54 protein-coding genes, 1 tRNA gene, 1 pseudogene and 1 riboswitch (1 of these 57 running past the window's edge) are annotated in these 57671 nt (G+C 54.4%); of the genes and pseudogenes, 20 read left to right on the top strand and 36 right to left on the bottom strand.

Annotation, left to right across the window (positions count from 1 at the left end; translation table 11 throughout):
• Window positions 1-405, top strand: the 3' portion of a protein-coding gene (gene yihA / locus EA58_RS07550) for a ribosome biogenesis GTP-binding protein YihA/YsxC (RefSeq protein WP_036750978.1). The gene continues 279 nt to the left of window position 1, outside the view; 405 of the gene's 684 nt are visible here — the last part of the coding sequence; its start codon lies beyond the left edge, outside the window; its stop codon occupies window positions 403-405.
• Window positions 406-1161: 756 nt separating this feature from the next.
• On the opposite strand, the gene EA58_RS22260 is transcribed toward yihA, so the two are convergent.
• Window positions 1162-1209, bottom strand: coding sequence for a hypothetical protein (locus EA58_RS22260; protein ID WP_438616993.1), 48 nt, complete (start codon window positions 1207-1209; stop codon window positions 1162-1164).
• 188 nt (window positions 1210-1397) lie between these two features.
• The gene (gene polA, locus EA58_RS07545) at window positions 1398-4172 is read right to left on the bottom strand and encodes a DNA polymerase I (protein WP_036750975.1); all 2775 of its coding nucleotides are present in this window, start codon (window positions 4170-4172) and stop codon (window positions 1398-1400) included.
• A 325-nt stretch (window positions 4173-4497) separates the two neighbouring features.
• Here polA and elbB point away from each other — a divergent pair, with 325 nt between their 5' ends.
• Window positions 4498-5148: an isoprenoid biosynthesis glyoxalase ElbB gene (elbB, locus tag EA58_RS07540; RefSeq protein WP_036750973.1), complete on the top strand. Its 651-nt coding sequence runs from the start codon at window positions 4498-4500 to the stop codon at window positions 5146-5148.
• Between the two features lie 493 nt (window positions 5149-5641).
• Here elbB and EA58_RS07535 read toward each other — a convergent pair whose 3' ends face one another.
• The 4 genes from EA58_RS07535 to recQ form a co-directional block, all read right to left on the bottom strand.
• The gene (locus tag EA58_RS07535) at window positions 5642-6082 is read right to left on the bottom strand and encodes a GNAT family N-acetyltransferase (protein ID WP_036751076.1); all 441 of its coding nucleotides are present in this window, start codon (window positions 6080-6082) and stop codon (window positions 5642-5644) included.
• A gap of 49 nt (window positions 6083-6131) precedes the next feature.
• Window positions 6132-6809, bottom strand: coding sequence for a 7-cyano-7-deazaguanine/7-aminomethyl-7-deazaguanine transporter (locus EA58_RS07530; protein ID WP_036750970.1), 678 nt, complete (start codon window positions 6807-6809; stop codon window positions 6132-6134).
• Between the two features lie 155 nt (window positions 6810-6964).
• Window positions 6965-7282 (bottom strand): DUF3630 family protein, encoded by a 318-nt coding sequence (locus tag EA58_RS07525; protein WP_036750968.1) that lies wholly within the window; start codon window positions 7280-7282, stop codon window positions 6965-6967.
• A gap of 282 nt (window positions 7283-7564) precedes the next feature.
• Window positions 7565-9412 (bottom strand): ATP-dependent DNA helicase RecQ, encoded by a 1848-nt coding sequence (recQ, locus tag EA58_RS07520; RefSeq protein WP_036750966.1) that lies wholly within the window; start codon window positions 9410-9412, stop codon window positions 7565-7567.
• A 188-nt stretch (window positions 9413-9600) separates the two neighbouring features.
• Here recQ and rarD point away from each other — a divergent pair, with 188 nt between their 5' ends.
• A complete protein-coding gene (rarD, locus tag EA58_RS07515; RefSeq protein ID WP_036750962.1) occupies window positions 9601-10512 on the top strand; it encodes an EamA family transporter RarD in 912 nt (303 codons plus the stop codon).
• 110 nt (window positions 10513-10622) lie between these two features.
• Window positions 10623-12368: a gamma-glutamyltransferase gene (ggt, locus tag EA58_RS07510; RefSeq protein ID WP_036750960.1), complete on the top strand. Its 1746-nt coding sequence runs from the start codon at window positions 10623-10625 to the stop codon at window positions 12366-12368.
• A gap of 88 nt (window positions 12369-12456) precedes the next feature.
• Here ggt and uvrD read toward each other — a convergent pair whose 3' ends face one another.
• Window positions 12457-14628: a DNA helicase II gene (gene uvrD, locus EA58_RS07505; RefSeq protein ID WP_036750957.1), complete on the bottom strand. Its 2172-nt coding sequence runs from the start codon at window positions 14626-14628 to the stop codon at window positions 12457-12459.
• Between the two features lie 289 nt (window positions 14629-14917).
• Between uvrD and EA58_RS07500 the strand changes: the two genes are divergently transcribed.
• From EA58_RS07500 to EA58_RS07485, 4 genes are read left to right on the top strand one after another with little or no spacing between them, the layout of a single operon-like run.
• Window positions 14918-15175, top strand: coding sequence for a BufA1 family periplasmic bufferin-type metallophore (locus EA58_RS07500; RefSeq protein ID WP_036750955.1), 258 nt, complete (start codon window positions 14918-14920; stop codon window positions 15173-15175).
• A gap of 2 nt (window positions 15176-15177) precedes the next feature.
• On the top strand, window positions 15178-16041 hold the full coding sequence (gene bufB / locus EA58_RS07495; protein WP_036750952.1) for an MNIO family bufferin maturase: 864 nt from the start codon (window positions 15178-15180) through the stop codon (window positions 16039-16041).
• Entirely contained in the window at window positions 16022-16798 is a 777-nt protein-coding gene (locus EA58_RS07490) for an HvfC/BufC N-terminal domain-containing protein (RefSeq protein WP_036750948.1), read from the top strand. The genes bufB and EA58_RS07490 overlap by 20 nt, the downstream gene beginning before the upstream one ends.
• Window positions 16799-16812: 14 nt before the next feature.
• Window positions 16813-17271: a DoxX family protein gene (locus tag EA58_RS07485; protein ID WP_036750946.1), complete on the top strand. Its 459-nt coding sequence runs from the start codon at window positions 16813-16815 to the stop codon at window positions 17269-17271.
• A 1-nt stretch (window position 17272) separates the two neighbouring features.
• Here the strand turns inward: EA58_RS07485 and yigB are convergent, their stop codons facing one another.
• From yigB to lptM, 6 genes are all read right to left on the bottom strand, one after another.
• Window positions 17273-17989 carry a 5-amino-6-(5-phospho-D-ribitylamino)uracil phosphatase YigB gene (gene yigB, locus EA58_RS07480; protein ID WP_036750944.1) on the bottom strand — a complete coding sequence of 239 codons (717 nt, stop codon included), beginning with the start codon at window positions 17987-17989 and terminating at the stop codon, window positions 17273-17275.
• Between the two features lie 27 nt (window positions 17990-18016).
• Window positions 18017-18925 (bottom strand): tyrosine recombinase XerC, encoded by a 909-nt coding sequence (gene xerC, locus EA58_RS07475; RefSeq protein ID WP_036750942.1) that lies wholly within the window; start codon window positions 18923-18925, stop codon window positions 18017-18019.
• A complete protein-coding gene (locus EA58_RS07470) occupies window positions 18922-19629 on the bottom strand; it encodes a DUF484 family protein (protein ID WP_036750939.1) in 708 nt (235 codons plus the stop codon). The genes xerC and EA58_RS07470 overlap by 4 nt, the downstream gene beginning before the upstream one ends.
• Window positions 19630-19716: 87 nt before the next feature.
• Window positions 19717-20547 carry a diaminopimelate epimerase gene (gene dapF, locus EA58_RS07465; protein ID WP_036750937.1) on the bottom strand — a complete coding sequence of 277 codons (831 nt, stop codon included), beginning with the start codon at window positions 20545-20547 and terminating at the stop codon, window positions 19717-19719.
• A gap of 20 nt (window positions 20548-20567) precedes the next feature.
• Window positions 20568-21818 (bottom strand): diaminopimelate decarboxylase, encoded by a 1251-nt coding sequence (gene lysA, locus EA58_RS07460; RefSeq protein ID WP_036750933.1) that lies wholly within the window; start codon window positions 21816-21818, stop codon window positions 20568-20570.
• Window positions 21819-21846: 28 nt separating this feature from the next.
• Entirely contained in the window at window positions 21847-21966 is a 120-nt protein-coding gene (gene lptM, locus EA58_RS07455) for an LPS translocon maturation chaperone LptM (protein WP_036750931.1), read from the bottom strand.
• 76 nt (window positions 21967-22042) lie between these two features.
• Between lptM and cyaY the strand changes: the two genes are divergently transcribed.
• A complete protein-coding gene (gene cyaY, locus EA58_RS07450) occupies window positions 22043-22354 on the top strand; it encodes an iron donor protein CyaY (RefSeq protein ID WP_036750928.1) in 312 nt (103 codons plus the stop codon).
• Between the two features lie 82 nt (window positions 22355-22436).
• Here cyaY and EA58_RS07445 read toward each other — a convergent pair whose 3' ends face one another.
• Complete coding sequence (locus EA58_RS07445; protein WP_051641942.1) at window positions 22437-25025, bottom strand: class I adenylate cyclase; 2589 nt, start codon at window positions 25023-25025, stop codon at window positions 22437-22439.
• A gap of 389 nt (window positions 25026-25414) precedes the next feature.
• Here EA58_RS07445 and hemC point away from each other — a divergent pair, with 389 nt between their 5' ends.
• From hemC to EA58_RS07425, 4 genes are read left to right on the top strand one after another with little or no spacing between them, the layout of a single operon-like run.
• Window positions 25415-26350 (top strand): hydroxymethylbilane synthase, encoded by a 936-nt coding sequence (gene hemC / locus EA58_RS07440; RefSeq protein WP_036750927.1) that lies wholly within the window; start codon window positions 25415-25417, stop codon window positions 26348-26350.
• Window positions 26347-27111, top strand: coding sequence for a uroporphyrinogen-III synthase (locus EA58_RS07435; protein ID WP_036750926.1), 765 nt, complete (start codon window positions 26347-26349; stop codon window positions 27109-27111). Before hemC ends, EA58_RS07435 begins: the two co-directional genes overlap by 4 nt.
• Window positions 27104-28279 (top strand): uroporphyrinogen-III C-methyltransferase, encoded by a 1176-nt coding sequence (locus tag EA58_RS07430; protein ID WP_036750925.1) that lies wholly within the window; start codon window positions 27104-27106, stop codon window positions 28277-28279. Before EA58_RS07435 ends, EA58_RS07430 begins: the two co-directional genes overlap by 8 nt.
• On the top strand, window positions 28276-29463 hold the full coding sequence (locus EA58_RS07425) for a heme biosynthesis protein HemY (RefSeq protein ID WP_036750923.1): 1188 nt from the start codon (window positions 28276-28278) through the stop codon (window positions 29461-29463). The genes EA58_RS07430 and EA58_RS07425 overlap by 4 nt, the downstream gene beginning before the upstream one ends.
• A gap of 359 nt (window positions 29464-29822) precedes the next feature.
• Here EA58_RS07425 and EA58_RS07420 read toward each other — a convergent pair whose 3' ends face one another.
• The 3 genes from EA58_RS07420 to EA58_RS07410 form a co-directional block, all read right to left on the bottom strand.
• Window positions 29823-30251, bottom strand: a complete 429-nt coding sequence (locus tag EA58_RS07420; RefSeq protein ID WP_152547961.1) for a hypothetical protein — start codon at window positions 30249-30251, stop codon at window positions 29823-29825.
• Window positions 30252-30289: 38 nt separating this feature from the next.
• Window positions 30290-31060, bottom strand: a complete 771-nt coding sequence (locus tag EA58_RS07415; protein WP_036750920.1) for a class I SAM-dependent methyltransferase — start codon at window positions 31058-31060, stop codon at window positions 30290-30292.
• A gap of 141 nt (window positions 31061-31201) precedes the next feature.
• Window positions 31202-34339: an EAL domain-containing protein gene (locus tag EA58_RS07410; RefSeq protein WP_036750918.1), complete on the bottom strand. Its 3138-nt coding sequence runs from the start codon at window positions 34337-34339 to the stop codon at window positions 31202-31204.
• A 115-nt stretch (window positions 34340-34454) separates the two neighbouring features.
• Between EA58_RS07410 and asnC the strand changes: the two genes are divergently transcribed.
• Window positions 34455-34916, top strand: a complete 462-nt coding sequence (gene asnC / locus EA58_RS07405; RefSeq protein WP_036750916.1) for a transcriptional regulator AsnC — start codon at window positions 34455-34457, stop codon at window positions 34914-34916.
• An 81-nt stretch (window positions 34917-34997) separates the two neighbouring features.
• On the opposite strand, the gene hemB is transcribed toward asnC, so the two are convergent.
• The 9 genes from hemB to rmuC form a co-directional block, all read right to left on the bottom strand.
• Window positions 34998-36044 carry a porphobilinogen synthase gene (gene hemB / locus EA58_RS07400; protein WP_036750915.1) on the bottom strand — a complete coding sequence of 349 codons (1047 nt, stop codon included), beginning with the start codon at window positions 36042-36044 and terminating at the stop codon, window positions 34998-35000.
• Between the two features lie 91 nt (window positions 36045-36135).
• Window positions 36136-36924 carry a TatD family hydrolase gene (locus EA58_RS07395; protein WP_036751069.1) on the bottom strand — a complete coding sequence of 263 codons (789 nt, stop codon included), beginning with the start codon at window positions 36922-36924 and terminating at the stop codon, window positions 36136-36138.
• A gap of 141 nt (window positions 36925-37065) precedes the next feature.
• On the bottom strand, window positions 37066-37812 hold the full coding sequence (tatC, locus tag EA58_RS07390; RefSeq protein WP_036750912.1) for a Sec-independent protein translocase subunit TatC: 747 nt from the start codon (window positions 37810-37812) through the stop codon (window positions 37066-37068).
• Between the two features lie 6 nt (window positions 37813-37818).
• On the bottom strand, window positions 37819-38247 hold the full coding sequence (tatB, locus tag EA58_RS07385; RefSeq protein ID WP_036750910.1) for a Sec-independent protein translocase protein TatB: 429 nt from the start codon (window positions 38245-38247) through the stop codon (window positions 37819-37821).
• Between the two features lie 3 nt (window positions 38248-38250).
• Window positions 38251-38496 (bottom strand): Sec-independent protein translocase subunit TatA, encoded by a 246-nt coding sequence (tatA, locus tag EA58_RS07380; RefSeq protein ID WP_036750909.1) that lies wholly within the window; start codon window positions 38494-38496, stop codon window positions 38251-38253.
• Window positions 38497-38550: 54 nt separating this feature from the next.
• The gene (ubiB, locus tag EA58_RS07375) at window positions 38551-40188 is read right to left on the bottom strand and encodes a ubiquinone biosynthesis regulatory protein kinase UbiB (RefSeq protein ID WP_036750906.1); all 1638 of its coding nucleotides are present in this window, start codon (window positions 40186-40188) and stop codon (window positions 38551-38553) included.
• Between the two features lie 5 nt (window positions 40189-40193).
• Window positions 40194-40820, bottom strand: coding sequence for a ubiquinone biosynthesis accessory factor UbiJ (locus EA58_RS07370; protein WP_036750903.1), 627 nt, complete (start codon window positions 40818-40820; stop codon window positions 40194-40196).
• Window positions 40821-40827: 7 nt separating this feature from the next.
• Window positions 40828-41580, bottom strand: coding sequence for a bifunctional demethylmenaquinone methyltransferase/2-methoxy-6-polyprenyl-1,4-benzoquinol methylase UbiE (gene ubiE, locus EA58_RS07365; RefSeq protein ID WP_036750900.1), 753 nt, complete (start codon window positions 41578-41580; stop codon window positions 40828-40830).
• 46 nt (window positions 41581-41626) lie between these two features.
• Window positions 41627-43150: a DNA recombination protein RmuC gene (rmuC, locus tag EA58_RS07360; RefSeq protein ID WP_412177938.1), complete on the bottom strand. Its 1524-nt coding sequence runs from the start codon at window positions 43148-43150 to the stop codon at window positions 41627-41629.
• 205 nt (window positions 43151-43355) lie between these two features.
• Here rmuC and EA58_RS07355 point away from each other — a divergent pair, with 205 nt between their 5' ends.
• Window positions 43356-44264 carry a DMT family transporter gene (locus EA58_RS07355; protein ID WP_036750896.1) on the top strand — a complete coding sequence of 303 codons (909 nt, stop codon included), beginning with the start codon at window positions 43356-43358 and terminating at the stop codon, window positions 44262-44264.
• 191 nt (window positions 44265-44455) lie between these two features.
• Here the strand turns inward: EA58_RS07355 and EA58_RS07350 are convergent, their stop codons facing one another.
• The gene (locus EA58_RS07350) at window positions 44456-45658 is read right to left on the bottom strand and encodes a multidrug effflux MFS transporter (protein WP_036750894.1); all 1203 of its coding nucleotides are present in this window, start codon (window positions 45656-45658) and stop codon (window positions 44456-44458) included.
• Window positions 45659-45779: 121 nt separating this feature from the next.
• Here EA58_RS07350 and EA58_RS07345 point away from each other — a divergent pair, with 121 nt between their 5' ends.
• The 3 genes from EA58_RS07345 to EA58_RS07335 all read left to right on the top strand — a co-directional run bounded on the left by EA58_RS07345 (window position 45780) and on the right by EA58_RS07335 (window position 49775).
• Window positions 45780-46739 carry a LysR substrate-binding domain-containing protein gene (locus EA58_RS07345; RefSeq protein WP_036751066.1) on the top strand — a complete coding sequence of 320 codons (960 nt, stop codon included), beginning with the start codon at window positions 45780-45782 and terminating at the stop codon, window positions 46737-46739.
• 123 nt (window positions 46740-46862) lie between these two features.
• Window positions 46863-48650, top strand: coding sequence for an aminopeptidase P family protein (locus EA58_RS07340; RefSeq protein ID WP_036750891.1), 1788 nt, complete (start codon window positions 46863-46865; stop codon window positions 48648-48650).
• Window positions 48651-48842: 192 nt separating this feature from the next.
• Window positions 48843-49775 carry a hypothetical protein gene (locus tag EA58_RS07335; RefSeq protein WP_036750890.1) on the top strand — a complete coding sequence of 311 codons (933 nt, stop codon included), beginning with the start codon at window positions 48843-48845 and terminating at the stop codon, window positions 49773-49775.
• 73 nt (window positions 49776-49848) lie between these two features.
• Here the strand turns inward: EA58_RS07335 and thiH are convergent, their stop codons facing one another.
• The 7 genes from thiH to EA58_RS07300 all read right to left on the bottom strand — a co-directional run bounded on the left by thiH (window position 49849) and on the right by EA58_RS07300 (window position 56007).
• Complete coding sequence (thiH, locus tag EA58_RS07330) at window positions 49849-50961, bottom strand: 2-iminoacetate synthase ThiH (RefSeq protein ID WP_036750889.1); 1113 nt, start codon at window positions 50959-50961, stop codon at window positions 49849-49851.
• A 9-nt stretch (window positions 50962-50970) separates the two neighbouring features.
• Complete coding sequence (locus EA58_RS07325) at window positions 50971-51741, bottom strand: thiazole synthase (RefSeq protein ID WP_036750887.1); 771 nt, start codon at window positions 51739-51741, stop codon at window positions 50971-50973.
• 1 nt (window position 51742) lies between these two features.
• Window positions 51743-51952: a sulfur carrier protein ThiS gene (thiS, locus tag EA58_RS07320; RefSeq protein WP_200872167.1), complete on the bottom strand. Its 210-nt coding sequence runs from the start codon at window positions 51950-51952 to the stop codon at window positions 51743-51745.
• Entirely contained in the window at window positions 51949-52707 is a 759-nt protein-coding gene (locus EA58_RS07315; RefSeq protein WP_036750883.1) for a HesA/MoeB/ThiF family protein, read from the bottom strand. Before EA58_RS07315 ends, thiS begins: the two co-directional genes overlap by 4 nt.
• A gap of 3 nt (window positions 52708-52710) precedes the next feature.
• On the bottom strand, window positions 52711-53349 hold the full coding sequence (thiE, locus tag EA58_RS07310) for a thiamine phosphate synthase (protein WP_036750881.1): 639 nt from the start codon (window positions 53347-53349) through the stop codon (window positions 52711-52713).
• Window positions 53346-55274, bottom strand: coding sequence for a phosphomethylpyrimidine synthase ThiC (gene thiC / locus EA58_RS07305; protein ID WP_036750879.1), 1929 nt, complete (start codon window positions 55272-55274; stop codon window positions 53346-53348). The genes thiE and thiC overlap by 4 nt, the downstream gene beginning before the upstream one ends.
• Before the next feature lie 129 nt (window positions 55275-55403).
• Window positions 55404-55501, bottom strand: a riboswitch (TPP riboswitch).
• 80 nt (window positions 55502-55581) lie between these two features.
• Window positions 55582-56007, bottom strand: coding sequence for a universal stress protein (locus tag EA58_RS07300; RefSeq protein WP_036750877.1), 426 nt, complete (start codon window positions 56005-56007; stop codon window positions 55582-55584).
• 137 nt (window positions 56008-56144) lie between these two features.
• Between EA58_RS07300 and crcB the strand changes: the two genes are divergently transcribed.
• Window positions 56145-56528, top strand: a complete 384-nt coding sequence (gene crcB / locus EA58_RS07295) for a fluoride efflux transporter CrcB (RefSeq protein WP_036750874.1) — start codon at window positions 56145-56147, stop codon at window positions 56526-56528.
• Between the two features lie 136 nt (window positions 56529-56664).
• Here crcB and EA58_RS07290 read toward each other — a convergent pair.
• Window positions 56665-56741: transfer RNA gene (locus EA58_RS07290), tRNA-Trp, on the bottom strand.
• Between the two features lie 428 nt (window positions 56742-57169).
• On the opposite strand from EA58_RS07290, the pseudogene EA58_RS22185 reads away from it, so the two are divergent.
• A pseudogene (locus EA58_RS22185) lies at window positions 57170-57355 on the top strand (transposase); the annotation flags it as partial.
• A gap of 27 nt (window positions 57356-57382) precedes the next feature.
• Here EA58_RS22185 and EA58_RS21970 read toward each other — a convergent pair.
• On the bottom strand, window positions 57383-57671 hold a 289-nt coding region (locus tag EA58_RS21970), incomplete at its 5' end, for a hypothetical protein (protein ID WP_235199576.1).

Below are 57671 nucleotides of genomic sequence, written 5' to 3'. Positions count from 1 at the left end.
CAGAAGTGGCAGGCGGCACTGGGTGAGTATCTGCAAAAGCGTGAATGCCTGCAGGGTCTGGTCGTTCTGATGGATATTCGCCACCCGATGAAGGATCTCGACCAGCAAATGATTTACTGGGCCGTTGAAAGCCGATTGCCGGTTCTGGTCCTGCTGACCAAAGCAGACAAACTGAAAAGTGGCGCCCGCAAAGCACAGCTGCTGAAAATCCGCGAAGCAGCGCTGGCCTTCGGTGGTGATGTAGAAGTTGAATGCTTTTCTGCCCTGAAAGGCATTGGCGTGGATCAGGTTCGACGTAAACTGGACGTTTGGTTTGCGCCTGAACTAGCTCGCCAACAGACGCTGCTCGAAGCCGATCAGGAAGAAGACATTGACGGGATGAATCATAACACCGCCTCTGAATAAACTTCTTCATGCCTGGCTAAGGCCAGGCATGAAACCGTTACAGGCACCGTTATCTGTCCATCCCAAAAACTACGTCAGGTATACCAGATAAAAATGACCCCACCGGAACGATGGGGCAACGGGAGAGAAATAGGAGGTTATTATATTTGTCCAGAAAGGATTAATGATTTAACCCATCAACGCAAGTTTTTTATCCGAAGCCTGACTATTTTTTCCGCCCTGATGCCAGAGATTCCTTAGCCCTTCCCATTGTTAACTTCCTTTTTTACCCAATTCAAACAAAAATGCATGCCTATTGTTTCATTGTGCAAATTAAGTCGATATGGAAGCAATTATGCAGCCATGTTCATTTGGAATTTTATTACACAAATATGGCAAACAGACAAAAAAAAGCCACTCAAACAAAGAGTGGCCGATCATGGATAGGTCGACTGTCACAAATTGAATACAGTCAGACAAATATGAACAAGAAGCAGACGCAAGTATAACCTTCCGCAGAACCAAGTTAAAGTAATTGCTCTAATTTTATGATACACGATGACCGGGCTGCTCGCCACTTGGCATGATCATCACAGATTCAGTGGTAAAGCCAGATGGGGAATCATAAGAAACTAGCGATTTTTGTCAGGAAAAGCAGATAATTTCACGCAACAGTCAGGAAAGTGTGTGTTGCAAGAAAGCGGAGACAAGGTGGGATAAGAAAGATGCTGAGCCAGAAATAAAAACGCCCTGACCAAAATGATCAGGGCGGCTGAATCAGCCAAATCCAATAACGTGAAACAAAAGGTCTGAAAGATAGAACATCTTACCTCTGTACCCTACGCCGATAACTGTATATCAATTGTGCAGAAATGGAAACCCCTTTTCGTAATTTTTTTTCATCAAGAACGTAATTAAGTTTTACATCAGCGTGCTAAACCCCGATCCTGATTAAAAAAACCAGCCAAATGGCTGGTTTTTGATAATTGAATTACAGGGATGAATCTCACACCTTAGTGGGCTTGATCCCAGTTGTCACCACTGCCGGCTTCAGCAATCAGCGGAACATCCAGCTCGGCGGCCGCTTCCATCAGATCACAGACTGATTTGGCCACCCGATCCAGCTCAGAGGCTTTCACTTCAAAGACCAGTTCATCGTGCACCTGCATCAGCAGACGAACACCCTCTTGTTCCTGAACCCAGGCATCTACAGTCACCATAGCACGCTTGATAATATCCGCAGCTGTTCCCTGCATCGGGGCATTGATAGCCGCCCGCTCAGCCGCTTTACGGCGAATCGCATTACGCGATTGAATATCCGGCAGGTAAAGACGACGGCCAAACAGGGTTTCAACATACCCCTGCTCACTGGCATGGGTTCGGGTGCTTTCCATATATTCCAGTACGCCCGGGTAACGCTCAAAGTACACATTCATATACTCCTGCGCTTCATTCCGGCCCATCCCCAGCTGTTTTGCCAGACCAAAAGCACTCATCCCGTAAATCAGACCAAAGTTGATCGCTTTCGCACGGCGACGCTGTTCGCTGGTCACCGCATCAATCGCAATTCCCAGAATTTCGGCCGCTGTGGCCGCGTGGATATCCTTCCCTTCACGGAAAGCCTCCAGCAGGGCCTTATCGCCAGACAGGTGTGCCATGATCCGCAGTTCAATCTGTGAATAGTCCACCGCCAGAATCTGATACCCTTCCGGCGCAATAAAGGCCTGACGGATACGGCGGCCTTCCTCGTTCCGGATCGGTATGTTCTGCAGGTTCGGATCAGTCGATGACAAACGTCCTGTCGCTGCAACCGCCTGATGGTAAGAGGTGTGCACACGCTTGGTCTCCGGATTAATCATCCGTGGCAGCTTGTCGGTATACGTGGATTTCAGCTTCGCCAGACCACGATGCTCCAGAATCAGCTTTGGCAGCGGATAATCCAGTGCCAGCTCTTGTAACACTTCCTCGTTGGTCGATGGTGTCCCCGACGGCGTTTTTTTCAGAACCGGCAGGCCCATTTTCTCAAACAGAATCGCCTGTAACTGCTTCGGTGAGCTGAGGTTGAACTCTTCCCCGGCGACTTCATATGCCTGGGCCTGAATTTCATCGAGACGGACTGCGATCTCCTGCGACTGTTTCGCCAGCTTGTTCACATCCAGCAACACACCGGTTCGCTCCATCCGAGACAGCACAGGCACCAGTGGCATTTCGATCTCTTCCAGCACTTTTTTCAGCTTCGGATCAGCATTCAGCTTCCCGATCAGCAAATGATGCAAACGCAGGGTGATATCAGCATCTTCCGCCGCATACGGGCCAGCCTGCTCCAGATCGATCTGGTTGAACGTCAGCTGTTTTTTCCCTTTGCCGGCAATCTCTTCGAAACTGATAGTTTTGTGTTCCAGATAACGCAGCGACAGGCTGTCCATATCATGGCGACCGACCACACTGTTATAGACGTAAGATTCCAGCATGGTATCGAAACGGATCCCCTGCATCTCAACGCCATAGCGAGCCAGTACACTGGCATCATATTTCAGATTCTGGCCGACTTTCGCCTGTGCCGGATCTTCCAGTAATGGTTTCAGCTGCGCAATCACCCAGTCACGATCCAGTTGTGCCGGTGCATCCAGATAATCATGCGCGACCGGTACATAAGCCGCTTTGCCTTCTTCAGCGGCAAAGGACAACCCAACCAGATTGGCAATCATATAATCCAGACTGTCAGTCTCGGTATCAAAGGCAAAGACGTCCGCTTGTTTCAGAACCTCCAGCCACTCCAAAAAGCGGGCTTCATCCAGTACCACTTCATAGCCACTACGATCAATCACAGGTGCCGGCGACTTTGCCGGTTCAGCCTCTTCACTAACCGGGCTGGCTGCGCTGTCCGCAACGATACGGCCATCACTGCCATCCAACATTTCAGCCAGCCAGCGACGGAACTGTAATTTACCGAACAGTCGGGTCAGTTCATCGGTATCCGGCGTCCCTTTTTGCAGATCTTGCGGGCCGAACTCTAATGCGACATCCAGCTTAATTGTCGCCAGCTCATAAGACATCAAAGCCGCTTCGCGGTGTTCTTCCAGCTTTTTCGGCATGGTTTTCGAACCGCGGAAACCCAGCGCCGGAATCGCATCCAGGTTGTCATACAAATCTTTCAGGCCGCCGATACCCGTCAACAGTGCCGTGGCCGTTTTATCGCCCACGCCGGGCACCCCAGGAATGTTATCGACTTTATCCCCCATCAGGGCTAGGTAATCGATGATTAGCTCCGGACCAATACCGAACTTTTCACGCACCCCATCCGGATCCATGATCACCCCGGTCATGGTGTTAATCAGAGTGACATTTTCATCCACCAGCTGTGCCATGTCTTTATCACCGGTGCTGATCAGTACCGGCATACCGGCCTGAGATGCCTGACAGGCCAACGTGCCGATCACATCATCCGCTTCAACACCCGGTTCACAGATCAGGGGCAGTCCCATGGCCTTAATAATGGCGTGCAACGGTTCAATCTGAGCGCGCAAATCATCCGGCATCGGTGGCCGATGCGCTTTATACTCGGGATAGAGCTCATCACGGAAGGTCTTGCCTTTGGCATCAAACACCACAGCAATATGCTCGGTGGCAAATTGCCGCAGCATGCTGCGCAACATATTCACCACACCGTACACCGCCCCGGTCGGCTCGCCGTCCGAGTTGGTAAAGTTAGGCGCGGCATGATAAGCACGGTAAAGATACGAGGAGCCATCGATCAGGATCAGTGGATTTTCTGGAATAGTTGCCATAATGGATTATCAGTATCTGGGAGATAAAAGGATCAGAACCTTAGGATGCCACGAGACGTGCCAAGTGTTAACCGAAGTTTTCCTTGTTGTTGTCCCGGGATCTGTGGATAAGTTTGTTAACTATTGATGGAAGCCTGAAGATCATTTTTCTTCCCTCAACAGAAAAAGTATTTTTAATCTTTTAAGATCAATTAGTTGAAGATGGTTCTCAAAATAGATCCATGATCCTGAAATGATCATCAAATGTGGAAAAAGTTATCAGATGGCGGTGTAATCGGACAAAGCGGTGTTAAATTCTTCAGTTTTGAACAAAAAGGAGGCCAAGATGAAAAAGGTTGCAGTCATTTTAAGCGGTTCAGGTGTCTTTGACGGCAGTGAGATCCATGAAGCGGTCCTGGCGTTACATGCCATTGAACAGGCGGGGGCCAGCTGGCATTGCTTCGCACCCAATGTGGATCAGCACCATGTCATTAACCACATCACCAGCGAGGCCATGAACGAAACACGCAATGTCCTGATTGAAGCCGCACGCATCGCACGGGGCCAGATCCAGGATGTTGCCGAGCTCAGCGCCCGAGACTTCGACGCATTATTGCTGCCTGGTGGCTTTGGTGCCGCAAAAAATCTGTCAGATTTCGCCTTCAACGGCGCAAACTGCCAGATCCATCCAGAGGTCAAACGCGCCTGTCAGGAATTTGCCCGGGCGCAGAAACCCGCCGGCTACCTGTGTATCGCACCGGTGCTGATTCCGCAGATTTATGGTCAGGGCGCGAAAGGCACGATCGGCACTGAGAAAGAAGTCGCCTGTGCGTTTCGATCCATGGGGGGCGATCATATCGATTGTCCTGTGGATGAATTCGTCCTGGATCAGGAACGCTGCCTGCTCAGCAGCCCGGCCTATATGCTGGCTGGTTCTATTTCAGAAGCCGCCAGCGGAATCAACAAGCTGGTACAGCAACTGGTGAAAATGGCCTGAATAAGAAAAAGCGGCGCTTGAATCAAGCGCCGCTCAGCAGAAACGGTCGAGGTTATCAGCCCTACACTAAAAACCAAACCCAAGCTGTATACTGGAAGCAATGTGAGCAATGTCGTGCCTTCATGCGAGAAAGAATCACTTGGTTTTCCTCGCTGAGTGCCAGTTAATAATAACCATTCTCATTACCTTTGCAAGCACTTATTGAGAATTATTTTCATTTACCAATAAATTCAAATACTTCCCAACCTTCTTTGGCCCGCACATCCGCAATCGCCAAAAAAGAAAAAGCGGCGCTTGAAAACAAGCACCGCTAAGCAAAAGTCAGCAGAATATTCAGCCCTACACTCAATACCCGCCTTCGCTAAAGTACACTGGAAGCAATGTGAGCAATGTCGTGCCGTCAGACCGGAATCCTTCGGTGAAGGTTTCCGTCAAAAGCAAGTTAATAATAACCATTCTCATTTAATGTTCAAGTGTTATTTGAGAATTATTTTCATTTGTGTGTATTCCAGCTCTTCACAAAATGCAGTCGGTAATCCTCAATCCCATCTTTCTTTTCCATATGTTCGATTTGGTAGCCATTGCGCAGCAACAGGCGCAACATCGCGGGAAAACGGTTTCGGGATTTCACCCGCAGCTCCTGATACCCCTGTGCTTGCACCCAATCTTCCTGAGCAGCCAACAACGCCTGAGCCACACCATTCTGGCGTCCTTCCGGTACCACGCCACCCAGCCAGCTGTAAAAGCAGGTTTCTGACAGGCGATAACCAATTTTTACCCCGAGCAACATGCCATTCTTTTCAGCAATCAGGATCAAAGGGCTTCGCCCTCGCACCCGCGTTGCCAAACTGGATTCAGTCTCCGGCTGATCAAGCTCGCTGATTCTGGCCAGAACCTCAGCGGCTTCCGCCAGGCTGGCTTCACGTATGTTGATCACAGTGTCTGGTGCTCCCCTGTCTGAATGAAAAAAGCCGGCTTTGAGTTTAAGACAGCCCCTGCGAGGGCTCAAGCTGGGGTTGCATCCGGGTCAGACGCTTCACCAGATAGTTCAGCAGCACGCCGTACATCGGCACAAACAAACCCAGACTGATGATCAGTTTCACCCCGTAATCCACCAGCGCAATCTCCACCCAGTGCTCAGCCATGAAAGCATCCGGGCTCTGGTAAAAGGCGATGGCAAAGAAGGCGACGGTATCCATGGCATTGCCAAACACCGTCGATGCGGCAGGCGCAATCCACCATTGCTGGCACTGACGCAGACGATTGAACACCGAAACGTCCATGATCTGCCCGAGCAAGTAGGCCATAAAGCTGGCGATCGCAATCCGAGCCACAAAGAGATTAAATTCACCCAGCGGTGCCAGCCCCTGATAAGCGCCCTGATAGAACACCACCGACAGCAGATAAGACACCGCCAGAGCCGGAAACATCACCCGGGTGATGATCCGGCGCGCCATCGCAGCACCATAAATCCGCACCGTCAGATCGGTGGCCAGAAAAATAAACGGAAAAGTGAAAGCGCCCCAGGTGGTGTGGACACCAAACAGCGTAAAAGGGATCTGAACCAGATAGTTACTGGAAGTCATGATCACCAGATGGAAAGCAACCAGAGTCCAGAGTGCCTGGCGTTGCTGCGCCGGCGAAAAAGCAGAAGTCGTCATCAAACAGACCTTTTTGTCAAATGGGGGCGAGGGAACCCAACAGAAAAACAGCACATTTTCTGTACAGTGCTGTCACCAAAGGCGCTGATTATACCGTAAGCAACCCGGCTGCCAAGCCAGCACAGCAATGGCAAACGTTTGCAGTTGAAATTTGATTAGTAAGTCAACTTTTTCAGCCAGGCAGCGAGAAAATCCAGCGTCTCACGATCATCCTGACTCAGAATTTCCAGCCACAGACTGGCACTGTAATGCTCCCCTTTGAGCAACAGGCGACAGCCTTCAAAGTCAATCAGCCAGACATGCAGATCAGCATTCGCTTCTTGTTCCACTACGCTTGCACCCAGCAGTGTCACCAGAGACTGCGCCAACCCGGCAAAGCTGTCATAGTCGAATTCTGGGGCGATGAGGTGCAGACAGCCACGTGTATGGTCCAGTTCGCGTACACCAAAATGAGGTTCAGAGGATATAGTCATCGGGGTTTCCTTGTCAGTGTCCGGTACATCATTCCCGGTTTGATGTAACCAAGTGTTGCTTAGCGTGTCAAAGCATAAGCAACCAATAGATTCAGGACGGATTTCATGGTCTGATCCCTGCGTTGTGGGGATGGCCAGGAGGCCTCACCACACTGTGGCGAAGAATTGCATTCTCGCCCCAATACGCAAGCTGTTTTGTAGTCAACAAAGCCCTCGTTTTGTTTCTGCTACACTCTCTGCCGGATAATCTTCGATTGTCCGGTTTTTTTTACCCTGTATCCGTCAGGAATATTCCGCAGCAGCCAGCAGGTGCTCTTCAATCACCGACAGAAACACCTTGCCGTATTTTTCCAGCTTACGCTGACCGACGCCATTCACCGCCAGTAACTCCCCTTCCGAGGTCGGCAGGCATTCGGCCATTTCCATCAGACTGGCATCGTTGAAGACTACATAAGGCGGCAGGGATTCTTCATCGGCAATCGCTTTGCGAACCATCCGCAGCTTGGAAAATAGTTTCTTATCATACTGACGTTTGAGACGACTGTCCGGCCGCGAACTGCGGGCGCTGCTGTCAATCCGCGGCACCGCCAGTTGTAGCGACGCTTCTCCGCGCAGAATCGTCCGGGCTTTTTCCGTCAGTTGCAGGGTGGAATGATTCACGATGTTCTGGGACAGGAACCCGCGGTGGATCAGCTGACGCAGGATGCCCACCCAAAATTCATGACTGTGCTCCCGACCGATGCCATAGGTACTCAGCTTTTCGTGGCCCTGTTCCCGCACTTTGGCATTTTGCAGACCACGCAGCACATCAACCACATGATGGACGCCGAACCGCTGATTGACCCGGTAGACACAAGACAATGCCTTCTGCGCTGTTTCCAGTGCATCGAAATGCTGTGGCGGGTCAAGGCAGATATCGCAGTTCCCACAGGCATGTTCACTGTGCTCGCCAAAATAATGCAGCAGAACCTGACGACGGCAGGTCTGTGCTTCAGCAAAGGCACCCATGGCATTGAGCTTATGTCCTTCCACCTGTTTCTGCGGCCCGTCATCTTTTTCTTCGAGACAGCGGCGCAGCCAGGCCAGATCGGCCGGGTCATAGAACATCACGGCCTCTGCCGCCAGACCATCCCGCCCGGCACGGCCGGTTTCCTGATAGTAAGATTCGATATTACGCGGAATATCAAAGTGCACCACAAAACGCACATTCGGCTTGTTGATCCCCATCCCGAAAGCCACGGTTGCCGCCACAACCTGAATGTCATCCCGCTGGAAACCTTCCTGCACCCGAATACGCTCGTCATGGTCCAGCCCGGCATGGTAAGCCGCAGCACGAATACCCTGCCCGGCCAGTTTTTCTGCCACCTGCTCGACTTTCTTGCGGCTGTTACAGTAGATGATACCGCTCTGCCCGCGCACGCTGGTCAGAAAGCGTCCCAGCTGTGCCATTGGTTTGTATTTTTCCTGCAGGGTATAGCGGATATTCGGACGGTCAAAACTACCCAGATGAATGAACGGATCGGTGAGTGCCAGCCGGCTCGTGATATCGTGACGGGTTGTGTCATCCGCCGTCGCCGTCAGGGCAATGACCGGCATCTGCGGAAAATGTTCTTTCAGTGTACCCAGTGCCGCGTATTCCGGCCGGAAATCATGTCCCCACTGAGAAATACAGTGGGCTTCATCCACCGCCAGCAGGCTGATCGGCAAGTCACGCAGCCGATCGATAAAATCGCGGCTGAGCACCCGTTCCGGGGAGACATACACCAGTTTGAGTGTGCCGTTGGCCATCCCCTGCCAGGTTGCCTGCAGTGCCTCTGGCGTCATCGTCGAATTGAGACATCCCGCCGCCACCCCGTTGGCCTGCAACTGGTCAACCTGATCTTTCATCAGGGAGATCAGGGGGGAAATCACCAGCGTCAGCCCCTCGCGCATCAACGCCGGAATCTGATAACACAGTGATTTACCGCCACCGGTGGGCAGGATCACCAGACAGTCGCGACCGGATGCCACTGCGTCAATGACTGCCTGCTGGCCGGGCCGGAAAGACTGATAGCCGAACACCTGTTGCAGGATCTGCGCACTGGTGGCGGACGTGACGGCGCGACTGAGATCTGGGGTTGAGGCAGACATGACTTCACTCTTGATGGACACAGCCGGCTATTCTATACCAATCAGATCCGGGATGGGAGCCACCCGCACTGAACACCCATAAGTCACTGGTCATTTTCAACTGACTGGGATTATACTGCCCGTTCCAACAGACACTGCGTCTTTACACCGCCTTCTGCCAACGCTTTACCACAACACACTGGAATACCATGGACGAGCAAGCGAAAACAACCCAACGCGGGGTGATCCTGGCCCTGGCCGCCTACACCATGTGGGGCATTGCACCCATTTACTTTAAACAGCTGCAATCGGTCAGCCCCTTTGAAATTATCAGCCACCGCATTATCTGGTCTTTCTTTTTCCTGGCTGCACTGATTTTTCTCGGAAAGGGCTGGGGCAAAGTCCGTCAGGTGCTCAAACAGCCGAAAGCGGTCATGATGCTGCTGGCCAGCTCTGTGGTCATTGGCGGCAACTGGCTGATTTTTATCTGGGCCGTGAACAGCAATTACATGCTGGATGCCAGCCTGGGCTATTTCATCAACCCACTGCTCAATGTCCTGCTGGGCATGATTTTCCTTGGGGAACGCCTGCGACCACTGCAATGGCTGGCCGTGGCGCTGGCTGCCGGTGGCGTCGCGATCCAGCTCATCCATTTTGGCTCTCTGCCCTGGGTGGCGCTGGTACTGGCGGGCAGCTTTGGGATCTACGGCCTGCTGCGCAAAAAGGTCAATCTGGATGCCCAGACCGGCCTATTCATGGAGACCAGCATTCTGTTGCCGCTGGCGCTGGGCTATGTCTTCTTCTTTGCCGACAGCCCGACCTCAGACTGGACTCAGAACAGCCTGAACACCAACCTGCTGCTGATGGCCGCCGGGATCGTCACCACCCTGCCGTTGCTGTGCTTTACCGGGGCTGCCACCAAACTGAAACTCTCAACGCTGGGCATTTTCCAGTACATCGGCCCGAGCCTGATGTTCCTGCTGGCCGTTTTCATGTACGGCGAGGTTTTCAGTGCCGACAAGAGTCTGACTTTTGCCTGCATCTGGATGGCGCTGGTCTTGTTCAGCTACGATGGCATTCAAGGCCACCGCCGCAACCGGAAGAAAACACAGCTCGCTTAACCCGCCCCGCTTTTCAGATCTTGTCACAGATTGCTCAACCCAACGGGCAATCTGTGATAAAACACCTAATCTTATCCCTTGATTCACAACAATTTTAAAAAGGATCTGCCATGAAAAGGACCTCCCTTGCCCTGGCGCTGACGAGCCTGCTGCTGACCGCACCGGCTTTCAGTGAGCAAGCCGCCGATCTGGTCGCCCCGGAAGGGGCCACGGGTTTACAGCATAATGCCCAGGTGACCGGCAAAGACTGGATGATAGCGACGGCCAACCCCTATGCCAGTGACGCCGGCGCCGCCATGTTAGCCAAAGGCGGCAATGCCATAGATGCCATGATCGCCGCGCAACTGGTGCTGGGCCTGACCGAACCGCAGTCCTCCGGTCTGGGGGGCGGCGCATTTCTGGTGTACTGGGACAGTGAGAAAGATGCCCTGACCACTTTCGATGGCCGCGAAACGGCTCCGGCGGAAGTTACCCCCCAGTTATTTCAGGATGAAACCGGCAAACCACTGGCCTTTTACGATGCCGTGGTCGGCGGCCGTTCCGTCGGAACGCCGGGCACCGTCAAGCTGCTGTGGCACACCCACCAGCGCCTCGGTAAACTGCCGTGGAAAGATCTGTTTGAACCGGCGATCAAACTGGCCCGGGATGGCTTTACCGTCAGTCCGCGTCTGGCGCAGCTGATCCGGGAAGACAGCGAACGCCTGCAACGTTTTCCGGCAACCAAAGCGTATTTCTTTCCGGGCGGCCAGCCACTGAAAGCTGGTGATACCCTGAAAAACCCGGCTTATACCGATACCTTGCAGCAAATTGCAGCTCGGGGCGCCAGCGCCTTCTACCACGGCGACATCGCCAAAGACATCGTGAAAACGGTGCGTGAAGCCACAGGCAATCCGGGCGTTCTGAACACCATGGATCTGGCAACCTACACCGTGAAAGAACGCCCTGCCGTGTGCGCCCCTTACCGCCAGTACGAAGTCTGCGGCATGGGACCACCCAGCTCCGGTGCCCTGACGCTGGGTCAGATCCTCGGTATTCTCAGCCATTATCCGATGAAAGAGCTGGGCCCGAACAAAGCCCTGAGCTGGCATCTGCTTGGCGATGCTTCCCGACTGGCCTTTGCCGACCGGGGCCGATACATGGCCGACAGCGATTTTGTCCCGATGCCGACCGAAGGGCTGCTGGACAAAAACTACCTGCAACAACGCGCCGGACTGCTGAAAAGCAATCAGGCCCTGAAAGAAGTGAGTGCCGGCTTACCGCCGTGGTCCCATGCGATGAACTACGGACTGGATAATGCGATCGAACTGCCGTCAACCAGCCACCTAGTGATCGTCGACAAAGACAGAAACGTGCTGTCGATGACCACCACCATTGAGAACGGGTTCGGCTCTCGCCTGATGGTGCGCGGCTTTCTGCTCAACAACGAGCTGACCGATTTCTCCTTCAGCACCCATGACAACGGGATGCCGATTGCCAACCGGGTCGAGCCGGGCAAACGGCCGCGCTCATCAATGGCGCCAACCATCGTGCTGAAAAACGACAAGCCAGTGCTGGCCATCGGCTCGCCGGGTGGCAGCCAGATCATCGGCTATGTGGCCAAGACGCTGGTGGCCCACCTCGACTGGGGACTGAGTTTGCAGCAGGCAGTTGATCTGCCGAACATGAATAACCGGTTTGGTCCGTTTGAGCTGGAGCAGGGCACCAGTGCCGAGCGCTGGGCACCGGAACTGGAGAAGCTGGGTTTTGAAGTCAAAATCAAACCGCTCAATTCCGGGGTGCAGGCCATCGGTCTGTTCCGCGGCCAGCTGAACGGTGCCGCCGACCCGCGCCGTGAAGGCAAAGTGGTCGCACAATAAGCGTCCTTTTCCACGAACTGCGATCAAAAACGCGCCGTCATCCTGAGGAGACGGCGCGTTTCTCTTGATGGAGCCTGTCAGTGATGACTTACATCGCTTCCAGCTTGGCGTACTGCGTCACCAGCCATTTGATTCCTTCACCATTGAAAGCGACCTGCACCCGGCTCTGGGCACCGCTGCCTTCAAAATTGATGATGGTCCCTTCCCCGAATTTCGGGTGCTGGACCCGCTGTCCAAGACTGAAACCGGTCTGATTAAAGTTATCATTCACCTGCGTCTGACTGAACCGGCCACCGGTTGACGGACGGGACACCTGCGCTTTCATTCGCACTTCTTCAACAAATTCCTCCGGGATCTCACGCACGAAGCGCGACACCTTGTGGAAATTATCCTTACCGTACAGACGACGCATCTCAGCGTGGGTGATGTAGAGTTTTTCCATCGCACGGGTCATACCAACATAACACAGACGGCGCTCTTCCTCGAGACGCCCCGGCTCTTCAGAGGTGCGGAAACTCGGGAACATCCCTTCTTCCACGCCCACCATGAACACCATCGGGAACTCCAGACCTTTAGCACTGTGCAGCGTCATCAGTTGTACCGCATCATCGAAGTCATCGGCCTGTCCTTCACCGGCTTCCAGCGCCGCATGGGACAGGAACGCAGCCAGCGGACTCATCTCCTCGGCTTCTTCCGGCACTTCAAACTGACGAGTAGCCGTCACCAGCTCTTCCAGGTTTTCGATCCGGGCCTGTGCTTTCTCGCCTTTTTCCTGCTCGTACATTGCCCGCAGCCCGGACGAACGGATCACTTCATCGGTCTGCTGATACAGCTGCATGTCCCGGGTGTCATCTTCCAGTGCATTGACCAGTTCCACAAAACGACGCAGTGAATTGGCTGCCCGGCCCGCCAGCACTTTCTCATCCAGCAAGGCGACACTGGCCTGCCACATGGTGGTGCCGCGGTCGCGGGCCGCCATCCGGATGGTATCCAGCGTCCGCTCACCCAGCCCCCGAGCCGGGGTGTTCACCACCCGCTCAAACGAGGTATCGTCATCGCGGTTGGCAATCAGGCGCAGATAAGACAGCGAATCTTTGATTTCCTGACGGTCGAAGAAACGCATGCCGCCATAAATCCGGTAAGGCATTCCGGCCTGAATCAGAGCCTCTTCCAGCACCCGCGACTGGGCGTTGCTGCGGTACAGCATCGCCGTATCACTGAGCGCGCCACCGCTGTCCTGCCAGCCTTTGATCTTCCCGACGACAAACCGGGCTTCATCCAGCTCGTTAAACGCGGAATACACCGAAATCTTTTCGCCTTCACCGCCGTCAGTCCACAGGTTTTTGCCCATCCGCTCATTGTTATTGGCGATCAGTGCGTTCGCCGCCTGCAGGATATTCCCGGTCGAACGGTAGTTCTGCTCCAGGAAAATACTGGAGGTCTGGGTAAATTCATTCAGGAAACGCTGAATATTCTCAACCTTGGCACCCCGCCAGCCGTAGATCGACTGGTCGTCATCGCCCACGATCATCACGTGGCATTCAGGCCCTGCCATCATGCGTAACCAGGCAAACTGGATGTTGTTGGTATCCTGGAATTCGTCCACCAGAATGTGCTTGAAACGGGCCTGATAATGGTCGCGGATGTGCTTGTTATGCTTGAGCAGCTCAAAAGAGCGCAGCAAGAGTTCAGCAAAGTCCACCAGCCCGGCCCGATCACAGGCTTCCTGATAGGCGGTATAAAGACGTAGCCAGGTCTGTTCGACCGGGTCGTTAAAGGTCTCGACATGCGACGGACGCAGCCCTTCATCTTTTTTGCCGTTGATATACCAGGCCGCCTGACGGGCCGGCCACTGTTTCTCGTCAAGATTCTGCGCTTTGATCAACCGGCGCAGCAGGCGCATCTGATCATCGGAATCGATGATATTGAAATCTTCCGGCAACCGGGCATCGAGATAATGGGCGCGCAGCATGCGGTGACTCAGGCCGTGGAACGTGCCGTTCCACATCCCGGCGCAGTTTCCCTGCATCAGCGCGTTAATCCGGCCGCGCATTTCCGCGGCGGCTTTGTTGGTGAAGGTCACCGACATGATGGAGAAAGGCGAGGCTTCTTCGACCCGCAGCAACCAGGCAATCCGGTGCACCAGCACCCGGGTTTTCCCGCTGCCGGCCCCGGCCAGGACCAAATGATTACCCAGCGGTGCCGCCACCGCTTCGCGCTGTTTGTCATTGAGACCATCTAACAAGAGTGAAACGTCCATCGCCTTTCTACTGGTTATTTATACACTGGCGGTGATTATAACAGCTCAGACAAAGAATGCCCGCCCTGTCTCATACTGAGTCTCAGTCGGCCCATCGCACCTCAAATTCAGGAGCCAGCACCACTGTCGTACAGAACCGACACACAGAAAAAAAATCACTTCATCTGAAATTTCTTTCGGCCCCTGCCTTTCTATAGTGGATAAGAGCACCTGAAGTATCTCACGTCCATCACAGGACGAACGCTCGACACCGCACTACCTGAACCGTCTGATATCAAGAGGAATGATGATGAAAAAGAGCAATCTCGCCTTAGCTACTGCTGTCTCTGGTCTGCTGATGCTGGCTGGTACGGCCCCTGCCGTCGCGGCTGACAGCGGCGCGAAAGAAAAATGTTATGGCGTCGCCAAAGCCGGAAAGAATGACTGCGCCACTAAAACCGGTTCCTGTGCCGGAACCGCCAAAATGGATGGTCAGAAAGATGCATTCATCATGGTTCCCAAAGGCCTGTGTGACCGTCTGGCCGGCGGCAGCACCAAAAGCAGCTAATCATGATTCATGATTGCGCCTTTCAGCAGGTTGGGGTTGGCCTGAGAGCCCCCCACCTGACTCTTTTTGCCGGCATGGAAGCGCCTCAAGTGGGCTGGCTGGAAGTTCACAGCGAAAACTACTTCAATCCGGAAAGCCCGGCACGCCAGACCCTCCGCCAGATTGCCGAACGGTTTCCAATCAGCTGCCACGGCATTGGGTTGTCTCTGGGCTCTGCCGACCTCCTCAATCACCGGCATCTGACCCAGCTCAAACATCTGGTTGATGACCTCCAGCCCATGGCCGTTTCTGATCACCTGAGCTGGAGTTCCGTCAACGGCCAGTACTTAAATGATTTATTACCCATTCCCTATACCGAAGAAGCCCTGAATCTGGTCTGCGATAAAATCTCGCAGGTGCAGGATACCCTTGGCCGCCAGCTGCTGCTGGAAAACCCGTCGAGCTACCTCAGCTTCCGTCATGCAGACTATACGGAGTGGGATTTTCTGAGCTGGGTCCAGCAACGAACCGGCTGCGGCCTGCTGCTGGATCTCAATAACATTTATGTCAGCAGTTTTAACCACGGCTTCGATTGCGACACTTACCTCGCCGCCATCAACCCGGCGGCGGTGAAAGAAATCCATCTGGCCGGGTTTACGGTCAAAAAACTGGAACAGGGTGAGGTTTGGATCGATACCCACAGCCGTCCGGTCAGCGAGCCGGTGTGGCAGCTATACCGCAACTGGGTCCGCCAGCACGGCGCTGTACCGACCCTGATTGAATGGGATCTCGACATTCCGCCGCTTGAAGTGCTGCTTGGCGAAGCAGATAAAGCCCGGCAGATCCTGCGCGACACGGAGGCATCGCATGAACGCCGTCAAGCCTGACGGGCCGGATCTGGCAACGCTGCAAACCAGCTTTGCCCGGGCCCTGCACTACCAGCCCAGTGAAATCACGGATCTCATCATGCCACATGCCTTGAGTGCCGATCAGCAACTCCAGATCTACCGCAACAACTTTATTATCGGTCTGACCGAAGTACTGGAAGCCACCTATCCGGCTGTCAAAGCTGTGGTCGGTGAGGCATGTTTTTCGGCACTGGCCCGGCAGCATGTTTTAACCGTCCCGCTTGAACAGGGGGATGTCAGCCACTATGGCTGTGGTTTTGATGACACCATCTGCGCACAGGCATCACTGCATCAGGCCGTTCCTTATCTGGCCGATCTGGCCCGGCTGGAATGGTGGGTCGACCGGGCCGGTCAGCTCACCTCGTCCGCCCCGGATTTCCCGCTGGAGAAGCTGCAAGGGCTGACCGAAGCACGGCTGGCACAGGCTCGGCTGATTCCAAATCCGGGCTGCGAGCTACTCGACAGTGACTATGCCGTCGCTGAATTGTGGCAGGCCATTCACGACGATGTTCTGAATAATCTGGAGAGTCTGGACATCCACCGGCCGCAATCAGCCATCGTTTTGCCCGGCCCCAGGGTGATCACCACCACGACAGCTGGCACGGCGCTGGTCGCATTGTCCAAACAGCACCGACCGCTGAATCAAGCCAGTCCGGAGATGCTGGCACTGCTGGGCGAGCTGATTTCGCAGCAAGTGTTCGCCAATATCCACTATCCTGATGAAACAGAAGCGTAAACAGAGGGACTGATATGTTTTATCTGATCAAAGACATCGATACCCAGTTCAGCCGGGCGCTGGCACCCATTACTCCGTTACTGCTCCTGCTGACCCGGTTGTGGGTCGCCTGGGTGTTTTTCAACGCCGGAATGCTGAAGTTCCAGAGCTGGGACAGTACCCTCTATCTGTTTGAGTATGAATATCAGGTACCGCTCATCCCCTGGCGGATCGCTGCCTATCTGGGCACGGCAACCGAACTGATCGTGCCTGTTTTTCTGGCACTGGGTCTGCTGACCCGTCCGATGGCACTGCTGCTGTTCATCTTCAATATGATTGCGGTGGTCTCTTATCCACTGCTGTGGGAGAAGGGATTCTTTGATCACCAGCTGTGGGGCATGATGTTGCTGGTGAATGTGTTCTGGGGGGCCGGCCTGATCTCACTCGATCACCTGACCGGCCGGGCACGCCGGCCCAGCCGTCTGATGGAATAATTCAGACCAGCGTCAGCAGTTGGTCCAGGGTATGAATTTCAACGTCCGGCAGCCACTTGGCTTTGGTTTCCAGATGTAGTGGCCGGCGTTGATCATTCAGCCAGCAAGCCTGAAAACCACAGCGCCGGGCACCGCCGACATCGGTCTCTAGATGGTCACCGACATGGAGGATATCCTGGGGGGCTACCCCCAGCAGTGCCTGAGCCTGCAAAAACAAATCCGGCTCCGGCTTCGACAGACCGTCGCGGCCCGCCACCAACACCCGGGAAAAATATTTGCCCAGACCAATCTTGTCTGCATCCACGTTGCCGTTGGTGATTGCCAGCAGCGGCACCCGGGTTGCCAGTTCTCCCAGCACCGCGTGGGTCAGCGCCGGCACATCCACCTGATTGCGCACCGTCAGCACCACGCTGAGCCCTTCTTCGCTCGCGGCACTCGCTTGCTGCACAGAATACCCCAGCTGCATCAGCCCGGTCCGCAACATCTCCCGCCGCCACTCAGTCACGTCATGGCGCAGCATCGGATTTTCCTTCGCCAGTCGGAATTTGAGTCGATGCCAGTCCGCCGGGGTCAGGTCTTGTGCAACCGGATGGGATGCTGCAAGCCAGTCGTGCATCGCCTGTTCCGCCCGCAAAATCACCGGATGATTGTCGTACAGGGTATCGTCCAGATCGAAGGTCATCGCCTTGGGCGAACGAAAACTGCGGTAAAACTGCATGACAACGGCTCCTTTTCTTGCCTGGGTTTATTTGCGTTTCCTGGCCCGGGGATGGGCCTGATCATACACCTTCGCCAGATGCTGGAAATCCAGATGGGTGTAGATTTGTGTGGTGCTGAGGTTGGCGTGACCCAGCAATTCCTGTACCGCACGCAGGTCACCACTCGATTCGAGCATATGCGTGGCAAAGCTGTGGCGGAGCTTGTGCGGATTGATATGGCTGGACACCGACTGCTTCTGACCCCATTCCGCCATCCGCTTCTGGACATTCCGGTTTGAAATCCGCTGCCCCAGTTTAGAAACAAACAGTGCCGGTTCTCCGGGTGCAGCCAACTGCCCCCTGACTTTCAGCCAAATCCCGACCCATTCCCGGGCCAGACCGGCAAAAGGCACAACCCGCTCTTTATCTCCTTTACCGATCACCCGCAGATCGCCTTTACTCAGGCTGATGTCTTTCACATTCAGCCCGACCAATTCAGACAAACGCAGTCCGGCACCGTACATCAGCTCCATGATGGCGCGATCGCGCACCGACAGCGGATCATTTTCATCCACACTGAGCAACTGATCCATTTCATCAACGTCCAGATTTTTGGGTAACGGACGGGATTTCCGCGGTGCCGAGACGCCTTTGGCCGGATTCGCCTTGATCTCGCCCTGATGCACCAGATAATCGAGAAAGCTGCGCAGCGCCGACAACCGCATGGCCAGACTGCTGGCCTTCAGGCCATCGCGCATCCCCTTACTGGCGAGCTGACGAACCCAGCCGGCATCCACCGACGGCCAGTCCGACACACCCAGCTCAAACAACTGCTCAGCCATCGTCGTCAGCTGGCGCTTGTAGTTCTGCTGGGTATGCAGACTCAGCTCACGCTCACTGCGCAAGTATTCGTAGAAACGCTCCAGAGATTTCGTCAGGCTGGCTGGCAGACTCACTCGATCACCTCCCGGCTGTATTCCCAGTGCCGGATAAGACGGCCCAGCACACCGGCCAATTGCTCGACAAACAGCGTATCCATATCCGGCTGAAAGTGGCCGCCGTCACGGCTGGCAAAACTTAAAATACCATCCGGCCGCTCCGGCTCTCCCAAGGGCAATACCACAAAGGACCCCAGTTGCGGCGGTTGGAGAAACAGCAATTCACTCTCTGCTTTTCGCAAACGCCCCAGATAGACACTGCGTGGATTAAAACGAGCGCGCCGAAACCCTTCAAAGGCCTGACGACTCAGATAAAGTTTATTATCCAGGCTGTCGAACAGGCGAATACTGACGCTCAGATCCAGCTCGGCAGCCAGCTCGGTCAGGACACTCAGAGCCTGATAAATATTGTGGGTCTGAAACAGTCGCTGCTGCGCCTTTGCAAAAGTCGTAAACAGGGTACTGTTGCTGGCCGCCACCAACATCATGGTATCAATCTGCTTTTCCAGCTCAGACACTTTCTGGCGCAAACGCTCCATCTGACGTTCCACCAGCGATACCGTGCCGCGCTCTGGGTGAGGCAAGCGAAGCTGCTCCAGCAACTCAGGCTGGTGCAGAAAAAAATCCGGATGCGATGCTAAAAAGGCCACCACCGCCTGATGGTTCAGCGGTGCGGCCTCGTCGTCAACCGGGGATTGATCCAGTTGGTTCATATCAGTCATAAATCTTGGCTTTTGGGGCTGTTTATCTTTTCAATTCAGTGGGACAAACTGCCCCACCAATCACGACCTTTACGCTCATGTTCAGGCTCAGAGGGTCAGCTGGCCATCAAACACATGGGCAACCGGTCCGGTCATATACAGCGGCTGACCATCCCCGGCCCAGCGAATGTGCAGATCACCGCCCGGTAAGCTAACCGTCACATGGCTGTCCAGTAGTCCCTGTCGCTGGCCAATGGCCACCGCAGCACAGGCACCACTACCGCAGGCCTGCGTTTCTCCGGCACCACGTTCATAGACCCGCAGACGAATGGCTGAACGCGACAGTACCTGCATGAAACCGACATTGACCCGCTCGGGGAATCGCTCATGGCTTTCCAGCAGCGGCCCCAGTGTTTCAACATCAGCGGTCTCCACATCATCGACCACAGTCACACAGTGTGGATTACCCATACTGACCGCACCGCAGAAGACCGTATTATTTTCAGCCCGAAGAATATAGGTTTTCTCTTCCTGTTTCGCTGAAAACGGGATCTTCTCCGGCGTAAACTCCGGCAGTCCCATGTTGACTGTTACCTGATTGTCGTTTTCCAGCTGTAGCATCATCTTGCCGGACTTGGTACTGACCGAAATCCGGTATTTGTTGGTCAGTCCCTTCATCGATACAAAACGGGCAAAACAGCGGGCACCGTTACCACACTGCGAGACTTCGCTGCCATCCGCATTGAAAATGCGGTAGTGAAAATCCGTCTCGGGATCATAAGGCGGCTCCACAACCAGCAACTGGTCAAAACCAACCCCGCGATGCCGATCTGCCAGACGCCGGATCGCGTCCGGTGAAAAGAAGATGTTCTGGGTGACACAGTCAACGACCATGAAGTCATTACCCAGACCATGCATCTTGGAAAATTGAAACTGCATCGGCGTTCTCTCGTTTCGGGTTAAGGCAGCAGGTGTTCAGACTGCCACAGCTGACTCAGGGTTTCGCGCTCACGGACCACATGGGCCTGATCACCGTCGACCATGATTTCCGCCACTCGCGGACGGGTGTTGTAGTTGGAAGACATCACGAAACCATAGGCACCGGCAGAACGCACGGCCACCAAATCGCCCGTCTCCAGTTTCAACAACCGCTCTTTCCCAATATAGTCACCGGTTTCACAAATCGGGCCGACAAAGTCATATTCCATCGGCTCACCGTCACGCGGTACCACAGGCACAATTTCCTGCCAGGCGTGATACAGCGTCGGGCGGATCAGATCGTTCATCGCCGCATCAACAATGGCAAAATTCTTGTGCTCGGTATGCTTGAGATATTCCACCCGGCTGACCAGCACACCGGCATTGGCAGCAATCGCACGGCCCGGCTCAAAAATCAGCTCCAGATCCATGTGATTTTCCAGTCGCTCCAGCAGTGCTTTGGCATAGTCTGACGGCAACGGCGGCTGCTCATTGCTATAGGTCACGCCCAGACCACCACCGACATCCAGATGTTTGATCACGATGCCTTCCGCTTTCAGCGTATCGATCAGCGCCAGCAAGCGATCGGTAGCATCAATGAAAGGGGTCATCTCTGTCAGCTGCGAACCGATATGACAGTCCATTCCGATCACTTCAAGATTCGGCAGGCTGTGCGCCAGACGGTACACTTCCGGTGCGCGGTCAAAGGCAATGCCAAACTTGTTGTCACGCAGACCCGTCGAAATATACGGGTGCGTTTTGGCATCAACATCCGGGTTGATCCGCAGCGACACCGGCGCAATCTTGCCCATCTCTGCCGCCACCTGATTCAGACGTTCCAGCTCAGGTTCGGATTCCACATTGAAACACTTAATGTCCAGTTCCAGTGCCCGGCGCATTTCCGCGGCCGTTTTACCGACACCGGAAAACACCACTTTCGCAGCATCGCCGCCCGCAGCAATAACTCGCTCCAGTTCACCCACCGAGACAATATCAAAGCCGGAACCCAGTCGTGCCAGAATATTCAGCACACCCAGGTTAGAGTTGGCCTTTACGGCATAACAGACTAAATGCGGATGGTCAGCCGCCGCATTGTCGAAGGCGCGCCAATGGCGCTCCAGCGTTGCACGGGAGTAGACATAAAGCGGGGTGCCAAAACGCTCAGCCAAATCAGTGAGGGGAATCTCTTCCGCGTAAAGCTGACCGTCTTGCTGATAATTAAAATAATCCAATGTGATCTCTTCCCTGTTATGGCCGCGGTTATTCGGTTTGTTCGTTGTTCTGGGTGTCATCCGCCGGCATATACAGCGGGCCGCTTTGGCCGCAGCCTGCCAGCATCAGCACAGTCAGGATAAATGTTGCGATTAAACCTTTACGCATTTTCAAAGCCAGTGATAATGATTGCAATGCCCTCTATAATCGCACCCACACTAGGAAAAGCAATAGGACGAACAGGATGAACGATACTGAATTTCATAAACTGGCTGATCAGGTACTGATGCATATCGAAGAAGGCATCGACCAGTCCGGTGCAGATATCGAATATGAAACAACCGGCAATGTACTGACTCTGGAATTTGAAAACCGCAGCCAGATCGTCATCAACCGCCAGGAACCACTTCACGAGATCTGGGTTGCCTCCAAATCAGGCGGTTACCACTTTAAGTATAACGATGGGGTTTGGCACTGCACCCGCAGTGGTGAGGAACTGATTTCGCTGATCAAGCGGGAATGTTCACGACATGCAGAAGAGAAAGTAGACTGGTAAGCAAGAAAACGGGTCACCGTCTCCGGCGCGTCAGCAAATAGCTATGCGCGCCGGAAGCGTTTCATTTCAGTTGCTGTGACCTTCAGGAAAGACTCAGGTGACCACCCTTGCCTGAGTCAGACTCCGACAAGCTGTTTTCACTGTCCGCCGCCATTCGGCGTTCGGCCTGATACCCGCTTTTATACGGCAAGACCTGACATTCACCTGCCGTGCTGTACACAATATGGTAGAACTGCGGCAAGTTGAAATTGATGAAGTTCGAGCTATAGCTGAACCTGTCGTGCGCTGAAGTGTAAAAACGGTTCACGCCATGCACCATCTCATCCATGTTGCCGCTGCACTGGCGGTACACTTCAATGCGGTTGGTTTCATCCAGAATGTAGATATTAAATCCGTCATTCTCGCAGTCTTCAAAGAAGAACTGGATCAAGCCTTCACTGGCATAGGCATCCACGATTGACGGCGGGTGGGGTTCATCCGTTTTGCCCACCACCACACTCGCGGAGCCCATCAGCTTATTACTGGAAATACAGCGATAAAAATCAACGGAATTTTCCAGCTTCTGCACAGAGACCCCGCGGCGCTCAAAGAACAAGCCATGGGTCTGACTGCCAATACGAATCGCTTTAAAGCGGCGCTGTTTTTCCTGCTGTTCGACCGGCATCAGACGCATCTCAATGCATTCCGCCACCAGCTGATACACCAGATTCCGGATCATCCCGCGCATATGCTTGCTGTAACAGAACACATCCACCGACTCCGGCGGAATCGCATCCTGGTGCATTTTGCTGAGAATCGTCTTCAGGGCATCCATCATGGCATTTTCGCCCTTGAAGTTCAGGGTCCGCACTTCATTCCAGGAGTTGCGGTACACCAGATCCACACTGCCGACCAGGCAGGTCTGCTCGGGGCCAAAACTGAAAATATCGGTATTTTTGAAGTCAAACTTCACCGCCCGGCTTTTCAATACCTCGGTCGGGTCCTGCTCCAGATTGATAAAAATCCCCAACTGGCGGATTTCACACGGATTAGACAGTGCGCTCAAACTGGGCTTAGGACGACGAATCGAGAATGTATTGCGGATATCACTGACCAGCTGATACAGCTTATCAATATCCATGGCCGAATCACGAACCACCGCATGAAGATTGGTCGTCTCAGTCAGCAAGCCGTTGAAATACGCCCAGGACACCAGCTTGCTCAGGTAACGGTTATGTTCCAGCGACGGCTGGCCAAGAATCGCAAACGGGTCAAGCGGCTGCTTGTAGAGATACCAGCCTGCCGTGTTGGTGCGCCCGGCCGGTACCTGAATAAAAGTCAGATCGCCTTCATGGAGATCCGGAGAAATCTGCGGATTGAGTAAAGTCACTTTGCCCGGCAGCACCTCAAAGGCCGCATACAGCTTCCGGGCCAGAATACTGATATCTTCCGGGCTGATGGACGACGTAATGTCGTTACGACGGGCAAACAGGATCAGATTCCGATAGCTGAGCATCAGGGCATCAAGCAGTTCGTTATGTGCCCGTTTCACCAGCTCGACTTTCCAGTTCCGGCGGTTATCCAGTTCTGCCAAAACTTCTTGCGACCACTGCCATTCCGAGGACAGTTCGGTCAGCACCTCACGGCGCCAGGTCACAGAACCCGCACCCGGTTCACGGGTCAGCTTCTCGTGCGTTTTGAGATAAAAACAGCGGCGGACCAGATCCAGCCGGCGGTGATCGTGAATCCGCTCCAAATAGCGGGTCACCTTCTCCAGCATCAGATAATAGGCATCCATCGCATAATGCGAGGCGTGTTCCGAGAAGAAGCGGCGTTTGCCGTCAACACTCAGCAGCTGGGTATGTGGGTACTCACAGGAATATGCCTCCAGCAAAATCGCCTTCAGCACTGACTTATAAGGTGAGTCGATACTTTTATAGAGGTGCCAGAGGCTGGAACCGAAATACTCTTCCGCCGGAATACGGGTCAGGCCGCCAAAATCGATCCATTCGTCACGATTGATAAAGCCACTGCTGACCAGATAGTCGACGTAATCGTCATAGCATTCTTCCATCTCCGGCGGAACCAGATACCACAGGAAACGCTGGCCGGCGAGATGGACGGCAGAACGGTAAAACTCGTCCAGCAGCAGCAGATGCTGACTGGAACCACAGTTATCCCCACTCAGGGCATCTGAACAATTATGGCGGAAACGGTTATCATCAATCAGGAAAAAGTTGGCTTCAACACCCTGAATCATCGCCCAGTCGGACACCGCTTTGCATTTCGCGATCAGCGCTTCACGTTCTTCCACTGGCATCCGGGTCCGAATACAAACCCAGATATCCAGATCGCTGGTCAGACTCTGTCCCAGTGACGCCGTACTGCCCATAGCATACAGGCCCAGAATATCGCCATCTGGAACGTCCTGCCCCCCTGCAGACGGAAGCTCACAATCAAATTGCTCACGGATCAGGGAAATCTGACGGGAAGAAGGAACGAAAGAGGCAATGCCCTGCGGCACCTCGGAATCCTGGAAGCCAGGCAAGTCGGGATGGTTCACATGCAATAGCACTGGCAACAGACTGAAGACCTGCTCCGACTGTGCATTCATGGCCAGCCGGGCACGCTCGACCCGACGCTGGTTATGTGTATCCAGCCTGCCAATTAACGTATGAATATAATTTTGCAAATTACTCTTCCAAGAGCTACCAGCATCCAGCGCGGCCCGAATCTTGTCATCGTTGGGGCAGTCTGTGAGCCATCTGTGAGCAAAAACGTGATCAATCTAACAGTTTTTGGACAATCCGTAAAGTCAGTGTGGTTGATTCAGATGGTGGTCAGGCGCTGGCAGTGCAAGTCCGTTCATTATCACCACAAAATAGTACAATGAATAAAAATCGCCAGCGCTCCCGACTTTGGAATGCAGATCACACACTAGAACGTGAAGCATATCACAGTTGCGATATCACAGAACCAGACAAAAGCGCTTCACCGCACTGGTCGCAACATCTACATTACCTTACCCGTGCCGGAGTGGTACGATTAGTGTATTTAAAGCAATTAGATGGACGCCATTTTATGACTGAGAAGCCTATCCGGATCGCCACCCGCAAAAGTCCGCTTGCACTATGGCAGGCGGAATATGTCAAAGCGGCGTTGGAACAAGCCCACCCCGGAATCACCGTTGAGCTGGTGCCTATGGTCACCAAAGGTGACGTAATTCTGGATACCCCGCTGGCCAAAGTGGGCGGCAAAGGCTTGTTTGTCAAAGAACTGGAACAAGCCATGCTGGAAGATCGGGCCGATATTGCCGTCCATTCCATGAAAGACGTCCCGGTTGAATTCCCGGAAGGTCTGGGGCTGGTCACCATCTGTGAGCGCGAAGACCCACGCGATGCTTTCGTTTCTAACCAGTACGCCCATGTCGACGAACTGCCACAGGGTGCCGTAGTCGGTACCTCCAGCCTGCGCCGTCAGTGCCAGCTGCTGGCCCGCCGCCCGGATCTGCAGATCAAAACGCTGCGCGGGAATGTTGCCACCCGTCTGCGCAAGCTGGACGAAGGGGAATACGACGCCATCGTCCTGGCCTGTGCCGGACTCAAGCGCCTGAAGCTGGAAGACCGCATTCGCTGTGCGCTGGAACCGGAAGTCAGCCTGCCTGCGGTCGGACAAGGTGCCGTCGGGATTGAATGCCGTCTTTCCGACACCCGAATCCGGAACCTGCTGGCCGTACTGAGCGACAAATCCACAACGGCCCGGGTCCTGTGTGAACGCGCCATGAATAATCGCCTGGAAGGCGGCTGTCAGGTGCCTATCGGCAGCTATGCTGAACTGCAGGGCGATCAAATCTGGCTGCGTGCACTGGTTGGCGAGCCGGACGGCAGCCACATTGTGGCCGGAGAAATCCGCGGTCCGATCGCCGATGCGGAACGTCTGGGTACTGAGCTGGCAGAAGAACTGCTGACTCGCGGTGCCCGGGAAATTCTGACCCGACTGTATGACGACGCCGAATGACCGTTCTGATCACCCGCCCCGCCCCGCAAGGCGACGCACTGGCAAAAGCACTGGCACATCAGGGCATCCAATCTCTGGTGCAACCACTGCTGACCATTGCGCCCGGCGCCGGGCTCCCCGGGCTGGGTGATCAATTGAGAACGTTGCAAGATGGAGACTGTCTTATTGCTGTCAGTAGCCATGCAGTCAAAATGGCTCATACTTATCTGACAGAACAAGGGATTAGCTGGCCGCAGAATCTCCACTATCTGGCCGTAGGCCAGCAAACGGCCGACACACTGGCCAAAGCTTGCGGTCAGGCAGTCATCGCACCGCCTCAAGAAGACAGTGAAGGATTGCTGGCGCTGCCTGAACTGGCGCAGCCAGCCGGACGACGAGTCCTGATCCTGCGAGGCAACGGTGGCCGTGAACTGATTTTCGATACGCTGGTCGAACGACAGGCCAGCGTGTCTTACTGTGAAACCTATGCGCGACACTGGCTGGCACTGGATGGGAACAGGCTGTTCCACCAATGGCAACAGCAGGACGTGGATACCCTGGTCGTCACCAGCGGCCAGCAACTGGATTATCTGTACCAGTTGATGCCAGCACAGGCCCGGGCATGGCTATGCCAGTGCCGGTTGCTGGTTCCCAGTGAGCGTATAGCAACGGAAGCCAGGGACATCGGCTTTCGCTCTGTAACCATGGTAGGCAGTGCCAGCAATGACGCATTGCTTACTACCCTAAGCACAACTGGCACAACGGGAAAAACGGATGACTGAGAAGAAGACCAATAACGATCACCCTACGGCAGGCAACCAGTCTGATGCCGCAGCGGCCGCCAAGGACAACCCCAAAAACGCCGACAATCAATCCAAAGCGTCAGGTCGAACTGCCCAAGAACCGACCAAACGCGCCCCTGCCAAATCTGGCAGCGGCAGTAAAACCGGACTAGTCGCCATTGCCCTGGTGATTCTGCTGGGGGGTGGCTTGTATTACCACGGCCATCAGCAAAACCTGGCCCAACAGGCGCAACTGGCCGCACTGACCAGCCAGTTAAACGAGATGAAAAACGCCCTGTCTCAAAGCGAGCAATCCGTCAAAGCAGCTGTGCAGGAAAGTCTGGACAGTGCAGCGACCCGGCTGAGTCAGCAGGAAAACGATATTCAGGGCCTGCAACGGTCGATGACCGAAATCCAGGGCCGCCGTCCGAACGACTGGCTGCTGGCCGAGGCAGACTACCTGACCCGGATGGCCGGTCGCAAACTGTCGCTGGAGCATGATGTTGCCAGTGCCACCTTGTTGCTGGAATCGGCCGATAACCGGATCGCCCAGCTCAGTGATCCCAGCCTGACGGAGCTGCGCAAGGCCCTGAGTAACGACATTACCATGCTCAAATCCATCGCCCGGATTGACCGGGACGGCCTGGTGCTTCGCCTGACCAGCCTTCAGACTCAGATTGATAGCCTGCCACTGGCCAACGCCATTGTGCCGGAATCGCTGGATCAGCCGCAGACCGAAAGTGTCAGCGAGTCCATTTCCGACTGGAAATCCAACCTGATGACCTCGCTGAAACAATTCGGTGGACACTTCGTCACGTACCGAAAACGAGACGGTAACGTGATCCCGCTGCTGTCGCCGGAGCAGGATTTCTACCTGCAGGAAAACATCAAATCCAAACTGGAAACCGCCATCAAAGCGGTCTATCGCGAACAGGGTGAACTGTATACAACCTCACTGACCATGGCGAAAGACTGGGCCAGCCAGTTCTACAAAACGGACGATGCCAAAACCCAGAGTTTCATCCAGGCACTGGATGAGCTGGCCCAACAGAAGATTGAGGTCAACTACCCAAAAATACTGACATCACAGTCTATGCTCTTGGATACCATCAACATGCGGATGCGTCAGCAAGTTGCTCCGATCCACAGTGAGGAGGATCCGGCATGATTAAACTTCTGCTGCTGGTGGTTGCGCTGATTGCCGGCCTGACTTTCGGCCCGATGCTGGCAGGCAACCAGGGCTACGTGCTGATCTCTGCCGACAATCAGACCCTCGAAATGAGCCTGACCACACTGCTTCTGCTGGTGATCATCCTGTTCGGCCTCTTTTTCCTGCTGGAAAACCTGCTCAAATGGCTACTGTCTCTGAGCAGCGTCTCCCGGGGCTGGTTCTCCAGCCGCAAAAGCCGGAAAGCCCGTCAGTTAACCTCAAACGGACTGGTCAAAGTTCTGGAAGGTGACTGGAAACAGGCTGAAAAACTGGTGGTCAAATCAGCCAGCCACAGTGACACGCCACTGCTGAACTATCTAGCAGCGGCTGAAGCCGCTCAGGGACAAGGCCAGCTCCACCAGCGTGACGAATACCTGCGCCTGGCCTCTGAACTGGACAACGACAGCCTGGCTGTGGCCCTTACCCGTGCCCGCCTGCAATGCCGCCAGCATCAGTATGAAGAGGCCGTGGCTACGCTGCAGGACATGAAAAGTGCCCATCCGCGTAACCCGTTATTACTGGAACTGCTCAAGCAATGTTACGTCGAGCTGGAAGACTGGCCAGCCTTACTCGGCCTGATCCCGCCGCTGAAAAAATACAGCAGCCTGAGTGACGAACAAGCCGACAAACTGCAGGAAAAAGCGGAATGCGGCCTGATGGTTCAGATCGCCCAGCATAGCGGCAGCGACGGCCTGATGGGCCACTGGAACAGCCTGAACCGCAAAGCCAGACAGAACCCGGTACTGGTTGCCTGCTTTGTACGTGAAATGTGCGCCCGCAATGCCGACAGCGAGGCTTATACTGTCCTGCGCGAAGCACTGCGCAAGAAGATTGAGCCACAGCTGATCAGCCTGATGCCGACTCTCAAACTGACAGACTACCATCCCGCCATTGTCACGCTGCAGGATCTGCTCCGTTATGACAGTGGCAATGCCGCGACGCACAGTGCCCTGGGCCAGCTGTATCTCCGCGAAGGAAAGTTCCCGGAAGCCCGGACACATCTGGAAAAAGCCATTGAGCTTCACCCGACCGTTGCCGATTACAGTTATCTGGTGGAAACGCTGGAGAAACTGAATGACAAAGCCGCCGCACACCGTCTGTCTCGGGAAGGTCTGGCTCTGGCGCTGCCGTCGAAAATTTAACCGCTCAGACACATCTGTTGCAAAATGTAAAAAGCGCCTTTTTAGGCGCTTTTTTGTCTCTTCTGACGAAATAATCTCAGAATTTCATCCGCTTTTGTTTCCATCTGTTAATAGCCATTACAGCGTATATATTTGCTATTGATGGAATTAACTAAAAAATATTCAATGTGGCCTCTTTGAGCACTCACAGATGGAAGTACGGTTATGCTCCCTTGGTTAATTGTTTCTGGCATTGTTGTTGCGGTCATTACCTGTCTGCTGACAGCGGTCCTGATTAAAGAATCCTGAGATTCATCAATCCCCTTAAAACAAAAGCCTCCGGAACGGAGGCTTTTCTTCTTTTCAAATCAACAAAGTGTTCAGGCGCTGGCTTTGTAGAGCAACTTGTCAAACTGCCGCTGGGCCTGCTCGGCTTTCTTCTGATATTTTTCAGCCTTCTTCAGTTTTTTCTCGCCTTTCTTCTCATACTTGCGCTTTTTCTTTGCCAGCTTCCGCAATTTCTTATCCAGCTTCCGGGCTTTCACAGACATCAGCAACCGGGTCGATAAATTCAGTGCGACATCGGATTCCAAAGGCTCTCCAACGGCGGGAGCTGCAGCACTGGCTGCTACCGGCAAAGACAGAACCGACGCTTCAGGCAAATGCATGGGCTTACACAGTGCCCCTTTGCCGTTCGCAGCCCGCGCACAACTGCGACACAGATACCGCGGCTGATTCACCAGCTCACCAATGACTTCTGCTTTGGCACTGATTTCCGCACGCCTGTATTTACATAATGACTTGGACATGGCTTTCTCCATCCTGTCGCATCTCGCCTGAAAGCGTGTTACTTCATGGCCGCTTTGACGTAAACATCAAACCGGTTTTTCTTCGTGCTGATCACCGTCGAAGGTGCCTGCTCATCCAGCCAGGGCGCATAGTCCGGACGTTTCACAACAACCCGTTTTGCAGCAAGCGCCAGCGCCGGGGCCAGCAAGAGATCGGCATCCATATCGGCTCCGACCAGGCTCTGGAACACCCGCATTTCTTTTTTCACCAGCGCCGACTTCTTCTTATGGGGAAACATCGGATCCAGATAGACCACATCCGGTACCGCATAATCAGGATCCGCCACCAGATCGGCCAGCGCATCCTGACTGGTCGCATGCAACAGACTCAGCCGCTCACGAACCCAGTCGCCAATCTCTGTATCGGCCTGTGCGCGGCGCAATCCATCCTCAAGCAGCGCTGCAACCACAGGATGGCGCTCAATCATCTGCACCCGGCAACCCAGCGATGCCAGCACAAATGCATCACGCCCCAAGCCGGCCGTGGCATCCAATACCGTTGGTGTGACACCACTTTTCAGGCCGACGGCTTTCGCAATGGCCTGCCCTCGTCCGCCCCCGAATTTACGCCGGTGTGCCGCGGCACCGCCGGCAAGATCCACATAGACAGCACCCAGCTTGGGCTCATCCCGTTTCAACAGTTCCAGCCGTTCATCAGTCAGGTGCAGTGCGAACTGAGCCTCTGGATCATGCTCAAGCCCCCAGCGGGCTGCCAGTTCCGCCAGCTCAGACTGACGTTCGGATTGGTCACAAAGTAAGGTGATGCGCACGGGTGTCTCCGCAAAAGGTTGCCTGACCGGTGCAGACCGGGCAGACAGAGATCGATACCGGAGGCGGATTATAGCAACCGGGGCAGCCAAATGGTCCAATTTTTCATGGACAGACCATTAGTGCGGATGTCTCCGGCAAACTTACAGCACAGCTTCGGTTGCCTGATTCAGACGCTGAACCAATTGCGACAGCGGCATTGGTTTGCCAAAGAGATAGCCCTGACCGTAGTCCACGCCGAGCTGCTCCAGGCGGGCCAGAATTGCTTCGTTTTCAACGAATTCAGCCACGGTCTGTTTGCCCATCTTCTTCGCCAGATCATTGATGGCGGTCACCATGGCGAGATCCACCTCGTCATCAGCGATATCGCGCACAAACATGCCGTCGATTTTAATCAGATCGACCGGCAGGCGTTTGAGATAACCGAAGGAAGACAGTCCGGCACCGAAATCATCCAGAGAAATCAGACAACCCAGTGATTTCAGCTGCGTAAACAGTTCGATGGCTTCACTCATGTTGCCGATGGCTGCGGTTTCGGTAATTTCCAGACACAACTTGCTGGGCGGCACGCTTGAGTGGCCAATCCGTGCAAGCAGAAAATCGACAAAATCCGGATTCCCCATCGACTGTCCCGACAGGTTGATGGAACACAACTGAAGCGGTGCCACGGCTTCCGGATGCGCCTCCAGCCAGTCGAGAGCAGCACCGACGACATAGCGGTCGATCAGATGGGCCAGATTGTAACGTTCAGCCGCCGGCATAAAGAGACCCGGTGGGATCATGGCCCCGTCACTGCTGCGCATCCGCAGCAGAATTTCATAATGATGACCCGGCATTGGATGAGCCAGCGGCGCGATTGTCTGCGCGTAAAGCTCAAACCGCCGCTCATCCAGCGCATGGCGAATATGATTCACATAGGCCATTTCCCGCTCCCGCCGTTGCAGTTCTTCATCGTCCGGGCGATACAGGTGAAGGCGATTGCGACCCTCATCCTTCGCGGCATAGCAGGCGGTATCGGCCTGAGCATGCACCTGCTGGGGCGAACCCGCGGTGTTATCAATCAGGCGGATGCCAATTGAAGCACTGAGGCTGAAACGGGTGTTCTGCCAGTAAAATTCGCTCTCTTCCAGCAACTGCAGGATTTCAGCCCCCAGCCGCAATGCCCCTTCAACCTCACAATGGCTGAGGATAATGGCAAATTCATCCCCACCCAGCCGGGCCAGGGATGCTTTATGGGGCATGATCCCGCGCAGTAACCAGGCGACCTGCTTCAGCGCCTCATCCCCGGCTTCATGGCCTGCCGTATCGTTAATCACCTTAAACTGATCCAAATCGATATACAGCATGGCATGCCGGGCACTTTTCTCACGGGCTTCTACCAGAGAAGATTCAAGCAGCCGTTCAAAGTAACTGCGATTGAACAGGCTGGTCAGATAATCATGGTTAGCCTGATATTCCAGCTTGGCCTCCAGCTCGCGGGTACTGGTAATGTCCTCACCCACCAACAGCAACTGATGCTGAGACAGCGACGATCGGATCGTCTCTCGGATCCACACCGCCTTGCCGCTGGCACAGGTATAACGCAACTGTCGACGCCAGACACTCTGCTCTTCCTTACCCGGGTGCGTGGAAATAAAGTGCTGCGGGATTTCAGCATCATCCAGATAAAAATCAGTGACCTTATGGCCCAGCATTTCACGCTTACTGTAGCCCAGCAACTCAGTCGCAAACTGATTCACCGACTGAATCCGGCCATGCTGATTAATAGCCAAGAGAATCACTGGTTGCTGCTCGTACAGCAGCCGGTAGCTGATTTCCCGTTCACGCAGTTTTTCTTCCATATGATGTCTGGCGGTGACATCCCGAGCCTCCAGCAGAAGCTGTCCTTCTTCTTTCTCGGTTTGCGGCAACGGCTTCATCGAAATATCCAGAATGCGAACCCCGTCTTCGCTGCTGTTGATTCCGGTTTCAAAGCGCACCAGCTGGCTGTGGCTGGCTGACAAAAAGGACTGCTTTAATTGCTCTGTGCTGGCGCGATCCCAGCACCCCCACTCCCAGAAGGGGCAATCATACTTAATCACCGAACGGCCCAGCAGATCCTGCAACGCCAGATTGGCCGACTTCAGCTGACCACGCTGGGTCAGGATGGCGATAAACTGGAAACTCTGATCAAACACGCCTTCAAACAGAGTCCGGCTCTGGTTCAGCTTCCGTTCACTGCGGCGTAAGCGGCGAATAATCACGATCAGTAATAAAATCACCGACAGCAGCACCGCCAGTACTGCGGTGATCAGCCGGACCTGTCCAGCATACCGATCAAACCAACTGAGCGGCCGATTGACCAGTATGACCTCGTCCTGATCGACCTGCACATTCCAGCGCTTCAGGGCCGGGTAGTTCAGCATCGTCTGACGCGGACTGCTCAGAAACGCCGGAAAATCTGCAACAGTCCCATTCAGCACCTGTCTGAGCAACTGGCCCAGCATCAGTCCCTGATCGTAACCCCGACTGACCACCCCGCCCAGTGCATCGCTGTCGAGCAGGAAACGGTAAGACACATACACAGGGGCGTTTGCCCGTTGGGTCAGGGTATTCATGATTTCGCGGCTGGGCATAAACATACCCTGACCATCCACATAGTAGCTGAGGAAGATAATGGCTGAGTCCGGCGGTAGCTGGCTGACGGTATCAAACAGTTCCCCGAAGGTATGCGGGCTGAGGTAGGTATAGGGGACATTCGGATGCTGACTCAGATATTCCTGAGCATCTTGCCAGAGTTCACGGCCGGTGGCCGTGTTATCGGTAATAAAGTAAAAATGCGCGACATCAGGCTGAATGGTTTGTGCCAGACGGATATTGTCCGACACATCGTTGGCCTCAAGGATACCGGCCACACGGGACAGACTGGCATGTTTCTCGGGTTTATATTTGTTAATTCCGGAGAGCAGCACCGGGGTCTCACCCAAATCTGCCGCCAGCCGATTCGCCAGCCACAACGCATGGTCATCCGTCACCACAACCGCATCGAACTTCTCACTGCTCAGTTTCGCCTGATACAAATCCACCAGCTGATCCAGATACCAGGGCGACTGATAGCGCATGCTGTCCATGTAATCCACCTGGAGCTGGATATCTGTTGAACGCAGTGCAGCGCTCAGACCAGCCTGCTGTGCATCAGTCCAGCGCATCCCCTGATGATACGAGTGGAGCACCAGCACATTCGCCTGGGCCATCACCAGCCTGGGCAGGCACAATATCAGCAACAAGAGAACTAAGCGCATGAAGAGAAAGTGATATCCTTTGGTAATGTCGCAATGGTTCTTCAATCCTAAACCGTGCGTCACCGTGCAAGCCAGTATATGATGCAGTAGTTGCGAACTACCACGGAAAGATGCCATGACACCGCTACCCCGTCTGGATGATTTAGATCGGGATATTCTGAATGCCCTGATGCATGATGCCCGGATCCCCTATGCCGAAATGGCCAAACGCTTTCATGTCAGCCCGGCCACCGTCCATGTCCGTGTTGAAAAAATGCGCGCTGCAAACATCATTACTGGAACTGAAGTGATTATCAACCCTAAGCTTCTGGGATATGACGTCTGTTGTTTTATTGGCATCAATCTGAACGCAGCCCGGGATTATCACTCCGCGCTGGCCAAGCTCAATGAGCTGGATGAGGTGGTCGAAGCCTACTACACCACCGGGGCCTACAATATCTTCGTTAAGCTGATGTGCCGCTCGATTGAAGAACTGCAATATGTCCTGATCGACAAGCTGCAGGCTATTGATGAAGTCCAGTCGACAGAGACCCTGATTTCGCTGCAAAACCCGATCAACCGTAACGTCAAACCCTGAGCCAGAGCTATCACCGCACCAACACGCCCCAAATAAAAAAGCGAGCCCGCAGGCTCGCTATTCATGGGACAGATCCGACAATTAACGGTTTTCGTTCAGAGTCGCCTGACGTTCAGCCGCTTCCTCTGCCAGCCACTCGGCCACAGACTTCGCGAAATAGGTCAGAATGCCATCTGCGCCGGCACGTTTGAAGCACAGCAGAGATTCCAGAACGGTCTCTTTTTCTTTCAGCCAGCCATTCTGAATCGCAGCCATATGCATGGCATACTCACCAGAGACCTGATAAGCGAAGGTTGGCACTTGCAGCTCGGTTTTCACCCGGCGAACCACATCCAGATACGGCATACCCGGCTTCACCATCACCATGTCCGCCCCTTCCTGCACGTCCATCGCCACTTCATGCAGCGCTTCGTCGCTGTTGGCCGGATCCATCTGATAGGTCTTCTTGTCACCGCCTTTCAGATTGGTTGCTGAACCGACCGCATCCCGGAACGGGCCGTAATAATTGGACGCATACTTGGCCGAATACGCCATGATCTGAGTATGAATATAACCTGCTTCTTCCAGCGCCTCGCGGATCGCACCGATGCGGCCGTCCATCATATCGGACGGTGCCACAATGTCGGCACCAGCTTCAGCGTGAGACAGAGCCTGTTTGACCAGCACTTCGGTGGTTTCATCATTCAGAACATAGCCATCTTCATCGATGATGCCGTCCTGACCATGAGTCGTGAACGGATCCAGCGCCACGTCGGTGATCACGCCCATTTGCGGCACGTGTTCTTTCAGCAGACGCACCGCACGCTGCACCAGGCCTTCCGGGTTATAGGCTTCCGCCGCACAGACGCTCTTGAAGTCCTGTGACACAACAGGGAACAGGGCAATCGCCGGAACACCCAGCTTCGCCAGATATTCGGCTTCCAGCAGCATCAGATCGATGGACAGACGCTCTACCCCCGGCATGGACTCCACCGGCTCGCGGCGGTTTTTCCCCAGCAGGATAAACATGGGATAGATCAGGTCGTTGACTGACACCTGGTTTTCAGCCGTCAGACGGCGGGTAAAGTCTTGCTTGCGCACACGACGCATACGACGGGCCGGAAATGCCCCCTGAATAGATACAGACACTGCTCACTCCTTGTTGGTTGTGCGGCGATATTCTGCTGAAAGGCACCGCAATCAGTCACAGTTGCGGCTCATCTTACCACCGAACAGCGTATTACGCTGGATCGATCTGAAAAAATGCCCGGGTTGTGGAAAAAACCGCCGAGCTGAATTCTGCCGCTGACTGGTTGCGGCAAGCCGCCACCGTCGCTGCGATATGCGGCAGATAAGCCGGTTCGTTGCGGCTCGATTTCGGCTTTGGCCGTAGGTCGCGCGGTAGCAGATACGGGCAGTCCGTCTCCACCATCAGGCGATGGTCCGGAATATGACGAACAATCTCCCGCAACTCTGTGCCCCGGCGTTCGTCACAAATCCAGCCAGTCACCCCGATATGCAGGTCCAGCGCCAGGCAGTCTTTCAGCTCCTGCTCTGTCCCGGTAAAACAATGCAGCACCGCTGCCGGGAGCTTATCGCGCCAGGGTTTAAGAATCGCCAGAAAGCGTTCATGAGCATCACGGCAATGCATAAAGACCGGCTTTTGCAGCTCAGCCGCCAGCGCCAGCTGGGCTTCGAACACTGCCTCCTGCTGCGGCCTTGGTGAAAAGTCACGATTAAAATCCAGCCCGCATTCGCCAATCGCCACCACCGCCGAATCTGCAGCCAGCGTCCGGATAGCCGGTAGCAACAAGTCGGTTACCGACTTGGCATCGTGCGGGTGCACGCCCGCAGTGCTGTAGCAATAGCCGGGCCAGCGATGCGCCATCGACAGGGCCTCGCGGCTTTCATCTTCGCTGGTCCCGGTCAGGATCAAGGCTGTCACGCCTGCTTCACGCGAGCGGGCGATCACCGCATCCCGGTCCTTGTCAAAACGGCTGTTGGTCAGGTTGACGCCAATATCTATCATCACTGTGCTGTCCGCTGGAAATTTGGCGTCATTGTACACGCCACATTCAGACAACAAAAACTACGCCATGAAAAACGATACAAACAAAAACAGCCGCACAAAGGCGGCTGTCGGTCACGAGGTTCAGACTCAGGCTTAGACTCAGTCTTCTGCGGATTCATCACCATCCGCACGCACATAAAAGCGCGAGAAGAACAGTCCGACTTCGAACAACAGGCACATGGGCACGGCCAGTAAGGTCTGAGAAATAATATCGGGGGGGGTCAGCAGCATGCCGACGACGAAAGCCGCCACAATAATATAAGGTCGCTTCTGGCGCAGACTCTGCGGGTCAGTCGCCCCGGTCCAGCACAGCAGAATAATCGCCACCGGGATCTCAAAGGCGATGCCGAATGCCAGAAACAGCGCCAGCACAAAATCGAGATAACTGGCGATGTCAGTCGCCACCTGAACCCCTGTCGGTGCGATGCTGGTGAAAAACCCAAACACCAGCGGGAACACCACAAAATAAGCAAAGGCAACACCACAGTAGAACAGCAGCGAACTGGAAAACAGCAGCGGCATCACCAGACGGCGTTCATGTTTATACAGCCCGGGAGCCACAAAGGCCCAGACCTGATACAAAATGATAGGCACCGCCAAAAACACCGAGGTCACCAGTGTCAGCTTGATCGGGGTAAAAAAAGGAGATGCCACATCGGTGGCAATCATACTGGTGCCTTCCGGCAGCCGCTCCACCAACGGGGCGGCCAGCAGACTGTAAATGTCATTGGCAAACCACACCAGGCAGAGAAAGACCACCAGAACACTCAAGATAGAACGGAGCAGCCGGTTTCGTAATTCCAGCAGATGGCTGAACAAGGGCTGGGTCTCTTCCACACTCAACATGAAGCGTTATTTATCCTGTTGTTGCGAGGTTGATGAAGGCTTGGCAGACAGTTCATCCGGACGCGTCTCAGCCGCCTGGTGCGCTTCTTCAGCGGCCGGTTGCTCCGGCATGATTGAAGGCTCGGGCTTGACCGGCTCAGACTTGGCATACGGGCGCTGCACCGAGGCAGCCGCCTCTTTCAGCTCCTCAACCGACTTTTGCAGGTCTGGGGCCAGATCCTGCATGCCTGCTTGCTCAGCCTTTTTCAGATCCTGATGCAATTCATGAATCTTCAGTTCCTGAGACAGCTCAGTTTTGACCGCAGTGGCCATATTTCTGGCAGCATTGACCCAGCGCGAGACCGAGCGAATCGCAACCGGCAGCCGTTCCGGCCCCAGTACCACCAGGCCGACCACAGCAATCAGGATCAGCTCCCAGAACCCGATATCAAACACGTGTTAAACCTGCTCTTTATCTTTCTGGCTTTTCTGCGGTTCTGCAGCGTCTTTCTTATCCGCCAGCGACTTCTGCTCAAAGTCGGCATCCGCCTTGTTTTTGCTGTCATCCTCGTCGCTCATGGCTTTCTTAAAGCCTTTGATCGCAGAGCCCAAGTCACCGCCGATTGAACGTAGCTTCTTGGTTCCGAATAACAGCACAATGATCAGGGCAACGATTAGCAGTTGCCAGATACTGATTCCACCCATGTTTACCTTTCCTCAATTCATCGTTAAAGCCATGTCACCTGTGTGACACAGCAGTTATTTGGTGTAAGCCCGCCAGCCCATCAGCCAGAAGATCCCCCCAGCAGTTGCTGAGATGGCCGGATAAATATCCACCTGGTTACCAAAAAGTATGGCAGAACATATGATCAGGGTCGCACCCACGCCAAAACAAAACCGGGCCTGGCCCTGCTGACGGCGGCTGGACATGAAATTGTCATACAGCATATCAATCCGCTGATTCATTACTTTGCCCTGGCGCAAACTGTCGTAAAGCAATTCAGGCAACTCAGGTAATTTTTCCGCCCAGAACGGTGCCTTCTCCCGCACCGCACCAATAATGGCCTGCGGCCCGACCTGACGCGACATCCAGTCTTCCAGAAACGGTTTGGCGGTATCCCACAGATCCAGCTGCGGATACAACTGACGGCCCAACCCTTCGACATAGAGCAGGGTTTTCTGCAGCAGTACCAACTGCGGCTGAACTTCCATATTGAAGCGACGTGCGGTATTGAACAGGTTCAGCAGCACATGGCCAAACGAAATATCTGCCAGAGGTTTCTCAAAGATCGGCTCACACACCGTGCGAATCGCAAATTCAAACTCATCAACATTGGTATCGTGCGGCACCCAGCCCGAGTCGACATGCAGCTCCGCCACCTTGCGGTAATCGCGGTGAAAGAACGCCAGCAGATTTTCCGCCAGATAGCGTTTATCTTCCCGGTTCAGCGTTCCGACGATGCCAAAATCGAGCGCAATCCACTGCGGATCAGCCGGATTCTTGTACGAGACAAAAATATTGCCCGGATGCATGTCCGCATGAAAAAAGCTATCACGGAAAACCTGGGTGAAGAACACGTTCACCGCTTTTTCCGACAGCAGCTTCATATCGGTGCCGTTGGCTTTCAGCGCCTCAATATCCGAGACCTGAATACCATAAATCCGTTCCATGACAAGAAGATGACTGCTGGCGTAATCCGTAAAGACTTCAGGCACATAGAGTGAATCACTGCCATCGAAGTTCCGGCGTAGCTGAATCGCATTGGCCGCTTCACGCATCAGATCCAGCTCATCAAGCAAGGTCTTTTCATACTCCCGGATCACTTCAACCGGACGCAGACGGCGGGCTTCCGGCACAAAACGTGCCACCAGCCGGGCCATGCGGTACATCAGGCGAATATCAGCCTGAATCACCGGTAAAATGTCTGGCCGGATTACTTTGAGGACCACCTCACGGCCATTTTCTTTCAGGGTTGCGGTATGCACCTGTGCAATCGAAGCCGAGGCCAGGGGTGTCTGGTCAAAATCGGCAAACCAGCGGTCCAGCGGACCGTCCAGCGCTTTTTCGATCTGCTGGCGGGCCAGTGCACCGTCAAACGGGGCAACCCTGTCCTGCAGCATTGCCAGCTGATCAGCAATATGGGGTGGAAACAGATCGCGCCGGGTCGACATCATCTGGCCGAACTTGATCCAAACCGGACCTAAAGACTGTAAGGCCAAACGCAGGCGTTCACCCAGCGGCTTGTCCGGATGCTGATTGCGGATCCAGAACAGGCTTTTACGCATCAGTTTCGGCAGCCGGGTTCGCGGATCGTCCGGCAGCAAATCATCCAGCCCGTAACGCAGCTGGACGGCAGTAATTTGGTATAGACGCTTAATTTCGGAAAAACGACTCATGATTCTCAGGCTGAAGGGATAGGTTGTGCCAGCCGATCGGCCAACTGGTTCATTCGGGCTTCCAGCCGGGCAAGCTGGGACGCAACATCATCCACCTGGTCGGCAAAATGGGCAATTTCCAGCGCCGGTGGTGCTAAACGCCACTCTTCGGTGATCACTTCCGCCAGATCGCGCTGGCGATCCCCGGCATGATGGCGCAGTCCGTTCAGCTTCTGTTTTACGCCGCTCACCACCGTATGGGCCACTACATCGCCGGTATAACGAGACAAACGTTCGGCTACATCCGGTTTCAGACCGCTCAGCAAGGCTGAGAATTGCTGGGCGAGCTGGATATCTCCTTCAAGCGCCAGCTTGTCCGCTTTGATCAGCTGAGTCAGGTTGGCCTGTTCGCGCAACTCCGGCAGCGCCGTCAGGCTCAGTGCCAGCTGACAATCGACCTCACCTTCATAGACGGCCAGCACATCAATCTGCTGACTGAACACAAAATACAGACATTTACCGACTTCGTTTATCTGGACGCTGATCACCTTGCCACGCAGACGGGCCAGACGTCGCTGACTGGCCTCTTCGTCTTTGAGCAAAGTATTCAGAGCCGTTTCCACCACACCGGTGAAGAGCGCATCAACTGGCATCCAAACCTCAGAACTTATAGCCGCGGTGCAGCGCAACAATGCCACCGGTCAGGTTGTGATAAGTGGTCTGCTCAAAACCGGCATCTTGCATCATGCCTTCCAACGTGGGCTGATCCGGGTGCATCCGGATAGATTCAGCCAGATAGCGGTAACTTTCTGCATCGCCAACCACCATCTCACCCACGCGCGGCAGGATGTGGAACGAATAGGCATCATAGATTTTCGACAACGGTTCGATCACCGGTTTGGAAAACTCCAGCACCAGCAGACGACCACCCGGCTTCAGCACCCGGAACATGGAACGCAGCGCTTTATTTTTGTCGGTGACGTTGCGCAGACAAAAACTGATGGTGATACAGTCGAAATAGTTGTCCGGGAACGGCAGTTCTTCGGCATTGGCCTGAACGTAAGCCACATTGCCGACAATCCCGCGGTCACGCAGCTTACTGCGACCGACTTTCAGCATCGAGTTGTTGATATCAGCCAGCACCACCTGACCTTCTTCCCCCACCATGCGGGAGAATTTGGCCGTCAGGTCACCTGTCCCCCCACCCAAATCCAGCACTTTGTGTCCACGGCGCACACCGCTGCAGTCCACGGTAAAGCGCTTCCACAGACGATGAATCCCCATCGACATCAGGTCGTTCATCAGATCGTATTTATCGGCTACAGAGTGAAACACTTCCGCGACCAGCTGCGCTTTCTCTTCTCTGGCGACCTTACGGTAACCAAAATCAGTGGTTTGTGTGGGTTCAGTCATGCTCGTTCCATCAATTTTGATTTATGCCTGTAGTTTACTTGATGCATCATGGTGTGTCATTCACCGTCTCGGTGAGGACGTGAACAGCCTCACTGTCGCGCAGGGCCTGTTCGGTCAGGGCGGCAGGCAAATCCCGCTTCACCTCAACACCCAGCTGCCTGAAACTCTCAGCCTGCCGGATAATATTACCCCGTCCGGTCGCCAGCTTGTTCATCGCACCCTGATAGCTCTGGCTGGCCTTGTCCAGCGCATTGCCGATGTTATCCATGTCTGCCACGAACAACCGCAATTTATCATAGAGCTTGCTGGCACGATCCGCGATTTGCTTGGCATTCTGATTCTGCCTTTCATTGCGCCACAGGTTATTGATGGTGCGCAATGCCACCAGCAAGGTCGTTGGGCTGACCAGCATGATATTGCTGTCCATCGCATCCCGGATCAGCGACGGATCGGCTTCTACGGCCGTCTGGAACGCAGGCTCAACCGGAATAAACATCAGCACGTAATCCAGACTACGCACGCCTTCTAACTGGTGGTAATCCTTACGGCTCAGACCGCGGATATGACCACGCAATGAGGTCAGGTGATCGCTGAGCGCCTGCTCGCGCTCGGCCTGTGTCTCGGCATGAAAATAACGCTCATAGGCGACCAGTGACATTTTGGCATCGATCACCACATCTTTGTCCTGCGGCAGGTGCACCACCACGTCGGGCTGATAGCGCTTGCCGCTGTGATCTGCCAGATTCACCTGCGTCTGATACTCATGGCCCTCGCGCAACCCGGATTCGTTCAGCACCCGAGCCAGTACCACCTCGCCCCAGTTGCCCTGCGCCTTGTTGTCTCCTTTCAGGGCCTGAGTCAGATTCACCGCCTCACGGGCCATCTGCTCATTGAGCTGCTTCAGACTGTTGATCTCGTGAACCAGCGTATGTCGCTCGCGGGCCTCATGGCTGAAGCTGTCATGAATCTGTTTGCGAAAGCCCTCCAACTGCTCCTTCAGCGGGCTGAGCAAGCCATCCAGGCTGAGCTTATTCTGCTCGTCCACACTGCGACTTTTCTGCTCGAACAAGCGGTTGGCGAGACTTTCAAACTGCTGCTGCAGTCGGGTTTCAGCATTTTCCAGCAGGGTGATTTTCTCCCGGGCCGATTTCTGTTCTTCCCGGTAACGGGTCTGCAACTCACGCAGGTCCGCCGCCAGCACGGATTCAGCCTGACGTGAGGCTTCCAGCCGTTCAGTCAGTTTCAGGTTCTCCTGACGCAGCGTTTCCAGATAACGCAGTTTCTCCACCGCAGCCGCCAGCCGGGCATGCATCTGGCGCAGTTCGTTGCTGAGCCGATCACGCTCGACATCCAGCGTATCCAGTTCCTGTTGCTGTTCCGCCAGCTCATGGCGCAGCTGCTGTTCCTGCTGACGGGCCAGCCGGGTTTCGGACTCTAATTGCCGTTGCCAGATCTCTGCCTGCTGACGCAGGCGGCCCTGAAACCACAGCGCGGTCGCACTGCCTGCCACCACGGCACCGGTGATTGCTGCGGCCAGCCACTGGCCGTTCTCACTGAGCCATTCCCCCATCATTGCACTGTTTCCTGCATGTTTTTGTATTCATAGGGTAAGGCTAAAAAGATACTGGATAAATGTCCAGATATTGTCATCACTCCCCTCAGCTCTGGTGGAATCCTGTGCTGGCTGACTAAGCGCAAATGGCATAAACTGACGGTTTTTACGGCAGGCTGTCATCCGTCCTGTCTATCCCCGTCCAGCAGCAGGAAGCCGCAGTATGCAGGAAAAGAAAGCGATCGGGTTCGGCCTCGCCGCCGTACTCTTATGGTCTACCGTCGCGACCGCCTTCAAAATCACCCTCAACTATTTTTCACCCATTCAGATGGTGGCTGCAGCCAGCATCGTTTCTGCCATCGCCCTGCTGGTGATTGCTGGCTATCAGGGCAAGTTCAACCTGCTGCTGCCGACCCTGCGTACCCGACCGCTCTATTATCTGATGCTCGGGCTGATCAATCCCTGCCTTTACTATCTGGTGCTGTTTCAATCTTATGCGCTGCTGCCCGCCTCTCAGGCGCAGCCGCTCAACTATAGCTGGGCCATCACGCTGACCCTGATGGCAGCGCTGTTTCTGGGCCAGAAAATCCGCCCCCAGGACTGGGTGGCCTGTTTGTTTGGCTATCTCGGTGTGGTGGTGATTGCCACCAAGGGCGATCTGATGGCGTTGCAGTTCGACAGCCCGCTCGGCGTGACTCTGGCATTACTCTCGACCCTGTTGTGGGCTATGTTCTGGATTCTGAATACCAAAAATCAGGCCGATCCCGTGGTCAGTGTTCTGCTGGGTTTCTTACTGTCGCTGCCATTCTCTATTGGCCTGAGTCTGTATACCGGCGGCTGGCAGCCCATTCCTTGGCAGGGCTGGATGGCTGTCAGTTATGTCGGACTGTTCGAAATGGGGATCACCTTTGTGCTTTGGCTCAATGCAATGAAGCTGACCCGAAACACTGCCAAACTCAGTAACCTGATCTTTCTGTCGCCTTTTATCTCGCTGATGCTGCTGGCGACCATCATCGGGGAGACGATTCATCCGGCAACCCTGATCGGTCTGGTCATGATTATTCTTGGCCTGTTGATTCAGCAATGGCGCGGCAAAGCCAAATCCGAAAACACCAGCACTTCCTGTTCATAGCTCAGTGGCAACATCAGAAGCAAAAAAAAGCCTGTCACGTTTGTGACAGGCCAAGCGAGAGTTGAGCGGGTTGTCGAGACCCAGCGCCTTTTTCGGGCGTCTAGTTATTTGCCAAATTGAGTACTATTTTCTGAGTTCTAGGTTTCTGAATATCAAGTTTCTAAATCTCAGGTTTCTGAATCCTCGATTTCTTAATCCTGGGTCGGGGCCGGATGCCACTGGCGCCCACGGCGGGACAGCAGGATCAGCAGCCCCGGCAGCAGCAGCAACATCTGGAAGGTCATCAGCAGCGGCGGTGTCAAATCCAGCCGTTGGGTCAGACTGACCATCAACCCGGCACCACTCATCTGAAACAGACCCAGCATCGCAGCCGCGGTTCCCGCCCGGTCGCCAAATGGCGCCAGCGCTTTCCCCGCCGCAGAGCCCAACACAAACGCAAACCCGAATGAACTCATAAAGATCGGCAGCATGAATGCCCAGGCGGTCGCGATATCTTTCAGAATCAGCATCATACCGCCAGACAGCGTCAGCATGGCCAGACCAGACATCAGAGTACGGCGTGAACCCATTTGATCCATGCACTTCGGCGCGACCATGCAGGCAATAATATTGAGGACGGCATTGACGCCGAACCAGAACGTAAACTGCCCCATATCCAGTCCCAGATGAACCATCAGCCACATCGGTGCAGAGGTCACATAAGCCAGGATCACGGCCATCGCTAACATTGACATAGACGCATGGAAGACAAACACCGGCTCACGCAACACCGAAACATACCGTGACGGGCTGAACATGGCACCACTGACAAAAGTATCTGCCGGACGGGTTTCCCGGAAAAATGCGGTCAGCAGGCCACCAGCCACCAGCGCAAAACCGGTCATGAAGCTGAAGTTAGCACGCCAGCCAAATTCGTGGGTCAGCCAGGAACCCAGCAGCGGAGCCAGTGCCGGAATAAAGCAGATAGCACCATTGAGATAACTGATCATCCGGCCGCTGCGCTCAGGGCCAAAACTGTCACGCACTGCGGCAAAGGCAGCCACCGAGGTCGCACAGGCACCGAATCCCTGCAGGAAACGCGCAAGCAGCATGATATCCAGCGTCTGAGCCACATACGCCAGCGTCGAACTCAGCGCATAAAGCGCAACGCCAGCCAGTGCAATCGGGCGGCGGCCAAAGCGGTCAGCCAGCGGCCCGGCGAACACCTGTCCCAGCCCCAGACTGAACATAAACCAAGTCACGGTATCCTGGACCAGTGTCGGGTCGACAGCAAAACTGTCAGCCATCGCCGGTAAAGCAGGCAGATAAATATCAATGGCCAGCGGGCTGAACAGCACCAGCAGGACCATCAGTGCCACAATGCGGCGGTTCGACAAAGATGTTTCAGGCTTCATTCACTCGGTTTCCTATCAAAAGACGGTGCCAGTCTACGGGGTTCGTGATATGAATTAAAATGGTTTATATTCACGGTGAAATTTCCACTCAGGAATATCTTCGTAACATGACGGACGTATGATGACAGTTGATAAACTAACCCGGCTGGACCTCAATCTGCTGGTCTGCCTGCATGTGTTACTTCAGGAGTGCAGCGTCACCCGCGCCGCACAGCGGTTATGTCTGAGCCAATCGGCGGTCAGTAAAAGTCTGGCCCGGCTGCGCGAGCAGTTCGACGATACCCTGTTTGTCCGCAGTGCCCACGGTCTGCTGCCAACCCCACGCGCCAAGGCACTGCAACCCGTACTGGAGAAGCTGTTGCAGGACATTGAAAGCCTGACCGAGCCGGCGGAGTTCGTGCCTCAAAACAGTGACCGCCACTTCAAAATGTGTTTGGTGGAAAGTGCCTATCCGCTGCTGATGCCACGCTTTCTGGGAGATATTTTCAGCCAGGGACCGAACATCCTACTGGATACCCACGCTTGGGAACCGGACACCTTCGACAAGATGCTACGCGGTGAGATTGACTTCGGGATCACCGGAAAAGATCTCAATCCGCTGGATGCCCAGCTTACCCTGATGCCGCCGAAAGGCGTGCTGTTCCAGGAACTGCACCGCGATACCCAGCGCTGCATCGTCCGGCCCGGTCATCCGGTGGTGGCACTGTATGAAAACGGTCAGTGGGATCAGAACCACTACCTGCGCCAACGCCACATTCAGGTGCGTTGCGGCCGGGATGATCGCTGGCTGCTGGATTACAAACTGGCAGAACAGGGCCTGCAACGCGATATCGCGATGTTTGTGCCAGACTTTAATAGCGCCGCCAGTTTATGTACCCACACCGATCTGCTTTTCACCGCGCCCAGCCATTTCGCCACCTATGTCGCGGCTCAGCTCAACCTGGTGGTGCTGCCCCTACCGACAGCACTTCCTGCTATGGCGTACACTCTTTTCTGGCCACAACACCAGGAAAATGACCCGGGACACAGGTGGTTAAGGCAAATCATCATCAACGGATGCCGTGAATTGTCTACCGGTTAATTGCAGGTAATTCACAAAAACGCTACCTTTAGCGGATCGGCCTGCTGCCGTCGTCAGGGTGACTGAGGGGCAGGTTTGGCTCATCCATCTGAGGATGACATCAACAGAAAGGAATATTGACAGATGCAATCAGTGATTTCACAACGCGTGGCACAGATCCGCCAGTGGCTGGAAGCAGAACAGCTTGACGCTCTGGTGATCCCACATGAAGACGAATACTTGGGTGAATACATCCCTGAACATAACGAGCGCCTGCTGTGGGCAACCGGCTTCACCGGCTCGGCTGGTGCGGCAGTAATCGGCCGTGACAAAGCCGCGATGTTTGTGGATGGCCGCTATGTTGTTCAGGTTCGCAAACAAGTGCCGGGCGAAGTGTTTGAATACCGTCATCTGATCGAAGAGCCGCCAATGCAGTGGGTGGCCGACCACTTCGCTGCCGGCAACAAAATTGCTGTCGACCCGCGCCTGCACAGCGGTGCCTGGCTGAAACGTACCCAGCAGTCGCTGGACAGCGGCCTGGCGCTGGTTCTGCTGGACACCAATCCGATCGATACCCTGTGGCAGGACCGCCCGGCACCAACACTGTCTGATGCCAGACTGATGGGTCTGGATTTTGTCGGCCAGCACAGCCGTGACAAACGTGCGAACATCGCAGCCAGTCTGCAAAAACAAAAAGCCGATGCCGTGCTGCTCACCCAGCTCGACAGCATCGCCTGGCTGCTGAACGTTCGCGGCAGTGATGTACACTGTCTGCCGGTACTGCTGTCAGCCGCCATTCTGCACAATGACGGCAGTGTCGATTTCTTTATTGACCAGGCCCGTCTGCCTGCTGAATTTGAAGCGCACGTGGGTGAAGGGGTTCGCGTTCAGGCACCGGAAACGCTGAAAAATAGCCTGAAAGCCCTGAACGGCAAGCGCGTGCTGCTTGACCCGACCACCAGCAACGCATGGGCCGGACAGACCCTGCGTGATGCGGGAGCTGTCATCATTGAAGGTGCTGACCCATGTATGCTGCCAAAAGCGGCCAAAAACCCGACCGAAGTGGCCGGGATGAAAGCCAGTCATATCCGTGATGGTGTCGCTGTATCCAAGTTCCTGGCCTGGGTCGATCGTCAGGTTGCTGCGGGCAAACTACTGGACGAAGCCACGCTGGCCGATCAGTTATGGCAATTCCGGATTGAAGATCCAAGCTGTACCGATGTCAGCTTCGATACCATTTCCGCAGCCGGTGGCAACGCCGCCATGTGCCACTACAATCACAACAACCAGCCGGAACCAGGCGTCCTGCAAATGGACAACGTCTATCTGGTGGATTCAGGCGGCCAGTACCCGGACGGCACCACAGATATCACCCGCACCATCGCCATCGGCAATCCGGGCGATGAGGTGAAACAAACCTTCACCCTGGTGTTGAAAGGCCACATTGCTCTGGCCAGCGCCCGATTCCCGCGTGGCACAACAGGCTCGCAGCTGGATGCGCTGGCACGCCAGCACCTGTGGGCACACGGCTTTGATTTCGACCACGGTACCGGTCATGGGGTTGGTCACTTCCTGAATGTGCATGAAGGCCCGCAACGAATTTCTAAAGTCCCGAACCCAACCGCACTCCTGCCGGGTATGGTACTGTCGAATGAGCCCGGTTATTACCGTGCCGACGCCTTCGGCATCCGGATCGAAAACCTGGAGCTGGTTGTGGAAGTGCCAACCGAAGGGGACATGACTGTGCTTGGTTTCGAGTCGCTGACCCGTGCACCGATCGACCGCCGTCTGGTGGATCTCAGTCTGATGACCGACAGCGAACTGGCGTGGCTGAACACTTACCATCAAACCGTGTTCGACGTCATCAGCCCGTCCCTGCAGGGCGAGGATCTGGCGTGGCTGACACAGGCCACCGCGCCGCTCAACCGCTAACATCGCGGCTTATCTCTCATCCTCAAAGTCCAGCCCGTGTGCTGGACTTTTTTCTTTCTGTCGGTCGAATCACTGGGGAATGCATCTCCGTGACCCAGCACAAAACTGCCTCTATTGATTGTTTTCACATCTTGTAGATACCGCTAGCATGCCTGATGAAACAATAATCAATCATATTCATAAGGTTATCTCATGAGAAAACAATTCTTACTCGCTCTGCCTTTTCTCTCTTTTGCTGTCTTTGCGAACACCAATCCACACTTAGATACCTATAAAAAGTCAGTGAGCCAGACCATTTATAAAGGCCAGCGGGTCAACATTCCGGTCAAATTCAACCTGCCTGCCGACCGCCACCATCTGGTCACCCTGGGTTTTGATAATAACGAACCCCGGGCCATGGACTGTAAAATAGAAATCTACAACGGTGCGAACCAGCGGCTGCATAACCTGGACTGTCGTCCAGGCTGGGGAGAACATCAATTCGCCACCCCAATTGCCTACTGGCAAGACAACTACCGTGCCGTGATCTCTTTGTACAATGCGGATTTTACCCAGCCCAGCCAACGTTTTGAGGGGAACTTCCGGTTTAACTACGGTGAGAGCACAAGTATCGACAACGACCATCTGCCAACCTGGTGGAAGAAAACCTATGAGGTAGTCGGGCTGGATGCCAATACCGATTTCGATGGTGACAACTTCACCCTGCTGCAGGAATATTTCGGGAACAGTAAGCCGAACGACGCCACCAGCTATCCGGACCATGATCCGGTCATCGATTTCGACGAACATCTCTCTGCCGGCACCTCACTCTATGCCAGCTTTGGAACCCCAGTGAAAAAATGGGTAGAAATTACCCCGTACAACAACAAGAAAGTGAAATCACTGGAGCTGGTCGTCGATACAACGGCTAACGCCCGCAACCAGTCTGTGGTTGCTTTCATCTACAACGAAAACAACGAACGGGTTTATCCGAGCTACCTGAAATATCCTTCCGGCACACTTTCTGTCTTCTTTGATGAACCGGTCGAAGTTCAGAAGCTCAAAATTGAGCTGACTGCCAGACATTACTCATCCAACATCAATGCCCGCTACGACGCCAAGATCAACGCCGTCTTTACGGAATAACATCTTCAAGTCATAAAAAAACAGGCTGATGGTTTCCATCAGCCTGTTCATTCATGGTGATACATCCCTTGGCTCAGCCCGAATAAGCCGGGTGCCAGTCTTTCCAGACCACTTCAAAACCGTGCTGCTTCACGGCGCTGGCAACCTCAGCAACAGCCCTTTCATCGCTGATCGCAAACTGCTCCAGCTCCGGCTCGTCATCCGCATAGCCGCCCGGTTGCGTTTTGGAGCCTGCCGACATACTGGTGATCCCCAGTGGCAACACGTTATCACGAAAATGTGGGGATTCCCGGGTCGACATGGACAGCTCCACCTCGCCGTTGAACAGACGATATGCACAGATCAGCTGCACCAGCTGGCGATCGCTCATCACAGATTTCGGTGCTAATCCGCCGGTGCAAGGACGCAGACGCGGAAACGAAATCGAATAACGGCTCTGCCAGTAAGTGCGCTCCAGATAATCCAGATGGCTGGCCACAAAAAAGCAGTCGGTCCGCCATTCTTCCAGACCAATCAGCGCGCCGATGCCGATTTTATCAATCCCGGCCCGTGCCAGACGATCCGGCGTTTCCAGCCGGTACTCAAAGTCCATCTTATTGCCGCGCAGATGGTGCTGCGCATAAGTCGGTGCACTGTAAGTTTCCTGATAGACCATCACCGCATCCAGACCCAGCGTTTTCAGCTCAGCGTATTCCGCCTGATCCAGCGGCTGGACTTCCATCGACAGATAACTGAAATGACGCTTGATCGCCGGAACCGTCTGGCGGAAATAAGCCATCCCGACTTTACGCTCATGTTCCCCGGTAACCAGCAGCACGCTATCGAAATTCAGCGCTTTGATCGCCGCACATTCACGCTCAATCTCATCCAGATTCAGCGTCCGGCGTTTGATCTTGTTCTCCATGGTAAAGCCGCAGTAAGTACAGCTGTTGGCACAGAGATTGGACAGATACAAAGGCACGTAAAACCCGATCGTCCGGCCAAAGCGCTGCCGCGTCAGAGCCGCCGACTGCTGCGCCATTTGCTCCAGATAAGACTCGGCTGCCGGAGAAATCAAGGCTTTGAAGTCTTCCAGATCCCGCTTGCGTTTACTGAGCGCCCGCTCAACATCCGCAGCTGTTTTACTGTAAATCGACAGTCGGACATCATCCCAGTCCAGCTCACGCCAGACATCCGTATAACTCATGATGCCTCCTTAAGCGCTGGCATCCAGAAACGCCGTCAAGGGGCTGGAGGCCACGGCCTGACTGACCGTCCCGGCCAGACCGGCTTCATAGGCCATCCGTCCGCTCTCGACCGCCAGTTTGAATGCCCGACCCATGGCTACCGGATCAGCCGCCGCAGCAATCGCGGTATTGACCAGCACCGCATCTGCACCCCGCTCCATGGCTTCCGCCGCATGAGACGGCGCACCAATGCCGGCATCCACAATCACCGGTACCCGTGCCTGATCGATAATGATGTCGAGGAAATCCCGCGAGGCCAGCCCTTTATTGGAGCCAATCGGTGCCCCCAGCGGCATCACGGCCGCACAGCCCACTGCTTCCAGTCGCTTACAGAGCACGGGATCGGCGTGGCAGTAAGGCAGCACAATAAAGCCCTGCTTCACCAGCGCTTCTGCCGCAGCCAGGGTTTCAATCGGATCCGGCATCAGATATTTCGGGTCCGGATGAATTTCCAGTTTCAGCCAGTTGGTCCCCAACGCTTCCCGGGCCAACTGCGCGGCAAAGATCGCTTCCTTCGCATTTTTGGCACCAGAGGTGTTCGGCAGCAGGTTCACCCCGGCGGCACGTAGCGGTGACAGAATGTCATCCTCCCGGTTTTCAATGTCGACCCGTTTGAGCGCCATAGTCACCAGTTCCGAACCGGAAGCCAGAATGGATTGTGCCATCACGTCCCGGCCGGCGTATTTGCCGGTTCCGGTAAACAGTCGGGATGAAAAAGTTTTATCGGCAATTTTCAACATCTCAGCCTCCTGCAATGGCTTGAAACAAGGCGATCGCGTCGCCATCACTGAGCACGGTTTCTCCCCAGCACTCACGGCTGACGATGGCCTGATTCACCGCCACCGCAGTGGCATCCAGTGGCATCGCCAGTTGCTCCAGCAGCTGTAATAACGAGGTGTCCACCGCCAGCTGCATCGCTTTATCGTTCACCTGAACGTTCATCATGGTCATAAAGATTCCTTACTGCATACAGGGCACTGCGGGTTCACAGGCAGGGCAAACTGCTGCCATTGCAGGGTGAGGCCGTCAAACTGGCGGAACTGACCAGTGCCTGATTCACCACTGGCGGTGATTGCCTTGATGGCCTGCAAAGCCTGGAAGGTCCCCATGATCCCGACGACGGGACCGGCAATTCCGGACTCGCTGCAATTTTGGGGTGCCTGCATCTCACCGTGTGGAAACAGGCAGTGATAGCAAGGCCCCTGCTTCGCCCGGAAATCAAAGCTCATGAGCTGCCCCTGCCAGCGGATCGCCGCCCCGGAGATCAGCTGTTTACCATGTTCAAAACAAGCCTGATTAATGGCATGGCGGCTGGCAAAACTGTCAGTGCAATCGAGCACCACATCTGCGAGGCTGATTTCCATCGCCAGCTGTAACTTGGCCAGATTGGCCGTCACGGCACGGGCACGGATATGCGGATTCAATGCCTTCACCTGCGCGACCGCGACCTGTGCCTTGCTCTCCCCCTGATGGTCATCACGGTAGATAATCTGACGTTGCAGGTTGGAACGCTCCACCCGATCGCCATCGGCAATCACCAGAGTTCCCACACCAGCGCCGGCCAGATACAACGCCGCGGGCGCTCCCAGACCACCGGCTCCGATGATCAGCACCTTGGCCTGTTGCAGGGCCTGCTGACCCTGCTCACCAATTTCCGGCAACTGCACCTGACGGTGATAGCGTAAAAAAGATTCGTCAGTCAGCATGGCTTACCTCACCAGCTTTTCGGCGAAAGCAGCCAGCGCCTGCTCCGTGTCCGGTGCAGCCGTTACTGCCCGTACCACGGCGACACAGGACACGCCGGTCTGCCAAACGTCCACCACATTGCTCAGGTCAATCCCGCCGATGGCTACTGTCGGATAACGACCCGCCACAGTCGCCAGATGTTCCTTTAGCTGCGCGACCCCTTGTGGCGGGGTCGGCATGTCCTTCGTCGGCGTCGGGAAGATATGACCGATTGCCACATAGCTCGGCGCAATCGCCAGACCGCGCTGCAACTCAGCCGCCGTCCGGGTAGAAACACCCAGACGGATACCGGCAAGACGCAAGGCATCCAGATCGGCGGTATCCAGATCGTCCTGCCCCAGATGCACCCCGTAGGCGCCGTGTTTCAGCGACAGATGCCAGTAGTCATTGATAAACACCTGAGCATTGTGCTCGCGGCCCAGCCGGATGGCTTCGATGATTTGTGTTTCCAGTTCTGGATGTGCCGGATCTTTGATTCGTAGCTGAACGGTTTTCACGCCCAGCGGCAGCAGTCGGGCAATCCAGCGAACATCATCGACCACGGGATAGAGCGGCCCGATGCCGCCCGCCATCTCCGGAAATGTCAGTTGTTGCCCACTCATGCCTGATCGGCCTCATGGGTTTTTGCCTGATGATAAAGTTCACTGCCTTTTTCCCGGAATTCGGCCGATTTCTGGCGCATGCCTTCCAGCGGATCATCCAGCATCTGAATCACTTGTGCCTCATCCTGTGCTTTCGCGTAATCCCGAACTTCCTGAGAAATCTTCATCGAACAGAATTTAGGTCCGCACATCGAGCAGAAGTGCGCAACTTTGCCTGATTCCTGCGGCAGAGTTTCATCGTGGAACGCACGGGCCGTGTCCGGGTCCAGACCCAGATTGAACTGATCTTCCCAGCGGAATTCAAATCGGGCTTTCGACAGCGCATTGTCACGAACCTGCGCCCCCGGATGACCTTTGGCCAGATCAGCCGCGTGAGCACAGAGTTTGTAGGTGATCAGGCCGGTCTTCACGTCATCTTTATTCGGCAGACCAAGGTGTTCTTTCGGTGTCACGTAACACAGCATGGCACAGCCGTACCAGCCAATCATCGCTGCACCAATCCCGGAGGTAATATGGTCATAACCCGGTGCAATATCGGTCGTCAGGGGGCCTAAGGTATAGAAGGGGGCTTCATGGCAGTGCTTGAGCTGCTCTTCCATGTTCTCCTTGATCATGTGCATCGGCACATGCCCCGGCCCTTCAATCATCACCTGTACATCATATTCCCAGGCGATTTTGGTCAGCTCACCCAGTGTGCGCAGTTCACTGAACTGAGCTTCGTCATTGGCATCCGCAACTGAGCCCGGACGCAGACCATCGCCCAGCGACAGCGAGATATCGTATTTCGCACAGATTTCACAGATCTCACGGAAGTGCTCATACAGGAAGCTTTCTTTATGGTGTGCCAGACACCATTTCGCCATGATGGAACCGCCACGGGAAACAATACCGGTCACACGCTTGGCGGTCATCGGAACGTAGCGCAACAACACACCAGCGTGAATCGTAAAGTAGTCAACGCCCTGCTCTGCCTGCTCCAGCAAGGTGTCCCGGAATACTTCCCAGTTCAGGTTCTCCGCAATCCCGTTTACCTTCTCCAGCGCCTGATACATCGGTACGGTTCCAATCGGCACCGGACTGTTGCGGATAATCCACTCACGGGTCTCGTGAATGTTCCGGCCGGTTGACAGGTCCATCACAGTATCGCCGCCCCAGCGGGTCGACCACACCAATTTTTCCACTTCTTCTTCAATCGAGGAGCTGACCGCCGAGTTCCCGATGTTGGCATTCACCTTCACCAGAAAATTTCGACCGATAATCATCGGCTCTGATTCCGGGTGGTTAATGTTGGACGGGATAATAGCGCGGCCTTCAGCGACTTCTTTGCGCACAAATTCAGGGGTGATCTCTTTAGGCAGGTTGGCACCGAAGCTTTGTCCCGGATGCTGCTGGTTCAGCACGTCATCACGATAACGAGCGCGACCCATGTTTTCACGGATCGCGATGTATTCCATCTCAGGTGTAATGATGCCCTGACGGGCATAGTGCATCTGAGTGACACATGTGCCAGGCTTGGCCCGGCGAACACGGGCACGAAGCGCAAAACGCAGCTCATCTAAGGTGTCGTCGGCCAGACGCTCTTTGGTATAGGCGGAACTCAGCTCATCTAACAGCTCGGTATCATTCCGTGCTTCAATCCAGTTTTCACGCAGCTTTGGCAGACCACTGTAGATATCAATGGTCTGTTCCGGATCGGTATAAAAACCAGAAGTATCGTAGACTCGTATCGGTTCGTTCGACTCAAAAATCGGGTTATGTTTATCCCCGCCGACTAAAGAGTCAGCCTGAGCAATCTCACGCATACCGACACGGATATCATCCCGGCTGCCGGTGACATAGATCTTGCGTGAATTTGGATAGGCTTGGGTAGTGAGTGAATCAATAAATTGTTTCGCTTCCAGTCTCGCTTGCTTGCGACTCGACATAGCAATTTCCTTTCATCTGATGTTTCTGGGAAGTTGCTTGACGGATGGGCGCGTAAACAAGAGGCGGACACAAGTAGGGCGTGTCGCATCGTCTGATACAGCAGCCGTACACGACAGGTACAGCTAGGCAGAAGATTTTCTCTTGTTCCCTTCGCAGATACTAATCTGATCAGGTTCAACGGATCCCGCAATGCGGTCTCAGCCAGTTGGCACTCCGACAAGTTTCAGCTCACGAGTATAGGAAAGGTGTCTCCTGACAGCAAGCGGTCTTTTCTGAATTTCAGGAATCAGTGAAAACCGTCATGCATCAGCGACAAATCAGCACATCGCACTTTAAATGCAGATCCAGTTCACGGCGGACATCTTCCCGCAGCCAGTGCAGATCCGTTTTGGCATGGCCGACAATCACTAAGTCTGCATGTATTTTTGCTGCCAGTTCAATGAGATGTTTTGCAACATCACCATCATAGAGATGCATCGCGCGCACAGGCTGCGGAGAATGGGTGGCTAATTCAGACAACTGCGCCATTCGCCTGAGTTCCTGATCGTCGTGAGCTTCTTTCAATTGCAATTCAATATCCAGAAAGCTCAGATTACCGACCCCGGGTTCCACATATGCCAGGTGTAAGTCTGCATGGTTATGGCTTGCCACGACCCCGGCTTTCACGACCAGTTGCTGTGCCCGTTGATCATCTGGGTTGAGTGCCAGCAAGACCGTTTTATAAAGCTTCATCACCACCTCAATTCACGAACACTTGCAATACACACCGTATAGCACATTGTTTTGTGAATTACCTTAGTGACTGTCTCAACAGAGACTTCATTTCATGGTATTAGTATCTGGTTTGACTGACAGAGACCTGCGTACAAATGAATCAACTCATCGTTTTAAGTTATGTTGCCTTTGGCGGAGCCTTTGGTGCCTGCACCCGTTATCTGATATCTGAGTTATCCGTTGTCCTGTTTGGACGCGGCTTTCCTTACGGGACCCTCGCCGTCAATGTCATCGGCTCATTTATCATGGGGCTGCTGATGTCTGCTTTGAATCAGGGGATGATAGAAGCCTCACCATGGCGCCCGATTATCGGATTAGGCTTTCTCGGCGCCCTCACAACATTTTCAACTTTCTCCATGGATAACGTCGTCCTGCTTCAACACGGTGAGTACTTCAAAATGACCTTAAACCTGCTTTTGAATGTGTTCCTGAGTATTTCAGCCTGTTTTATTGGCTTCCAGCTCATGATGAGAAGCTAATGTCATCAATGATGAGGCTTTTTATTCTCTGGAAACAGAGATATTCATGACAAGTGATATGCGACTTCGGCAGGAACTGTTTTGTGGCGTCTGAAAACGAAAAAGCTCCCGCATTTCTGCGAGAGCTTGAAAGATTTGGCAGGGGTGGAGAGATTCGAACTCCCAACACGCGGATTTGGAATCCGCTGCTCTGCCAATTGGAGCTACACCCCTGTTGTGTGGTAAGTATTGTATATAGACTGATGATAATTACCAGCCCTGAAAGTAGAAATTTCTCAAATTGATGATCAACCGCTTACTAAAACATCGATCTTTTTAAGGAGGAATTAGAAAGATTGCAAGAGAAGGCTAGATCCAGAAAGCCATTCATCTGAACGCCAGAGCAATTATCCAGATTCCGGCATTTATATATATGACCTGCTCGACCCTATGATGGGATTTTCCTGGATCGCTTCTCACTCCAAGCACCTAAAACAATCCCTGGCACACAAAGCTGAGGACGTAGTTGTATCGCTTCAAGATGAAACGCGATTCGGTCAAGACTGAACAAGGAACAAGGCCAGGTCCATTGATACAGCAGCAATTAAACGATGCCTATTTGTTTATCCAGCAAAAGGCACCGGTAAGCCAATGGTTGTACTATGGGTCAAACAACGAGCATGATCAAACACCTCAAGCAAATCACAAGTGTGACAGAAAAAGGTCGACATGCCGTTGTGAGCATGGATGGTGCGGGATGGCATACTGATGACGTCGCGCATCAATTTGAGAATGTCAGTATCATCAAACTGCCTCCCTATTCTCCTGAGCTTAATCCAATAGAGCAGGTATGGCGTTGGTTGAGACAACGCTGTTTAGCCAATCAAAGTTTCAGAGATTATGGCGATATTGTTGATAAGGTCTGTGCGGCATGGAACCAGTTTTTGCAATGCACTCAGCGAGTCAAACAAATGTGCTCGCGGCAATGGATTGACCTGACCAGTTAATTTTCCAGAATGGTATGACTGGGTTTCTTGAAGAAATGGTGGACGGCTGGGGTCGCACACAACCGGGACTCGTCCGGTCGCAGGGCGGATTTCAAACCCCGGAATGTAAAAAAGCCCCAGTCTTTTGACTGAGGCTCTTAAGAAGTGGCGGAGCGGA

Source organism: Photobacterium galatheae (assembly GCF_000695255.1).
Lineage (GTDB): Bacteria > Pseudomonadota > Gammaproteobacteria > Enterobacterales > Vibrionaceae > Photobacterium > Photobacterium galatheae.
This window is presented reverse-complemented; position numbering and strand designations above follow the sequence as displayed.

Coding starts and splice junctions, on each gene's coding strand:
- polA (WP_036750975.1), bottom strand. CDS start 4,172: ATGGCAACTATTCCAGAAAATCCACTGATCCTGATCGATGGCTCCTCG.
- elbB (WP_036750973.1), top strand. CDS start 4,498: ATGAAAAAGGTTGCAGTCATTTTAAGCGGTTCAGGTGTCTTTGACGGC.
- EA58_RS07530 (WP_036750970.1), bottom strand. CDS start 6,809: ATGACGACTTCTGCTTTTTCGCCGGCGCAGCAACGCCAGGCACTCTGG.
- EA58_RS07525 (WP_036750968.1), bottom strand. CDS start 7,282: ATGACTATATCCTCTGAACCTCATTTTGGTGTACGCGAACTGGACCAT.
- recQ (WP_036750966.1), bottom strand. CDS start 9,412: ATGTCTGCCTCAACCCCAGATCTCAGTCGCGCCGTCACGTCCGCCACC.
- rarD (WP_036750962.1), top strand. CDS start 9,601: ATGGACGAGCAAGCGAAAACAACCCAACGCGGGGTGATCCTGGCCCTG.
- ggt (WP_036750960.1), top strand. CDS start 10,623: ATGAAAAGGACCTCCCTTGCCCTGGCGCTGACGAGCCTGCTGCTGACC.
- uvrD (WP_036750957.1), bottom strand. CDS start 14,628: ATGGACGTTTCACTCTTGTTAGATGGTCTCAATGACAAACAGCGCGAA.
- EA58_RS07500 (WP_036750955.1), top strand. CDS start 14,918: ATGAAAAAGAGCAATCTCGCCTTAGCTACTGCTGTCTCTGGTCTGCTG.
- bufB (WP_036750952.1), top strand. CDS start 15,178: ATGATTCATGATTGCGCCTTTCAGCAGGTTGGGGTTGGCCTGAGAGCC.
- EA58_RS07490 (WP_036750948.1), top strand. CDS start 16,022: ATGAACGCCGTCAAGCCTGACGGGCCGGATCTGGCAACGCTGCAAACC.
- EA58_RS07485 (WP_036750946.1), top strand. CDS start 16,813: ATGTTTTATCTGATCAAAGACATCGATACCCAGTTCAGCCGGGCGCTG.
- yigB (WP_036750944.1), bottom strand. CDS start 17,989: ATGCAGTTTTACCGCAGTTTTCGTTCGCCCAAGGCGATGACCTTCGAT.
- EA58_RS07470 (WP_036750939.1), bottom strand. CDS start 19,629: ATGACTGATATGAACCAACTGGATCAATCCCCGGTTGACGACGAGGCC.
- dapF (WP_036750937.1), bottom strand. CDS start 20,547: ATGCAGTTTCAATTTTCCAAGATGCATGGTCTGGGTAATGACTTCATG.
- lptM (WP_036750931.1), bottom strand. CDS start 21,966: ATGCGTAAAGGTTTAATCGCAACATTTATCCTGACTGTGCTGATGCTG.
- cyaY (WP_036750928.1), top strand. CDS start 22,043: ATGAACGATACTGAATTTCATAAACTGGCTGATCAGGTACTGATGCAT.
- hemC (WP_036750927.1), top strand. CDS start 25,415: ATGACTGAGAAGCCTATCCGGATCGCCACCCGCAAAAGTCCGCTTGCA.
- EA58_RS07435 (WP_036750926.1), top strand. CDS start 26,347: ATGACCGTTCTGATCACCCGCCCCGCCCCGCAAGGCGACGCACTGGCA.
- EA58_RS07430 (WP_036750925.1), top strand. CDS start 27,104: ATGACTGAGAAGAAGACCAATAACGATCACCCTACGGCAGGCAACCAG.
- EA58_RS07425 (WP_036750923.1), top strand. CDS start 28,276: ATGATTAAACTTCTGCTGCTGGTGGTTGCGCTGATTGCCGGCCTGACT.
- EA58_RS07420 (WP_152547961.1), bottom strand. CDS start 30,251: ATGTCCAAGTCATTATGTAAATACAGGCGTGCGGAAATCAGTGCCAAA.
- EA58_RS07410 (WP_036750918.1), bottom strand. CDS start 34,339: ATGCGCTTAGTTCTCTTGTTGCTGATATTGTGCCTGCCCAGGCTGGTG.
- asnC (WP_036750916.1), top strand. CDS start 34,455: ATGACACCGCTACCCCGTCTGGATGATTTAGATCGGGATATTCTGAAT.
- EA58_RS07395 (WP_036751069.1), bottom strand. CDS start 36,924: ATGATAGATATTGGCGTCAACCTGACCAACAGCCGTTTTGACAAGGAC.
- tatC (WP_036750912.1), bottom strand. CDS start 37,812: ATGTTGAGTGTGGAAGAGACCCAGCCCTTGTTCAGCCATCTGCTGGAA.
- tatA (WP_036750909.1), bottom strand. CDS start 38,496: ATGGGTGGAATCAGTATCTGGCAACTGCTAATCGTTGCCCTGATCATT.
- ubiB (WP_036750906.1), bottom strand. CDS start 40,188: ATGAGTCGTTTTTCCGAAATTAAGCGTCTATACCAAATTACTGCCGTC.
- EA58_RS07370 (WP_036750903.1), bottom strand. CDS start 40,820: ATGCCAGTTGATGCGCTCTTCACCGGTGTGGTGGAAACGGCTCTGAAT.
- ubiE (WP_036750900.1), bottom strand. CDS start 41,580: ATGACTGAACCCACACAAACCACTGATTTTGGTTACCGTAAGGTCGCC.
- rmuC (WP_412177938.1), bottom strand. CDS start 43,150: ATGGGGGAATGGCTCAGTGAGAACGGCCAGTGGCTGGCCGCAGCAATC.
- EA58_RS07355 (WP_036750896.1), top strand. CDS start 43,356: ATGCAGGAAAAGAAAGCGATCGGGTTCGGCCTCGCCGCCGTACTCTTA.
- EA58_RS07350 (WP_036750894.1), bottom strand. CDS start 45,658: ATGAAGCCTGAAACATCTTTGTCGAACCGCCGCATTGTGGCACTGATG.
- EA58_RS07345 (WP_036751066.1), top strand. CDS start 45,780: ATGACAGTTGATAAACTAACCCGGCTGGACCTCAATCTGCTGGTCTGC.
- EA58_RS07340 (WP_036750891.1), top strand. CDS start 46,863: ATGCAATCAGTGATTTCACAACGCGTGGCACAGATCCGCCAGTGGCTG.
- EA58_RS07335 (WP_036750890.1), top strand. CDS start 48,843: ATGAGAAAACAATTCTTACTCGCTCTGCCTTTTCTCTCTTTTGCTGTC.
- thiH (WP_036750889.1), bottom strand. CDS start 50,961: ATGAGTTATACGGATGTCTGGCGTGAGCTGGACTGGGATGATGTCCGA.
- EA58_RS07325 (WP_036750887.1), bottom strand. CDS start 51,741: ATGTTGAAAATTGCCGATAAAACTTTTTCATCCCGACTGTTTACCGGA.
- thiS (WP_200872167.1), bottom strand. CDS start 51,952: ATGACCATGATGAACGTTCAGGTGAACGATAAAGCGATGCAGCTGGCG.
- EA58_RS07315 (WP_036750883.1), bottom strand. CDS start 52,707: ATGCTGACTGACGAATCTTTTTTACGCTATCACCGTCAGGTGCAGTTG.
- thiE (WP_036750881.1), bottom strand. CDS start 53,349: ATGAGTGGGCAACAACTGACATTTCCGGAGATGGCGGGCGGCATCGGG.
- thiC (WP_036750879.1), bottom strand. CDS start 55,274: ATGTCGAGTCGCAAGCAAGCGAGACTGGAAGCGAAACAATTTATTGAT.
- EA58_RS07300 (WP_036750877.1), bottom strand. CDS start 56,007: ATGAAGCTTTATAAAACGGTCTTGCTGGCACTCAACCCAGATGATCAA.
- crcB (WP_036750874.1), top strand. CDS start 56,145: ATGAATCAACTCATCGTTTTAAGTTATGTTGCCTTTGGCGGAGCCTTT.